The organism is Paenibacillus sp. JCM 10914 (genome assembly GCF_001315105.1).
In the GTDB taxonomy this organism is placed as follows: Bacteria; Bacillota; Bacilli; order Paenibacillales; family Paenibacillaceae; genus Paenibacillus_AQ.
This window is the reverse complement of record NZ_BAZR01000001.1, coordinates 115,343-173,013: the sequence shown is the minus strand read 5'-3', so window position 1 is coordinate 173,013 and position 57,671 is coordinate 115,343. Positions and strand designations below refer to the sequence as shown.

Sequence of the window (57,671 nt, the reverse complement as noted above, 5' to 3'; positions counted from 1 at the left end):
TAGCAGCATAGCAAGGACGGCAAAACTCAAAATATGCAATCCGTCCTTTAGCAAGCCACGTTTGGCTGCGTACAATCCGATCATGCCCATAATGCCTGCACGAACAATAGACGGACTTGCCCCGGTCAAGAGAACATATACCGGTATTAAGCACGTTACAACCGTTAGCGAAGTTTCTCTCGTCATTCGAAGTGCCGTGCACAAGAACAGCAGGCAGCCGACGACAACCGCCACATGAAGCCCTGAGATTGCCAGAATATGAGTGAGCCCTAACCGGGAAAAATCCATAAAGGTATCAGGGTCCAAATCATCCTGATTGCCGATGACCAGTCCTTTCATATAACCTGCACTAACCCCGCCATACAGCACATCCAGTTTATCTCCGAGCGTGCCCCGGATGGAATCGTTCCATCTTAATAGGTGCGCCGGCTTCCATCGTTCCGCCGTTGTGGCCTGAACTTGATCTGTCCCCTTGACCTTCAAGATCCAATGAATCTTCTGCGTGCGCAAATACCGTCCGTAATCGAATCCGTCAAAATTACGGGCGGCCAGCGGTTGCTGCAGTTCTCCTGTCATATGAAGCATATCGCCCCGTTGCCACGCTTTCGCTGTCTCTATTTCCGAAGGTTGGAGCATTCTCACTTGCACAAGTACGGTTTCATTTGTCTTTAACAATCCTGCCGGATCAAGTTCCACCTCGGTCAGGGCTAGCTTGAAATCTGCACGATCTCCGTCGATCTCTACCGGAGACGCGATGCTCCCCCAAGCCTCGGCTCGTACCGTATCTGCTTGACCTTCCTGCACAATGGCGGTAGACAGCTCACTAACATTCCTTGCATCATACCATTCAAAATAGATCGCTGAGGCGAGCAACGAGAATAACATACAGGCTGTAAAGTATCGACCGGCATGCAACCAGCCCCCTACCGCTGTAAGCAGCAAGGCAAGTCCTATCATCACCATCACCAGCCACCAACCAGCGTACATACTGGCCGCACTGCTGCCAATCACCCACATCGCCGCGAAGACGAGTAAAGGTCTCTGCTTCATCTTGATTTAATTCCTTTCGTGAAAAAGTTAGAACTAAAAAAAGAACCTTTGCTCTGCGTTGCAGTCAAAGGTTCTTCCCATCGAATTCATTATTCAGCTTATTCAGCTACAATCATCAACGTCTCGCGCGGCGGCTCATACCGCTCTAATCGACGGAACATAATCCCCTTCTGCTCCATCATGCGTGATACCTTACCCGTATCCTTAGGATAAGGTCTATAATATACGACCTCCACGATGCCGCTATTCGCGAGCATGTTCGCACACGTCCAGCACGGTTCATCCGTCACATACACCGTACTGCCTTCTCTGTCGATTCGATCCGTGAACAACAACAAATTCTGTTCTGCGTGTATGGTACGAACGCATCGCTGCTTCTTAACCATACTCTCTTTGCCATCCTGCATAACCAGTTCATAATCCTCTACGATCATGCAGCCAGCCTCCGAGCAATCGGAGACGCCCATCGGCGCGCCATTGTACGCTGTGCCAAGCAGTTTCTTGCCTTGCACGAGCACAGCCCCTACATGACGGCGAGGACACTGGGAACGCGTCGATACCATGAAGGCGATATCCATGAAATATGTATCCCAATCCTTGCGTTGATCAGTCATCATCTTCTGTCACCTGTTCCTTATCAATATCCTATATTCTTTATTGTAGCACATAGCTAAAGCCCCACGTAAGGCTTCATCTTCTCCAGCATCTTCGGCCCAATGCCTTTGACTTCCAACAAATCCGCCACGCTGCGGTATGGTCCGAATTGAGTCCGGTGATTGATAATGGCCTTCGCTTTGGCCTCGCCGATACCTGGCAATTCCATCAACGTCTGGGCATCTGCCGTATTGACATTGATCAGTCCGGACTGATCCTCCGTCTCTGCCACATCAGTAGCGGGGCTGGACTCTGGTTCAGTGGGGACAGGCCTGGACTCTGGTGCGGCTTGAACGGGTGATTCTTCATGCTTATCAGGGCCGTCGGCAGCTCGATCAGAAGCAGATTCCGCCGAAGCAGCCTCCGCCATCGGCAATGTTGCATTTACAGGAGAAACCGCCAAATCTGGCAGCTCGTTAACGACTTCAGCAGCCCTTTCATCGCCTTTCATGCCCATGACTATCCCCATCTGGTCGTTTAGCGGCTCCCACTCTTCTATGCCCTTATTACTTCCTCCGGCGAACAAGATCAAGGCAGAACCCATAACCGCCGCCGTTATACTCCATCCCATAGAACTGCGTTTCATCACTCATCCTTCTCCTCTCATCGTATATACATCCATAAATCACATGAAAAATCGTCATGAATCGGCATCTTCCTCGCATACATTAAACGTAAGAACGGTACATTTCTGCCGTAAAGCGCGAAAGGAGGGAACATACACATGAAGGTCGGTTTTATCGGTACGGGCAGCATGGGAAGTCTGTTAATCGAAGCCTTCATCCAATCGGGCGCACTCCTGCCTGAGCAGATCCTGGTTAGCAACCGCAGTCCTGAGAAGGCACAGCTGCTGGCCGAACGTCACCCTGGGCTGACTGTATGCAGCAGCAATACAGAAACTGCCTCCCAAAGCGACATCTTCTTCTTATGTGTCAAACCGCTGGAATTCAAATCGGTCATCAGTGAGATTCAGAGCCGGGTCAACAACCGCCAAATCGCTATCTCCATCACCAGCCCGGTTCAGCTGATTCATCTGGAATCCGCGCTGCCTTGCAAGGTAGCGAAAATCATACCCAGCATTACCAACCTTACGGGAGGCGGCGCATCGTTATGTATTTATGGTTCCCGTATAAAAGAAGAAGACAGGCAGCTTATTGAAAGCCACCTGTCTTATATCAGCAGGCCGCTAGAGATACTGGAATCGCACACGCGAATCACTTCCGATTTCTCCAGCTGCGGACCTGCTTTTTTAAGTTTGTTCATGGAAAAATGGATTGATGCCGCCGTTGAGATGACCGGTATCGACCGCAAAGTCTTAAATGCATTAGCCGGTGAGATGCTGCTTGGCACCGGCAAGCTGCTGACGGAGGAGGGGTTCTCCCCCGAGCAGTTGCAAGAACGGGTTGCGGTACCCGGAGGCATCACCGCTCAGGCGTTGGCATTACTCGATTCCAACCTGAACGGACTGTTCTACCAATTGATCAAAACCACTCATGACAAATATGAGGAGGATCTGGCAAAACTGGATGCTGCCTTCGGTTTTACGATTAACCGGCCACGATATTGACCAGTTTACCCGGTACGGCGATCACTTTGCGAATACTCTTTCCTTCCAGCGCCTGCTTGACATTCGGAAGGGAGAGGCTATGTTGTTGCATGGCTTCTTGATCCATGTCTTTTGCAATTTTAGCTCTTTCTACGATTTTGCCGTTTACTTGAATGACGATCTCTACTTCTGCCTCTACCGTCCAAGCCTCATTGTATTCAGGCCATGTCACATAAGTAATGCTCTCGCTGTAACCTAAACGACTCCACAGTTCTTCAGCCAGATGAGGGGCAAGCGGGGACAGCAGTTGGACGAAGCTCTCCATCGCTTGGCGAGGAAGTTCTTCTGCCTTGTACCCCTCATTGATGAAGATCATCAACTGGCTGATCGCTGTGTTGAAACGAAGGTGCTCAATATCATCGGTTACCTTCTTGATTGTCTTATGCAGCGTGCGCTTAAGTTCATCGGACCCTTCTCCGTCCACGATACGTGGGTTCAGCTGGCCATCATCGCCGATAAACAGTCGCCATACCCGGGAGAGGAAACGATGCGTTCCTTCCACACCGTTGGTATTCCATGGCTTGGTCGCTTCCAGCGGTCCCATGAACATCTCGTATACGCGCAGTGTGTCGGCCCCATACTCGTTCACGATATCATCCGGATTAATGACATTGCCGCGTGACTTACTCATCTTCTCGTTATTGTTACCCAGAATCATACCTTGATTGACAAGTTTCTGGAACGGCTCCTTCGTATCAACAACACCCAAATCGTACAATACTTTATGCCAGAAACGGGCATACAGCAAGTGAAGGACAGCATGCTCTGCACCACCGATATACAGGTCAACCGGAAGCCACTCTTTCTGCTTCTCCTTCGAACACAGTTCATCATTGTTATTCGGATCGATGTAGCGCAGGTAGTACCAGCAGCTTCCCGCCCACTGCGGCATCGTATTTGTCTCTCTTCGGGCTTTCATCCCTGTCTCAGGATCAACTGTCTCGAGCCACTCCGTTACGTTAGCCAGCGGAGATTCTCCGGTAGCGGAAGGTCTAATCTGATCGACATCCGGCAGGAGCAGTGGAAGCTGATCCTCCGGCACCGTCTTCATCGTTCCGTCTTCCAGATGCAGAATCGGAATCGGCTCCCCCCAATAGCGCTGACGGCTAAACAGCCAATCGCGCAGACGGTAAGTCACTTTCTTCTTACCTTTGCCGCTCTTCTCCAGCCACTCATTCATCGCCTGAATAGCCGCTTCATTGTCCAGACCGTTGAGGAATTCGGAATTCACATGCTCGCCGGCACCTGTGTAAGCTTCTTCCTCAACGTTTCCGCCCTGTACAACTTCAATAATCGGAAGATTGAACTGCTTTGCAAACTCCCAGTCACGACTATCATGCCTGGAACTGCCATAATCGCACCTGTTCCATAACCTGCCAGAACATAGTCGGCGATCCAGATTTGCACTTTAGCGCCATTGACCGGATTAATGGCATATGAACCTGTGAATACTCCGGTTTTATCTTTCGCCAGATCGGTACGCTCCAGATCACTCTTGCGTGCTGCTTGGTCCTGGTAGGCTTTGACCGCATCGCGCTGATCAGTCGAGGTGATGACGTCCACAAGCTCATGTTCAGGTGCCAGCACGCAGTAGCTTGCGCCAAACAACGTGTCTGGACGTGTGGTGAATACCTCCAGATGGCGATCATGTCCCTCGATCTCAAACCGCACTTCCGCGCCGGTTGATTTACCGATCCAATTGCGCTGCATATCCTTCAGGCTCTCGCTCCAGTCGAGATCATCCAGGTCCTCAAGCAGGCGATCTGCATATTCCGTAATACGCAGAATCCATTGACGCATCGGCTTACGCACGACCGGATGCCCGCCGCGCTCACTCTTGCCGTCAATGACTTCTTCGTTTGCCAGCACGGTGCCAAGCGCCTCACACCAGTTCACCGGTACCTCAGCCACATAGGCAAGTCCGCGATTATACAATTGAATGAATATCCACTGCGTCCATTTGTAATACTCAGGATCTGTCGTGCTGATCTCCCGGTCCCAATCGTAAGAGAAGCCGAGCGACTTGATCTGACGACGGAACGTATCGATATTCTGCACGGTAAACTCACGCGGGTGCTTCCCGGTGTCCATTGCGTACTGCTCCGCAGGCAGTCCAAAGGCATCCCATCCCATAGGGTGAAGGACATTATATCCGCGCATCCGCTTGTAACGGGACACGATATCAGTCGCCGTGAAGCCTTCCGGATGCCCTACATGCAGCCCAGATCCGGATGGATAAGGGAACATATCGAGCGCATAAAACTTCGGTTTGGATGATTGATCCTCGGTTTTAAAGGTTTTGTGTCCATCCCAATATTGCTGCCATTTCGGTTCGATGGCCTGCGGCTGATAGCCGTGGCCTTGTGATTGATTATCCGCCATACTTCATAGCTCCTCCTTCTAAGTAAAGACAACAGCTGATGCCAGTTGCCCCAAGAAAACAAAAAAACCTCATCATCACTAGCGTTAATCGCTAGGGACGAGAGGTTTGATTCCCGTGGTACCACCCTAGTTAGCCAAAGGCATGCTTTGCCCTTCGCTCACTCTTGCATCCTTATCGCGGATGAGACGTCGATGCTTCATCGGTCCCTGCTGTTCCCGGGTTGACATCGCAGCTCCAAGGCGAGTTCATTCCTATCGTCAACCGGCTTTCACCCTGCCACCGGCTCTCTGCATGATCGATTGGGGAACTAATAATCCTCTTCAACGCTTACATATTAGTAATTTAATGTGGATATTATACCCGAAAAGAATGATTAAGTCAACGAAAGTTCATCATTACTTCTCCGGTAACGCTCAGGCGTTACGCCTACCTGGGACTTAAACATTCGGCTGAAATGGGCCAGGTGCTTAAATCCAGCAGAACGGCTGACATCCGTTATGCTCATGTGCGGATATAACTTGAGCAGGATCTTCGCTTGATTGATTCGCCGATGATATACGTATTTGAATACGGTCGTTCCCGTAACTTCCTTGAATAAGGCCGACAAGTAATGCTTCGTAATATGCATATCCCGTGCAATACCTTCAAGTGTTATATCCTGCATAAAATGATCTTCTACGAAGGAGACCACATGCTGGACATGGCGCTCTTTGTCCGATACCGCCTCTTGCTCCTGCACTTCATTTAGGCACCAGCCCGCAATCATGTACATGAGTTCCTGAATACGGAGCGTGATACGCTCCTGCTTGTACTTGCCCCCTGCCATCGATATACGCTGCACGTCATCGAGCAGAGCTTCGAACTCCTGCTTGTCCGAACCCGTCAGAGCAATCCGGTGATTTCGCAGTGTTTCAAAAGGTTCTAGAAGGATGCCTTTCGCAACTTCCGGCAAGTCCTTGCATAACCAGGCCGGGTCAAAATGAATAATGCTTCTTACATATTTCGAACCAGGCTCGACACTCGGACAATGCAGCGTCAAACCGTTCATCAGAAGCAAATCGCCCGGCTTCAGAACAAAGACGGAGTCCCCGATCAGATAGGTGCATCGGCCTTCGTGAAAATAAAAAATCTCATAAAAGGCATGGGAGTGGAATTGTCCGGCAGATAGCGGCTGTTCATTATAATAGGTAAGATCAAACGGCTCTCTCAATTGCATTCGATCAAAACTCGGCAGTCCACTGGAAGCTGAAGTCACGAGAGGATCACTCCTTCAGGATGAAGTGTGTAATTAAGTCACCCCTTCAATTAAAAGGAGGATCCTCTCTATTATAATGGATTTGCTGGAATCCGTACCGCTTCATTTTGAGCCAATATGCACAATTCCCCGGCCTTGAAAGCATGTTCCTGCGTCATCGCCCGTTCCGTACGCTCCAAACAATCCATAATCAGCTCGCCAAAAAACGGGTATCCCACCTTGCCCTGAAGCTCCATATGAAATTCGCCTTCACCATTAACCAAGTAGAGATGGTCTCCATGCGGAGCTCTGGCAATGTCGATGTACTTGCGCAGCTCGATATACCCTTGCGTCCCAAGGATCACTGTTCTGCCGTCCCCCCACGTACCGAGGCCGCCCGGGGTTAACCAATCCACTCGAAAATAATTAGTCGCTCCGTTGTCGCCGAGCAGAGTTGCATCACCGAAATCCTCCAATTCAGGATAATCTGGATTGGCGTAATTGCCTACTTTGCTGCTGAGCACTTTCGCGTCACGGCAATCGGCAAAGTATAAGAACTGCTCGATCTGATGCGACCCGATATCGCATAAGATACCACCGTACTGCTCATGACGGAAAAACCAATCCGGACGCGAAGCCGCATTCAATCGATGCGGTCCTGTCCCCATTACTTGCACAACACGGCCGATCGCTCCGTCTTTGATTAAGCTTCCCGCATGGACGGCACTTTCCACATGGAGTCGTTCGCTGTAATAGACCATATATTTTTGCCCGGTCTCAGCCGCTTTGACACGCGCCGCCTGTACCTGCTCAAGTGTAGTGAAAGGCGTCTTATCGGTAAAATAATCCTTACCGTGGGACATCGCGCGCAGTCCCAATTCACATCGCTCTGATGGAATAGCAGCCGCCGCAATTAGCTGCACCTCCTTATCCTCTAGCACATCGGCCTCGGAATCTGCAACCGCTACATTCGGATAAGCCTTGCGGAACGCTGCCACCTTCTCGGGATCAACATCGTAGACCCATTTCAGCGTAGCTCCCGCTTCGATCAATCCGTTGCACATTCCATAGATATGACCATGCTCAAGTGACATGGCGGCAAATACAAATTCCCCTGGTTTACATACCGGCTTTGCCTTGCCAACCGGTGCATACAGCATCCCATTGCTACGATCCATACGCATTAGCCTCCTGACGATAGTATTAATACGATCCGAACGTCTTGCTCATATCCACAGGCGCAACCTCTTTGACCTGCTTCGCCGTTGTCGAGTGGGCGATCCGTTCCTGGAGCTTCTCATAATACAAATCCTCGTCCATCGGCAAATTCACCCAGTTGTCCGTCCAAGTAGACAAATGCATCGCATTGGATAACGTTAAGCCATGAATACCTTCTTCTCCAGGCGCGATCAGCGGCTCGCCATGAGCAATCGCATTCACGAAGTTCTGAATAATTCCCTGATGTTGTGGATTATCCCCGGAGATCGGAACTTCACACTTCCAGCATTCGGGTTCGCCAAAACCGCCTGTATACTGCTGATTAAATTCCGGCTCCGCTACACGAAGTCTCCAGAAATGAAGCTGCCCGTTCTCAATCACAATCTTCCCACGGTCGCCTGTTACCTCATACCGATTCGTCCCTGGCGCTTCCCCCGTGGTCGTAATAAAGACAGCTGTCGCACCGTTCTCATATTCTGCATAAGCGGTCACATCGTCTTCAACCTCAATATTGCGATACTTGCCAAATGAACAGAAAGCCCGGATTCGCTTAGGCATCATCCCGGTTGTCCATTGCCATAGGTCGAGCTGATGCGGGGATTGATTGATGAGCACGCCTCCGCCTTCGCCCCCCCAAGTCGCGCGCCAGCCGCCTGAATCGTAATAACTCTGAGAACGATACCAATTCGTAACAATCCAATTCATGCGCCGGACTTCACCAAGCTCACCATCTGCTATAAGTTCTCGAAGCTTCTTATACAGCGGATTGCAGCGCTGGTTGTACATGATGGAGAACACTTTGCCGCTATTCTTGGCTACATCGTTCATCTCGCGAACCTGCTTCGTATACACGCCCGCCGGCTTCTCAATGAGCACATGAAGGCCAGATTTCAAACAGTGAATGGCTTCTTGCGGATGTCCATAATGCGGTGTTGCTATGATCACTGCATCCAGTTCGCCCGATTGGATCATCGCGTCCACATTGTCCCATATCCTAACATCGGGTGGAAGCGTAGCTCTGGCTTCTTCTTGTTTGGCCGGTTTCAGATCACATACAGCAACAAGCTTGGCCCCAGCCACTCGTCCGGCTGCGAGCGTTCTTGCGTGTGAGAAACCCATGCCAAGCCCGATAACCCCTACTCTAACCTGATTCATAACCTTAGTACCTCCTTCATTCAATTTATGTCAGTTGTTTCTGCTCGCTCCACGCTCGCATCTGTTCAGCAAAGCGAGTTAGCATTTCGCCGGAAGAGTACGTACCGCTGAAATCTTCTACCCCGTAATATCCTTCATAGCCGACTGATTTCAAATCCTGAATAACCTGCGACCAGGGAACTGCGCCATGATTCAGTGCAACCCAGCCGCTTGACCATGTGGAAGAACTTCCATCCTCTGCCGTATGCCGCTGGTAACCGCCATTTTTCACGTGTACATGAGCAAGATAAGGCCCGAGCAGTTCCAAGCCCATACGATAGTTCTCGTAGCCTTCATGCACCATATTCCCGGGATCATACAATACGCCGATCTGATCGGGATTGAACGACGACACCAACCGATGAGCCAAGGACGCACTCGGTGTTATCGTCAGATGATGCGTTTCCACTATCGCCTTCACATTATACGTCCGCGCTAAATCTTCCACCTCATGCAAATATCGCACCGCTTGGTCAAACAGTTCGTTATAATTTTGTCTGCGATCATAGCCTGGCACACCTACGCGAATGAAGGATGCATTGACTACCTTCGCCGCTCTCATCACCTTCTCCGTCTCTTCGAGGTCACCGCATTGCAGATAAGGGACAACGGCGAGCGAACGGCGTCCGTGTTTCTCAGCGGCCTGTTGAAACTCCTGCCAATCTTGTTCAGAACCGCCGGGATCGATCGAGCAACGATTATGCCGCCAGAAAGAAGGTGCTTCTGCGGCCGCATCCGCTGGAATTTCTTTGAAACGCCATTCAATGCCCTCGATTCCTGCCTGTGCAGCGGCTTTGGCCAACTGTTCTGGCTGCATATCAGGCGTCGCCACGGTAAATACAGATAATTTCATCAGTACACCCATCCTCTCTTATTTCGCACACCACAAACTAGTGATTTGATTATGATTAGAGTCATGCTGTACAGCAACATTTCCAATTCATCCATATCTCATCGAAGTGAGATAGCGCTATCAATCCTTGTTCAGTCAGCACCCCATCATGTTAACACAGACTTACGTGCAAACCTATGCCCTGCTTAAGGAACCTTAACTACAGTCAAATATCTTCCTATATAAGCTGATTTGAATACAATTGAATCGCATTTGTAGGCGCGTAGAGGGGAGTTCAGCAGCTCGATTGTATCCGCATTGCAGCCGGGGCTGAGCTGGCTATTCATGAGGAATGATTCGTACGCAGAGCGTTTTCGAACAGCAAAAAGGGCATCTCGCAAGATCTTGGATCTTTTGAGACACCCCTTTAGTCTTGAAACATTTTATTTCACTGCGACATAGAACAAACGGGAAGCGTCTTGTCCTGCCTCCACCCATTCAAAATCCGCGTAACATGCAACATCTCGAAATCCGGCCTTGATCAGCTCGAGCTTCATCCATTCGGGATCATATCCACGTTGAAGATGGGTTTCTTCAAAGCGGCGGTATACCGCTGGATCCTGCTCATCCCTTGCAAATATGGATAAATGATGTTCGATTTCACAGCGTGGTTCATCCAAATCGCACGTCCATATATAAGATACTTCGCGTTCGTCTAATACGAACGGCTGCTCTTCGTCATAGCGAACGAGGGTATTCGGATGATGCACGTCAAACAGAAACGTTCCTCCATCCTTCAACCCGCGGTAGGTGCTGGCGAATGCGGAGCGAATGTCCTTTTCTTCCAGCAGATAATTGAAGCAGTCGCAGAAGGAAATAACGGAATCTACCTGTTCCGGCAATTCCCAGGAAGTCATGTCCTGTTGAACCCAGCGCACGCTGCCCTCCCGAAAGAGTCGATGTCCCTGCGGCGTCCCATCAAGCTTGCGTCTGGCGACAGACAGCATATCGGCCGAGAGGTCGATGCCAGTTACCTCAAATCCAGCATTCACAAGCGGAATGGTGATGCTGCCTGTCCCGCAGCCGAGCTCAGCGACGCTTCTGGGCATGCCGTGCTTGTCCCAAGCTGTTCTGGCAAAGCGAATCCAGTCCGGATACGGCATGTCTTCCATGAGTTGATCATATACGTATGCAAACTTGCGGTAAGACAACATGATGACACCACTTTCTTAAGATGCTTCTTTATTGTTCGGATGCGTTAACATCCGCTTCCTCGTCCTTCTTTACCATATACGTCCAGCTGTCCTTCTGCGTCACAAGGCCATCCTTCATCAGTTTCCCCAGCGCCCGCTTGAAAGCGGATTTGCTTATGCCGAATCGCTGTTTGATTATATCCGGGGGAGTCTGATCCGAATACGGCATCGCTTGGCCGGGACGTTCCTTCAGGAAGGCTAAGAGACGATCTGCATCGTCCGTACGTCCAACCTCTTTTTGCGGCACCATGGACAGATTTACCCGCCCATCTTCGCGAATATGACTAATACGAACCCGCACCTCTTCTCCGAGTCGCAGCATCCGCGTGCGCTCCGAAGAATGGATCATCCCGATCGCGCCAAATCCGACGACACCGCCATCCACAATGACGAACGTCCCCATCTGCAACGGTTTATACACTCTTGCATTCATCCATTCGCCCTTCCATGAAGCGGGGGCCGCAAACGCAAGCGGAGCCAGTTCCTGCTCGCCTGCCAGCTTGGCGCGAAGTCGCCCTTGTTTATCATGCTCCATCAGCACATACACATAGTCTCCGACTTGCGGATGCAATTCCTTCATCTCTGGCAGTTCCCGAATCGGGAGCAGAAGTTGTCTGCCAAGGCCCATCTCCAGAAAGCATCCAAGACGAGGATGAACATCCGCTACTTCGAGCCGAGCTGTCTCGCCGAGTGTCAAGTACGGCTTTTTCATGGTGGCTGCCAATCGGTCTTCCGTATCAAAAAAGATGAATACTTCCACCTTATCTCCCGGTTCTATCTTACTTGTCAGCTCCGAGTAATGAAGAAGGACGTCCCGATCGCCGCCATCGAGAAAGTAGCCGTATGGAGACACCTCTCTGGATACGGTCAGTTCAGTCACTGTACCGGCAATCAAACTCATACGTTCTCCACCACTTTAGCGTCCGACCACAGGCGTTCGATATTATAGTATTCACGCTCATCGCGATGAAAGACGTGTACAACCACATCGCCGAGATCCATCAAGACCCAGCGAGCAGCTCCATCCCTTCCAGACCACGTAATGCCACGCCCTCATCATGCGCTCGTTTGCGGACTTCAGTCGCTATTGATTGGACCTGTGTATCAGAATTACCGTGACAGATTACGAAGTAGTCCGCAATCATCGATATTCCTCTAAGATCCAGCACGACGACGTCCATCGCTTTTTTATCCTCAGCAGCCTTCACAGCTACTTGTAACAATTCATTGGGCTCTATTGTCATGAATTCGCCTCCATTTGCTTAATTAAGTCGTTGCGGGCAAGCACCGTCAACGGATAAATAATCTGTCTGCGAGAGAGCAGAAACGATATCGTGGTATCCAATCCGGCGATCAAAGCTTCTTCAAGGCTATGGTTGGCCAGATCCCGGATATTATTCACATCGGGGAAATCGCGGCCCGGTTCGATATAATCGGCGAGACAGACCACTTTGTCCAGCAGCGACATCTCCACGCGGCCGGAAGTGTGATAGCGGATGGCATTAAGCACCTCAAGATCCGTTATGCCGTAATCCTGCTCGGCCACCAGAGCCCCTACTTCCGCATGCCATAACTGCTTGTCGTGCCGAAGCAGTTCCTGGTTGGCCCCGCTGTCAATCAATGCTTGACGGAGCTTCTCAATCGGCCAGTATTTGGCGACATCATGTAGTATGGATGCCAGGTCGGCCTTCACTGGATCTGCTCCGAAACGCTCGGCCAGTATGACTGCTGTCTCCATAACGCCGAGCGTGTGCTCCCAACGCTTGCCTGGCATTTGAGCGGATACAGCGTTCATTAACTCTTCACGGCTGTAGTCCATATATACCGCTCCTTTTTATATATTCATACACTCGATCCGGCACCATATAGCGGATTGAAGCCCCCTTCGCTGCCCGCTTCCTGATCTCTGTAGATGAGATCCCGATCTGCGGCATGGCTGCCGTGACGACCACTCGCTGCAGAAACTCAGGCAGACGGTGTATCGCCAGCTCCGTACCCGGACGGCTCAATCCAATAAAGGTCACCCACTGCGCTAATTCCTCGATTCGGTTCCACCTGGGCAGGTACTCCACCATATCGGATCCGATAATGAAGGCAAAATCATGTTCCGGATGCTGCTGACGCAATTCTCGGATCGTATCGACCGTGTAAGATACTCCCCCACGCTTGACTTCGATGTCCAGCGTGCGAAAAGAAGGGTGATCTGCAATAGCAGCAGCTGTCATCTCCAATCTCACCTGACCCGTCATGCCGGCATCTTCTTTATGAGGCGGAATATGGCTAGGCATAAACCACACTTCTTCTAGATTATAAGCTTCTCTTGCCGTTTCCGCTGCAAGCATGTGCCCGATATGAATCGGGTCGAAGGTGCCGCCCATGATTCCTACTTTCAATATAGTTCAGCTCCAAACTGGAAGAGCCTGCTGGATCGGGACCTTTGGCAGACCGAATCCCTTATGGCAGCTCGATGGTTTTATGATCTTTCGATTCTTTGTACAAGACGATGGTCTTACCGATCACCTGAACTAGTTCAGCTTCTGCACCTTCTGCCAATTCCGCCGCAATCTCACGGGGATCCTCTAGGCAGTTGTTCAGCACGGAAACTTTCAGAAGTTCACGCTTCTCAATCGCTTCTGAAATATGGCGAATCAAATGATCGTTGCTTCCACCCTTGCCAACCTGGAACACGGGATCCAGATGGTGGGCTAGCGAACGCAAATGTCTTTTTTGTTTTCCTGTTAACATCCTTCGTCATTACTCCTTAAATATTCAATTATAATTCAGCATTCAAGTTGAATTATTGGTAAAACTGTCTAACACGGCTGCCCTCATGACTTGCAGGGGAGCCGCTACACCTGTCCAATATTCAAGGGCATACGCACCTTGATTGACGAACATACCGAGGCCGCCATGAACGATACATTGGCGCAGCTCGCTCTGACGCAGCAGCTCTGTTTGCAGCGGATTATAGATCAGATCACTGACGACGATCCCCTGCGGAATATGAGCAGCCGGGATCGGTATTGCGCCAATCTGGGGATGCATGCCAACCGACGTCGTGTTTATGATAATCTCCGCATGTTGTAACACCGCTTCCGCTTCTTCCTCACCATATCCCCGCAGATCTCCCCGGGATATCCATTCCTCGGCAAGTGCCCCGGCTTTATCCCGTGTTCGGTTCACAATCGATATTCGGTCAGGGCTTTCTTCAATAAGCGCGTCAATAATGCCTCTTGCGGCGCCCCCGGCACCCAGAACAACGATATGCTTGCCCTGAAGTTCCGGACATGCTTCATCCTTTAACGAACGAACATAGCCAATCCCATCTGTATTGTACCCCGTTAGTTTACCATTGTCATTGACGATCGTATTAACCGCACCGATTCGCAAAGCAGCCGCATCAATCTCGTCCAAATATTTCATGACTTCTACCTTGTGCGGTATCGTGACGTTCATACCGCGGAATCCCAGTGCCCTCATCGCTTGTATGGCATCATCTAGTCCGGCAGGCCGGATATGAAGCGGTACATATGTTCCTTGTATACCTAGTGCGGCGAGCGCCGCAAGATGCATCGCCGGTGATTTGGAGTGGGCAATCGGATCCCCTATAACCCCAAGCAGCATATAATCGCCTTGAGCAGCGTAATTAACCATGGCTCATGCCAACCTCCCCCATATGAAACTGCCTGTCTGCATCAATAGTGATAGCCAGTCTATATCAAGGAAGGGCGCGACAATACCTTGATCCCTTTAGGCACATGCACCGCTACCAGAGCACCGTGATCTCCATTAATCTTGATCCAGCCTAGGCCCGAGATAAAGACGTCCTGGCGTGTTCCTTTCGGAATTCGGATCTCATGCCTTGTCCATTCCGGCATGTCCGCAAGCCGATCTCTGGTCGGTGGCGAGAGCATCTCTCCGGCATGCTCGGCGTATAACGAATCCGCACGATCCAGCTTCGTACGATGGATGTTCAATCGACCGCTAATGAAGCAGGTAAAAGACTGATGATCTCCTTTGATAAAGTCGAACCGCCCGAATCCTCCAAAGAACAGCGTTTGTCCTTCATTCAATTGATACACCATCGGTTTAAGCGGATTCTCCGGCATCACGCTTCCGAGATCTTCGCGGTTAACCACTTCACTGTATCGCCAAGGATACACGATACCTGGCGTATCAATGATATAACGGCCATCATCCAGCGGGATATTAACCATATCGAGCGTCGTTCCCGGATATCGGGAGGTGGTGAGCTCTTGATTCAGATCACTGTAATCGCGGATCAAGCGGTTAATCAGGCTGGACTTACCTACGTTCGTAGATCCAACGACGTAGACGTTGCGGTCCCCGCGGTAATGGGCAATGGTTTCGAGCAGCCGCTCAAACCCTTGATTCTTCTTCGCGCTGCACAGTACGATATCTTCGGTTCTTAGTCCTTGCTCCTTACACTGCTTCTGTACCCAGTTGAGCACTTTGTTCCAATTGGTTACCTTCGGAAGAAGATCCGTCTTATTCACGGCCAAAATGACCGGGTTATTACCGACGAACCGCTGTAAGCCCGAGATGAGGCTTCCTTCAAAATCGAAGAGATCTACAATATGGATGACCAGCGCTTTCTTACCGCCGATCTGACCGAGTAAACGCAAGAATTCATCCTGGTCAACGGTAACCGAGGATGCTTCATTATAATTCTTAATTCGGAAACAGCGTTGACAGATGACCGGTTCGCGATCCATCGCCTTTTCCGGCAGATACCCCGGCTTATCCTGCGCCGCGCTCTGCAGTTGAATGCCGCAACCACTGCATCTCTTGATGTCCTCCATGCCTTCTGCCCGCAACGTCATGATTCAGGGTCCTCCTCCATCCATAGTCCTTTCTTTCGGAGACGAGTCAGCGCTATGCGCTCCACCCGTCGATTGAACAACCGGGTAAACCATCCTTCATCGTTAATGGCAATCGGCATAACCAGTACGGTGTACAAACCGAGTCGATTCCCGCCATAAACATCGGTCAGCATCTGATCCCCAACGACTATGGTATGCTCAGGCGATAGCTCCATCATGCTCATTGCTTTGCGGAATGGCAAATTGCTTGGTTTCCGTGCTTGATGCACATATTGGATATCCAAAGGGGTAGCGAATTTAGATACGCGCTCCAGATGGTTGTTCGATACGATAATCAATTGGAACCCGAGCTCCTTGACTTTCTTAAACCACAGCACCAGTTCCGGTGTCGCCAAGGGCGCCTTGGCCCCGACCAGTGTATTGTCCAGATCCGTAATAATTCCACGATACCCCTGCTCATATAGTTGTTCCAGGTCAATATCAAACACCGTGTTCACACGCAGTTTGGGAATTAACATTTCAAACACATTCGTCACCTCAATTTCATACGAAAAACTATACCATATTCCGGTTCCTGAGTAAAAAAAATCACGAACCTTTATTCGTACAACGATACCACTACTGCATTACGGCAAAAAACCACCCGGTTTCTCAGTTTCGAGAACCGGGCGTATGAAATTCTTCAACTTATACCATTCGTATCTTTTTCAGCGACTTCTTCAGGCTCTCTGCATCTGCATGCACCGCGCGCCACTGGTCTTCCTTAACTTCCGCAGGACTATAACGGGCATTCTCGAATTGACGCAGCAACGGCTCCAACTCCGATTGCAGCCCCGGATTCCTCTCTATCCAACGCGCAACCGATTCTCGCAAGGTCTCGTAATCATGTCTGACCAATCCCTTGCGATGCGCAGCACGCAGCCAGCGCTCAGTTTCAGCAATGACTTTATCCGCAGCCGTGAGCGGCTTACCCGCACGAATGCGCGCACTCGCAAAGCGCAAATTAATCCTCATCCGCCATAAGATATAGAGTACCCATAATACGATTATGACAGCGGCGATAGCTGCTACAACCTGTACCCAAGCCGATTGCTGATCGCCAGATTCAGCTACCGGAGCAGCCTCTTCTTCTTCCGTTACCTCTTCCTCAACCTCGTCCTCAAGCACGGGCTCAGCATCTGCTTCAGCAGTCAGAACCGGCATGCTGAACCCAGGAGTTGCCTCAATCGGCACCCATCCATACTCTCCGAAATATACCTCCACCCATGAATGAGCATCGGCATTCGTGACCGTATAATTCCCAGGCTCAACCACGGGTTGTTGGCCGTCCATCGGTATGAACTCCAGGGCAGAAACGCTCCCCGGTGCATAGCCCTTTACCCAGCGTGCAGGTATATCAAGCGACCTGGTCATCATCACCATTGCAGTTGAGAAATAGTCACAGTATCCTTCCTTAACTTCAAATAGGAATCCGTCTACGAAGTCATCGCTCCGTTTGCGGGTAAGATCAGGTGTATTCGTATAGGTAAAGTTGCTTGATAAGTATTGTTGCAGCAACATGACCTTTTCATAAGGTGTTTCTCCCTCGGCCGTTACCTGTTCTGCCAGATTGACGACTCGATCAGGAAAATTCCGAGGTTTCTGAAGGTAAGCCTCGTTGATTGAGCCCGTGTAGAGCTGTTCATGCGTTCGGGTACTCAACTCATCAAGCGGAATAACCGGTATCTCGGATGTTAAGGTATAACTCTTCGGGTAATCCGTAAATCGGGATTCATCCAAATGCATCTCGGAACCTTCCGTTATCCAGCGAAGGCGATCTGCATCGATATCATCATCCAGATCATCCACCTGACGTACGGAGTAGGCAGCGAACAATACGGGATAGACCGATTCGCTCAACATCGTAAACGTCTGTTCCACCGTTTTGCCAGATACCGACGATGCTTCCGCCTCACCGGGCAATAGCTCGCCGATATTGACATCGTTGCCAGAGCGATTGTTACTGGCACCATCTGCCAGCCTGTGCCGGAATATACAGCCCGCGTCTCACCTCGCCAATAACTCCGCTCATCCGAGCTGACCGACATGACCGGCGAATAATCGAAGTTGAAACCTCCGCCAAGATCGTTATCCTCACGCCCATAACCTGACATGCTCTCGGATGGATTGTCGATCAATCCCCCCGGTCCGGTTGTGCCGCTGCTTGATAACGGCACACCGCTCCATTCTCTCCATGCGGTATATGGATCCGTCAGCGTTGGGCTGATATGGGGCATGTTGATGCCCGCTACGATAATTAAAGAGAATATGACAAGAATATTGGCGATGATTTTGAACGGATATTTCGAGAGCTTGATCCATCCTTGTGGAAAACGGCGACGGAAACGATTAAAGTGGCTGCTGACCAGCCAGCCCATTCCGGCTCCGACCACCCAAGCGATCTCACCCCACAGTGCAATTTGGGTAAAGGAATCCAATATCGCAAAACTGATGATATTCAAACCAATGATGAACAGCATCCGGGTCCGGGTCTTTGCCCAACCTACGATGAACAAATAGATGGCCCAGGTTGCCAAGGCGAACCAAATGTATGGAAGCAAATAGGACAATTCCTCGGACAGTATACCTTCAAGTGAGAGTGTCGGTACCGGCTTGCCGTACGTCTGCAGCTGATTAAACACAAAAAACAGAATTAACGCGAATTGCAGGGCCAGTCGGTAGATTCGTCTTATAGGAAGCAGCGCTTCCGTGACTGCCGTGACAGTAAGTGCCGCAATGACGATCGCTGTCGTCTCCGACAGCCAAATCGACTCGGTAAAGGACACCCACTGCATCCCGATGATCCAAACCCACAGCATCGTCAGCGTCGTGAAAAAAGTGGCCGACAGCCTGTCCAGCCAAAGCTTCATCATGAGACTCCACCTCCTAGCGCAGCTGGAAGCTCCTCAAGCGATGAGACAGCGTAGCTTGATATTCCCCTGGATTGTAGAATCGCAATCGATTCGTCTTTCTTCGTACCGGGTTCCGTAATCTGAAGAAAACAAGGACTCATGCCTCGCGTCTCGGCCCAGCGCATCAAATCAGCCGTTTCTTTGCCACTCATCGGACTGATTAATAGAAACAACGATCCCTTCGGAAAATGGCGATAAGACCGTTCGAGCGATGTCATCAGACTCTCTTCCCGATTGTCGTCTACGTCGACCAGATGCTGGATCATCCGCATCCGCTCCCCAGCATGGTCCGTAGGCATGAACATACTCGCTTCACTCGTAGACGTGAACAAGCCCGTACCCGCATGCTCCTTAGCCCCGTACTCAATTAACGAGGCCGCTGCGGACACCGCAAGCTCAAATTGCTGTGCGCTCCGATATCCGTGTGCGGTGCAATCCAACACGATCATCGTCCTCGGAAAAGATTCATGCTCGAACTCTTTAGACTTCCACGAACCGGTCTTAGCCGTGGCATTCCAATGAATCCTCGATATCCGGTCACCGTATACATAATCACGAACACCGTTTATCTGCGTGGTTTCGCGTCTCAATGATGAGACCGTCGTGTGAGTCCCCCCCAGGCGAGAATTCCGAATATTGCGCTGCCACTTCGGAATATAGATCGTTCTGGGCAGCACGCGAAAGTCAGATTGGACTTCTACCCGCCCGCGGTGCTCCATAAGGCCGAATATGTCTTCGCTGATACATTCCGTTTTGGAGAACGCATATCGGCCGCGATCAAGTGGCGGTGTCTGGAAGACAAGCTTGCCCGAACCTCGCAGGCTCGGTATGACGCTGTCCTCGAACGACCACGAGTCACCGTTGTGACGCTGCAGCACTTCGCGCACAATCATATATGGCATCGGCAGCAGCCCCGGAATGTTTAAATCAAGCTGCACTCTTACTTGTTCGCCGGCGTGCATATGTTCACCACCTCGAACTGCCCCGCTCACACGCCGCTGCGCTTGCACGCGGTTAATGCCACCGAAGCCCGAGCCAATTAAATAGATGGCCAAGAGACTAACCATCGAGAATAACATAAGCGATGTCTTGCCCCCTTGGAACAAAACATACAATAGACATATGCACCATACCGCCAATACCGCTGCGAGTTTAGACGGCTGCATGCCACCGAAAAACGATGAAACCGCACGGCGCATACTTATCTCCCCATCTGAACAGGCACTTTGACCTGACGCAGGATGAACTCCAGCACCGATCCAGGACTCGCATTATCTAGCCGAGCTTCCGGACGCAGCAGAATCCGGTGCGAAAGAACGTACGGAGCAAGTGTCTTCACATCATCAGGCAATACATAATCCCTCTCCTGTAAAAAAGCATACGCTTTCGCTGCACTCATAAAAGACAAGGTAGCGCGCGGGCTGGCCCCCAGAATGACCGAGGGATGTTCCCTTGTCGAGCGTGTAATATTCAGTAGGTAATCGGCAACCGGCTCACCGATAAACACATCGCGGATTTCACGTTGAATCGCCGAGATCGTGTCCATATGAGTAACCGGCTGCAGCTTGTCTGCCAATTGTCCTTCTCGTGAGCGATAGATCAACTGCTTCTCTGTCGCAGCATCCGGATAGCCGAGACTCAGCTTTAACATAAACCGGTCGAGTTGTGCCTCAGGAAGCATATAGGTGCCCTCGAAATCAATCGGGTTCTGCGTGGCACACAGCATAAACGGGTGAGGGAGCTCGTGGGTTTCTCCATCCACTGTGACGCTCCGCTCCTCCATGACTTCAAGCAGGGCAGACTGAGTTTTCGTTGTTGCCCGATTTATTTCATCCGCGAGCAGGATATTCGTCATGACTGGACCTGGACGGAAATAGAACATTTCGTCGCGAGGATGGAAGACCGATACTCCCGTTATATCACTCGGTAATATATCCGGGTTGCATTGAATACGACGATAATCCCCTTGCATGGATCTAGCCAAGGCCTTGATCAGTTGGGTCTTTCCCGTGCCAGGCACGTCTTCAATCAGAATATGTCCGCCAGCGAGCAGCGCCGTAAGGAGCAATTGGATCTCAAATTCTTTGCCTAGCAGGCACGACTCCAAATTGGTTCGTACCGAGGTAATGATTTTCATGGATTCTTGACTTACGGGCATGTATGACTAACCTCCTGTAAGGGAATAAATACTTATTTTAGTTACTATTGTACATGATCGAAGTCCCAGAGTACATTCACAGAGATATTTTGCTTATTAACCAACTTGCAGTAGATGTTAAACATGAAAAAGACCCCAGAAACACCTGGGGCCTTCAAAATGCTATATAATCGAACTCATCCCTTTGGCCTTACAAACAGTGCCGCCAGGAAGGAGAAGATGATCGCCGAGGATATGCCTGCGCTCGTAACTTCGAATATCCCTGTGACCACTCCGATCCAGCCGTCCCTGCCCAGCTCCGTTAATGCACCGTGCACAAGGGAATTACCAAAACTCGTAATCGGTACCGACGCCCCGGCGCCGGCAAATTTCACAAGCGGCTCATACAAACCAAATCCATCTGCGATGCTCCCGCCACGACTAACGAACTCATCGTATGCGCCGGCGTCAGTTTAACGACATCCATCAGTATTTGTCCGATGACGCAGATCAGGCCGCCAATTACGAATGCCCATAAAAATTGCATCTGCTGTTAACCTCCCATCTCTAATGCTACCGCATGTGCGATACAAGGAATGCTCTCACCCTGCTGATATGAGATCGGGGAGAGCAAGGCTCCCGTGGCCACAACCAGCACTTTCTTCAGCTCGCCCTTGCGCATGCGCTTCAATATATGTCCGTACGTAACGACGGCCGAGCAGCCGCAACCGCTGCCGCCTGCATTCACGTATTTCTGCTTCTCCAGATCATAGACCATCAAACCGCAATCACTGAAAACAGTTCCATCCATGATGACGTCATTCTGCTTCAGGAGATCCTTGGCGATAGGCAAGCCTACGGAAGCAAGGTCCCCGGTGACGATTAAATCGTAGTCCTTCGCCTGTCTTCCGGTATCCCTGAAATGCTTCGTAATCGTATCGGCCGCCGCTGGAGCCATCGCAGCCCCCATATTGAAAGGATCCTTGATCCCTAAATCAATGACTTTGCCGATGGTAGCGTAAGTAACTGCCGGACCGTCCCCTTGATTGGACACAACGGAGCAACCGGCACCGGTGATGGTATACTGCGCATAGGGCGGCTTTTGCGACCCATACTCGGTCGGATAACGAAACTGCTTCTCCACCGTACAGTTATGACTTGCTGTGCCTGCCATTACGTAGTTGGCCCCGCCTGAATCCACCAGCATGGATGCTACGGCCAGACTCTCCATCGAGGTAGAACACGCACCGAACACGCCGATATAGGGGACACCCATCTGTCTGGCTGCAAAGGAACTGCTGATAATCTGATTCATCAGATCGCCGCCGATGAAAAATTGCAGTTGATCCTCGCGGATGCCCGCCTTCTCCACCGCTTTTCTCGAGCTTCCTCCAACAGCCGCCGTTCCGCCTTCTCCCAAGTCTTCTCATTGATTTCGATATTGTCGTATACGTAATCAAAATCCTCGGCGAGCGGCCCTTCCCCTTCTTCCGGTCCAACGATGGTGCCTGTGCTGATGATGACGGGCTTGTTCTCAAACTGCCAGGTTTGACCAATCACTTTCATCTCGTGTTACCTCCCACCCAAGCCGAGGACGGCATGTATGATACCTATGATAAATGCGGCAACCGTACCGAATACGATAACCGAACCCGCCAGCTTAAACATACTGGCACCAACTCCTAGCACCAGTCCCTCGGCCCTGTGCTCCAACGCGGCAGAACACATCGAGTTAGCGAATCCGGTAACCGGCACCGCGCTGCCTGCGCCGGCCCACTGCGCGATCTTGTCATACACCCCGAATGAAGTCAGGATGACGGAGATAATGATTAATACCGCAACCGTGGGATTGCTTGCCTCGGTTGCGCTCATATCAAATACGGACATGAAAAATCGCTGGATGCACTGGCCGATGAGACAGATCAAGCCCCCGATTAAAAAGGCCCGTATGCAATTTTTTAAGACGCCCCGTGGAGGCTCGTGCTTTTTGGCGATTTTTTGATATTCCGCTGAACTCATCGTGGTAATATCTGATTTAGGTTTTGAACCAGAACCGGACATATATTAGCACCTCCGCATGAAGTATGGATTTCCTTGACCTGCTGAAATAGCCATGATGGATATCGCTTGATATCATTATGCTTAGAATGAACTTCCTTTATGATTGGAAAATCATCCATTTCATCTGTTCATCTGCGTAATCAAAAAAAAGCCCCCAGAGAATTCTGGGAGCCTACGAACAAACAAGCGATCACGCCTCGCTCGCTGCGCTCATGATCATTAAATCCATACATATTTCAGTAAAATGACGATCAGGATAAAGAGAACCATAATGAGCAGAAGTTCTCGGACTCCAGGGTGAAGGACGTAAGGATGAATCCTGTTATAATTTACAAGGGACATGTTCTGCTCCTTCCTTGTCGCGTTGCACACAGAAATGGTTTGATATCATTTTATACCCGGACATGCTCCCGGGTGCTTGTTCCTTGCCGATTTCTAGACTTTTAGCTTATATAAGGGCATACTAGAAGCAGAACTTTATACATACCTTTTCCAAAGGAGCGATGATGTCATGAATGAATCAACATTAGAACTATTCCGCACACTTACCGAATTCCCTTCTGCACCGGGTTTTGAAAGAGAATTAAGAGCATGGGTCAAAGAAACCCTGTCACCATATACAGATGAGTTCGTACAAGATCGCCTCGGCAGTTTGTTTGCCGTTATGCGCGGCGACAATGAAGGCCCGAAAGTGATGGTTGCCGGACATATGGACGAAGTCGGGTTTATGGTTACCGGCATTACCGAAGCCGGCATGATTCGCTTTCAGCCGCTGGGCGGCTGGTGGAGCCAAGCGGTGCTCGCACAGCGATTACACATCATTACGGATAACGGACCGATTACGGGGGTTGTCGGTTCCATTCCGACTCATCTATTAGATGAGGCCCAGCGGAGCAAGCCGGTGGACATCAAGACGATGTATATTGATATCGGCGCCGACAACAAAGCGGAGGCGGAGTCCTTCGGAATCCGTCCAGGCCAACAGGTTGTTCCGATCTGTGAATTCACTCCACTCGCCAACCCAAAGAAGATTATGGCCAAGGCATGGGACAATCGTTACGGAGTAGGATTAGCGATCGAGCTCGTCAAAGCCCTTCATGGCGAGAAACTGCCTAACACGGTCTACGCGGGTGCAACGGTTCAAGAAGAGCTTGGGCTGCGCGGAGCTCGCACATCGGCGAACCTGATTCAACCGGACATCTTCTTCGGTCTGGATGCAAGTGCTGCCAACGACATGATGGGTGACAAGAGCCAGTTCGGCCAGTTGGGTCAAGGGGCATTGCTCCGCATCTTCGATCCAACCATGCTCACGCACCGCGGATGGTAGAGTACGTGCAGGACACCGCGGATACACATAAAATCAAATACCAGTATTTTGTATCGCCAGGCGGCACGGACGCTGGTCAAGTACATCTAAGTGGAATCGGCGTTCCATCCACGATTATCGGCATCTGCTCCCGCTACATCCATACGTCATCTTCCATTATTCACACCGATGACTATGATGCAGCAAAAGAACTGTTGATCAAACTTGTCAAAGGTCTGGATCGTTCTACACTGCAGACGATTCTTGATCGTGCATAACGTTAATTTAAATAAAGGTATCCTAAGCGATGTCGATTGCGACAGCTATGGATACCTTTTTGCTTAGCCAACATTTTATTTAACGATAAGATAAGCACCGAATACAATCACGGCCACACCTACGATTTTGGTAAAATTGATCGTCTCATGGAATAAGAAGTATGCCGGGATTAAGGCCAGTACATAAGCAAGACTTTGGAGTGGATAGGCGATGCTTAGCGGAAGCCGGGACAGCACAGCGAACCAGATCATCGTTGATACACCGTATAAACAGAGTCCCCCCAGATATGCACCGAACTGAGCAGCTTCATCCATTGCAACCCTCCGCTGTTCTGAAGGCCTAGCTTAAACAAAATTTGACCGCACACCAGCAAAACAATATTCATAAGCAGCAAAATATAACTAGTGATCACGTTCATGATGCTTCAACTCATCCCCTTTGAGTATCGTTATTTCCTGTGTGAGCCGCAGCACTTGCTGACTGAGCTTCGTAATGACGATCGTCAAATGCAATATGAACACGAAGCAAAATAATAAGCCGAACAAGAAGAGCAGTGCAGGCGCGTACTCGATTCGCAGCCAATCAGCTAACTGCTCTACTAACGATACATTCATGGAGATAATGAGCAGCAACACGCCCATGAGTATCCAAAGCAATGAATACTGCTCCTTTAACTTACGCCGTCTTACAAGCTCCAATATGATTAACAGAAAGGCGAGTGAGAATAGGATCGATAAAACATAAATATTCATCATTCCGCTCGTACCTCTCGGAATCGCACAGCACTAATGAGGACAGACAGCGTTACCTTAACCATATAATACGCTGATTTCAGCGGCGTAATCGATGATCTTCCCGTTTCACGCGGGCGCATCTCCGCTCTTACCTCAACCAAGCGACAATGGTTACGCGTTAAATAAACGATAGATTCTACTTCCGGATAATCGATAGGATAATAATCGGCGTACATCTCAATAACTTTACGGCCGGCAGCCCGAAAGCCGCTTGTCGTATCCGTGAATGGCTGCCGTGTCAGTGCGCTTACCAGTATGGAAAAGAAGCGAATGCCTACACTCCGCATGAAAGTGGATTGGTATGCTGTCGTCTCCAGAAATCTGGATCCGATAACCAGATCATGATCTGAAATCTTGGCTAGAAGCAACGGCAGGTCTGCCGCAGCATGTTGTCCATCCGCATCCATCTGAACAGCCACATCATAACCCTCGTCTCGGACGTACATATAGCCAGTCTGCATCGTCCCTCCGATACCAACATTAAACGGCATATTCAGAACGATAGCGCCCGCTTCCTTGGCGATGAATGCTGTCCGGTCCGAAGAACCGTCATTAACGACCAGAATATCGGCCGCTGGCATGGCCACCTGAATTTCGTTGATGACCTTGCGAATGCTGAGTTCTTCATTGTATGCCGGAATGATGATTACGACTTTCAACTCGCTTCGCCTCCAATTCCTCCGATTTCCCTCTTGTAAAGAACAGATACACTCGATAAATGGCATAGCCAGCAAAACATGCAAAGAAGACGAACGACGGATAGCCATAACGAGACATCGCTACAAAAGGCAAGTGAATGGCTGTAAAATATGCCATCATTAAGACAATCGGCAGCATTGGCTTCCATAATTTCTGCGCAAAAGCCCAGACCATTCCGATCAGCCCCAAATAGACGATGGTTTTCTGAAAGAATGTAACCAACGGCTTGCTAATATTAAAAATATCGTTCAGGTAGAAAGGAACCAAATATAACGACTCAAATCTTCCAATCGTATAATGGTAAATATACTTCAGCGGATCGTGTGACAATCCATACTTCAAAATATCGAGCCCTTTGGAGACGGCCGCACCATCAGCGCCCATGTAGATTGTCTCAGGGCTATACTGAGGATACGCCTCAAAAAAACCGGCGGGAGGCAACTGATAGTCAATACGCGTGCCGAGCAAAAACGGACTACCTGCCGAACTCGTAAATAGTATAAACTCCCCGAATGTCAGGTAGTTTCGTATCCACCACGGTATCAGCAGCACAATATAAGCGGCCAGTATCGTAAAAGTATATTTCGCAATCTCTTTAAAGCTGTAGCGATAAACAAGCCAAAATATGAGCATGACGCACGGAAACAGCGAGGCCTGTGGTTTAAAATAAGCGGCGGCGGCTGTCAGAACACCAACAAGTATGTACCACAACCATTTACGTGAATGTACCGCGATCATCATCGCACATACCAACAGTAGAATAATGATGCGGTATGTGCCTTCGGTAAGCACGGAACCGGAAGTGAAATAATCCGGAAGGTAAAGCGCCGTGATGCAAGTGGCAATGACCGCAGCTCGATGGTTAAACGTGTACCGGGCAATATAATAGATCGGAAAAATACTTAGGGCCTGTAAGAGCGACTGGAAGAGCCTGAAGGCGATCACGCCTCCATGATCTTGACCAAATACGGCCATAAACCCGCTGAGGATAAGCGGCAAACCGGGCATGATGAAAGCCGACGGCTCCGCACCCGAGTTATAGACGAGCGTTCCTTCATTTAGCAGTACTCGAGCAGTATGAATATATTTCACATCGTCATTATTAAGCTTTTGCGGGTCGCCCAGCAGAAGCTGATCACCATGCAGCAGAACAATTAGAGCTGAAAGTACAAACACTACAAATGATATGATGATCAAAAATCGCCGAGTCCCTGGTTCTTTCATGTAGTTCACTATCAATAGTCTACCCCCTGGAGAATACATGCTGCCTATTTCTTATATTAAACAATTAACCGCCTTAAAAGGTTTGATTATAGTATTTCCCCTTATCTTCCAGAGATACGGTTCCATATAACCATTTTTCCAATTTAAACCCATGGCAGAGATTCCGTCAATAGTGTGGTCAACAAAAGACATTGACGGCAAACACAAAGAACACGCAATGGACTCTTGAGATTCCCATCACGCGCTCTCTTTGTCTACTATGATCAAGAAGACAAACGTTCCTTTTGTTTAGCGAAGCGGAAGGTAATGAACATCGCCATGAAAGCCGTCAGTACCAGAATCGTGTTCAACATGAACATCATGCGAAACCCGGTGAAGCCGCTTGAACCGTTTGGCAACGCAAGCATGACCCCGCCTGCAGCGGTACCGAACATCATCCCCAGATTCCGGCATAGCGCCAAAATGCTGCTGATCAGTCCCATATCCTGCGCGGCTGTGCGGCTCATCACAAGCGAGTTGTTCGGCGGAGTGATCATCCCCATCGATCCGCCAAGCATAACAATCAACAGAATAAGCAATAGAATCGGGTAGACTGACGTAATGAATCCCAGTACGCCTAAAGCGGCGATCATGATAAGCATGCCGGCTGAGAGCAGCGGATAGGTCCCATGCTTGTCCGATAAGCTGCCGGATAACGGAGAAAATACAATGAGCGACAACGGATAACCCATCATAATCAGCCCTGCGGCCACAGGCTCCACGCCCAGTTCGCCAAGCAAGAATACCGGTAAAACCAACTGTGCTGAAAAAGCAGCCATATACGTTATAATGGTAATTAAGATGCCTATCCGGATACCGCTATCCCGAAACAGATCCAGCTTGATGAACGGTTGTCGTCCCTCCGGGCTTCGCTCCCAGCGCGATGAGAAGCACCAAGCGATGAATGCAATTGCTCCGCCCCCGAACAACAGGAACAGCAGCAGCACTTGCCACGAGCCCCAGCCCCATTGAGCTCCCAGATTGACCGCGGCGATCAGCCCGGTTAATGACAACCCGAACATAGCGGCGCCGGGCACATCCAGCCGACTTCCTCTTTCCGGTTGGTCCTTCGGTATGAACCGCTGAGCAAAAAGCCAGGCGATGAGTGATAGCCCTGCCAATAACCAAAAGTTGCTCCTCCAGTTCAGCCATTGGATCAACACACCCCCCAGGCTCGGACCAATCATAGAGCCAGCCGCTACAAATGTGCTGATTAATCCCAGCGCCTTCCCGCGTTGTTCCTTCGGGAACACGGAGATGATAAGCGCCATATTAGTTGCCTGATACATGGCGGCGCCGATGCCCTGAATGATTCGCGAGGAGACCAACGCGTTCAGGGAAGGAGACAGCGCGCAACACAGTGCCCCTCCCATAAAGATGAAGTAACCGATATTATGGATGTTTCGTCGACCTAGCATATCCCCAAGTTTACCCATCACCGGTAGCAATACGGATATGACGAGCAAATAAGCGGTCACGATCCATTGTGCGTGAGGAATCGAAGAATCGAATGTGCGGGCAATGTCAACCAGCGCAATATTGAACATGCCTGCCGATAAGTTAGACAAGAAAGCCCCTAAACAAATTGTATATTGCACCAATAATCTCGTCTTGTTGTTCATGTGGACCTCACCAGCTTTAAGAATCCGGAATTCCTGTTATCCAGGTTGTCGCATCAAGAAGCTCCCACCGGTAGAGCTTCTTCCATCGTGCAGCATCGTCGTTATCCCAGAGCAGGCTCTACTGATATTGGCGCTTTGATCTCCCTTGTTGCCAGATCAGCCCAAATACCAATGATTTGCTCTGTTGTACTAACCTTCCCGAAATAACCGGCTATATTCTCCAGTGTCATCTCATGCGCCGTTTGGGAATACGAAGCACATGCATCCTCGACTAATACGATATGATAATCCAGCATGAATCCGTCCCGGGCAGTCGATTCTACGCATACGTTCGTGCTCACACCGGTCATGATCAAGATTTCGATCTTAAGTGTTTTCAGTACGGACTCTAGCCTTGTATTAATGAATGCACTATATCTATGTTTACGCACGACGATGTCATCGGATAAAGGTACAACCTCATAGAACTCAGCTCCCCAAGTCCCCGTACGGCATACTTTGGCAGAGCGTCCAGATGAGCGAGTTGTCCAAACATCCGAATCCGTTGCCTTCTCATGCAGCGTCTGGATGAAAATAACCGGTACTTTACGCTCCCTGGCGGAATGCAACAGTCCCTGAAGACGTAATACCATCTCAGGAATACCCGAAATGTCGCAGCCAGCCTGCGGCAGCGAGCCCTGCGGATGGCAATAATCATTCTGAACATCAACCACGATGACCGCTGTCTTGCTCCCCAGTAATAATTGATTTAAGGAATTCACGTTAAAGTCTCCCCTCTTGTTCATTATTTCTTAGCGTTGTTGACAAACTGCATATCTACCAGCGACTCGTACGTATACTCGCCTTTGAAAATGCCGGTTTGGATCATGACATCCATGTCATGCTTGAGGGCATCCTCGGAAATCAGTCCGTCCAAGCTCCACAGAGCATCCGTGTAGGCCCGATCTATGGCTGCTTGCAGCGCCTCGTCGGCAAGCGTAGGAAACTCGGCTTTCAAATGATTCATCGCCAATTCCTTATCGCTCTGCACCACTTCAAGCGCCTCGACAATGGCATCGGTAAAGCTTTGCACCGTTGCCGGGTCCTTCTCGATGGTCGACTTCTTTACACTTATTACGGAATAGGAGAAATCACCGAGATCATGGAACTTGTAGAAAGGCTCTTCCCAGACCTCCTTCGCGATGCCATCGCTGATCTGAGGTTCGGCACCATTAGCGATATCGGCTGCTCCTTGCTGCACCATCGTTACAACCGTGGAGCCGTCGGCTGGCTCCAACAGCTGCACATCCTTCTCCGGGTCAAGTCCAAGCTGGATTAATAAATAACGGGTTAGTAAGTTCGGGGTGCCTCCATGCCGGCCAGCATTAATCTTTTTCCCTTGCAAAAATGCTTTTAAATCCTCTGGTGACTGGCTTGCAGGCGCTGTGCCCTTCTTCGCCATCAGATACACATTGGCACGATTGACCACGTTGACTACCGAGATAATCGGGTCCGAGTTATTGTTGTTCGCCAAGGCATTAGACTCGGTTCCCCCAATGACGCCCCAAGCATCCCCACTTACAACCGCTGCCACATGTGCTCCTCCAGCAGCTTGTATGACTTCGACATCTAGTCCTCTCTTCTCGAAAAATCCCTCTCGCTGAGCCACATACAACGGAAGATAACCGGTAGAGTGAAGCGGCTCGGCAATGACGATCTTCTTCAACTTCCCGCCTCCGGAGGCGGTAGCGGCACTCTCTGCCTTACCGTTTCCACACGCTCCAAGCAGGCTTGTAACCATAACCAGTGCAAGCAACATCGGCCATTTTCCCATCCTCATCCGCATATAAACGCCCCTTTTTTCAAATAAATTGCATATCCATTCACGCTGGCAGCTCTATTGTTAGCTATTGCTTAGCCAAACCTTTGGATAACCACTTCTCAAGCACCACCACGCCGAAGTACATCACCATAGATAAGAGCGACAATACCACAACGCCGACCCAGACCAAGTTAATATCGAGTATGGTGCCTGCGTACATGATCATACGCCCGACACCCTGACTGGAAGCGATGAATTCTCCTACAATCGCTCCTGCGAGTGCCAGGGCGATATTGATACGAAGGCTGCTGATAATCCACGGCATGGACCAAGGCACAACGACTTTCGTGAATACTTGATGGCGCTTCGCACCAAGCGAATACATCAGTTTTTCCATATCTGGGTCCACGCTCTTAACCCCGCTGTAAGCGGACAATGCCGAGACGACGACCGTCATCGAGAAAGCCAGCGCCACTTTGGAGAAGAACCCGATCCCTAACAGAATGACAAGCACCGGGGCTAAGGCGAGCTTCGGCATCGCATTCAAGATAATAAGATACGGTTCGCTGATGCCGGCATACGACCTGGACCACCAGAACGATAATCCGAGCAGCGCGCCGAGAAAAGTCCCAAATACAAAGCCCAGCAGCGTAGAACCGGAAGTGTAGGTAATGTCACGTAACAGAGTACCTTCGGTCAACTGAATCCAGGTCGTGGACAAAATCGCGCTCGGGCTGCTCCAGTAATAGGAATCCAGCAGACCAAGCCGGGTAAACACCTCCCATACCAAAAATATCAACAGCGCTACACCCGTGCGCCCCCATAGAATCCTGCGGTTTCGGCGACGCTCCATCGCCTCTTCATCCAAAATGAATGGCACAACCTCCGGCCTTACAGCCGTGCCCTTCGCCGGTTCGCCCGGTGATACAGCATGTACAATAAACGCTTCTTTACGTGCGGTTTCCATGGAATTCCCTCCTGTTCAACTCGCTTACGATATTTGCTCTTCCTCATGCCCTGCAGACAATAAATCCATCAAGTGGTGCTTCAATTCCATAAAGGCCGGGGAGGTCATATCCTCTGTCTTGCGCGGACGCTCCATCGTAACGGTAATCTTAGATTTAATTCGTCCGGGTCTGGACGAGAAGACGTAGATGTCATCCGACAGATAGATCGCTTCATCAATATCGTGCGTCACAAACAGCACGGTCTTGCCAAAATCCTCCCAGATCTGAAGCAGCCAATTCTGCATCGTCAGCCTGGTCTGCGCGTCCAGGGCACCGAATGGCTCGTCCAGCAAAATGATATCCCGATCGTACAGCAAGGTACGCAGCAAGGCGGCCCGCTGCTTCATCCCGCCGGATAGTTCTCTTGGATAGTGCTTGTCAAAGCCCTTAAGACCGTACTTCTCCATTAACGGCAGCGCTCTCTCCGTTGCTTCCTTATAAGGGATACCACGCACTTCCATGCCTAAAATGATATTATCGAGAATGGTGCGCCAAGGCAGCAGCATATCCTTTTGCAGCATATAACCCACGTATCCGGTCTTGCCCACGATATCCTGCCCATCAGCCAAGACCTTGCCGGTGGATGGCGGCATCAAACCCGCAATAATGTTGAACAAGGTCGATTTGCCGCATCCGCTTGGTCCAATAATGCTGACGAATCGCCCTTCTTCGATCGACAGGCTCGTTTCTCGCATGGCGGCAATCTCCTCGCCGTGTCTGCGAAACCATTTGCTGACGCCTGAAATTTCAATCTTGTGAGTCATATCCATTCCCCTTTCTTTTCATCATGCCAGCCCCCATTTTCTGAAATCATCCATATTTATTTTCAAAAGCGGATGTAACAAAAAATCGCCAGTCCAGCCCCAAGGATACGCGCATTAAACATGCACCTTGGTACTAAACTGACGATTAGCCCGCTCTCTACTCGAGTTCAAACATGTCGTTCAGATATGATTCCACATCCTGCTCCAAGAAAACAATGGTACCGGAGTATTCGGTCGCTGCATCATAATCTTTAAGAATAGTGATGATTTTAAATTGAAACTGCTCTTCAAGGCAGGCTTTGATCTCCTGCTTGAATACCTGGAATAAAAGGTGGTCCAACTGCCGGGTAGAGAGGGGGTAATTCTCATCCAGCAGTTTAAGGACGGGGACTCTACTATTCCTCGAAACGATGATGATTTTGTTCCCAACGAAATCTACCTTTTGCTGCTTTACACCCACGTTAAATATTTTCTTATTTATCGCGTTGTAAACCCTCAAAAGATCTTGTTTGAGTTCGCCAGTTGTCATCATGGTTCAACATCCCTTTGTGTAAGATAACATCACATTGACCGGGGTAGGTTATAGGGTGTTTATCGAGTTTTCTCTGTCCTTAGGGTTTATTATAGGCGATTATGAGGGTTTGTCAATAGATTTACATGAAAAACAATAACACATTACTAATTTATGTTATATAAAGTGACATATATGTGACTTGCGCTAGATATCATCCATTATTAAAAACTCGCCCAAGGAAGTGGACCGCTTCTCGCTTCTGGAACTCATTCACTTCGTGTCCGGAGAACGGGTAATCCTTGATCACCTTTTCCGTTTCGATCCGATTATATGCCGCATAGATCGTCTCCGGCATACAGATCGTGTCTTTCCAGCCTACGGATACCATGACGGGCGCTTTGATTCTGGGAGCGAGGTTCATCATATCAAAATGAGCAAGATGTGTCAGGATGAGATCAAGCTGATCTGGATAACGTTTAATATACTGGGCGATCTCATTCAAAGAGCTGACGGAATGCAATATACCGTAATCCATCCGGCACATATTCGGAATATCGGCAACCACAGCCGCTACCCTCGGGTTCAAAGCAGCGGTCAATAGAGCGAGCCCGCCCCCTTGGCTTCCTCCGACAACGGCGATTTTGTCTGGATCGATACCCGGTTGCTGTGCCGCTACCTCCACCGCTCTCACGCCGTCTAATGCAAGCGCCATATAATACGAGCGGTGTAAATCGGTTATGCCTTGACTTACCCACCCCTTCACAACGCCGGATTCCATCGGCATCAGATTTCCCGTCTCCCCGCTCTGTCCCCTGACATCAACGGCGAGCACGGCATACCCAAGCATAAGCCAATGCGCATAGCGTTCGGGGAACCCTCGGTCCCCCGAGTAACCCGGAAATGTAACGATGCAAGGCCTGGCCCCTTCGCTTGCCAGATCTGCCGCAGGCGTAATATACCAGGCATGTATCGGTGTGGCGTCAAAACCGTGATAGGTTATTTTGTCTACATTCATATACGGATAAGGTGTAGCTTCGGGCTCGCTTGTCATATGCAGCGACCTGTTGCTGTGCTGCTTCAATATTTCATCCCAGAATTGGTTTATTGCTGATTCATCCATCGTTGGCACCGGACGCAAGTGCCCGAGTTCGAACTTGCGTGCTTCAATCGTATTCATTGTACAGACTGTCCCCTCTTCAACTATGATATATAACCATCTCTAAAAGGATACTTCGGCATGCGTTCGGAAATCCCTCTACCATCTAGCAAGTTATGGGCTACCCTTATATATAGTTCTTTATCGTTTTTTAATAAAAAATATAAACTATCATAGATTTATAGGGAGGATCATATCATAATAGAAATGATAATATAAAAGCGATTGGAGACGATGCATCATGCTGCAAGGTTTAACAAGCGCAGGACTCGGCAAACTTGAAAGCGATATCCAATTGATCGAACTGGCATCCCGTTATGGATTTCAATGCGTAGATCTGGACGCCAAGGCTCTGATTGATCGACTAGGAGAGGGAGCTGCAGTGGATCTGCTGGCCTCCCATCAAATAAAGCTTGGAGCCATAGGACTCCCAGTGGAATGGAGAGGTACGGACGAACAATTTCTGGAAGGGCTCGTGAATTTGCCCGCAGCCGCGGCCGCAGCTAAGGTGCTCGGCGGTACACGCTGCTGCACCTATATTTTGCCGTCAACCGATATGCCGTCCGCTTCGTTCATGGCCATTGCGACCAAGCGGCTTCGTACATGCGCCGTCATACTTGGTGCCTACGGCATTTCTCTGGCTCTCGAATTTGTCGGACCTCATCATCTGAGAACAGCTTGGAAGAATCCCTTTATCTGGACGGTTGAGGAGACGCTGCAGTGGATCGATGCGATTGGAGAACCTAATGTGGGACTGCTCTATGATGCCTATCATTGGTATACCAACAACCTGAATGTCTCGGACATTCATAACTTAAGAGCAGATCAAATCGTTCACGTTCATATCAATGACGCTAAGGACGTACCTGTTGAAGAGGTACTGGACAACGACCGTGTCTACCCTGGAGAAGGCGTCATTGATCTGCCTTCTTTCCTGAAGGCGCTTCGCGATATCGGTTATACCGGACCGGTAACCCAAGAGATTCTAACCCAGACCGCACCGGTAGACTCCCCTGAACAATTGGTCGCCAAATCACGCACTGCGTTTGATCAAGTGTTCGGCCAAGCTGGCTTGTAGGTGCATGATTCCACAACAAAAGGGCACACTGAAACGGTAGTTATTACCTTGTTCAAGGGGGCTCTTCAATGAACGGATTCATGAAGGAAGACCGTAATGAGCATACCGATTTAGGCACGGTGGAGTCTCAACGCAACGATCTGGCACCGGAGGAATTTCCCGAAGGGCCATACGGCTCTGATCTTCGCAGTGAATCACTGGGCAAGAGCAGCCCGTGGCGCGCAGATCAGAGACCGCCAAACCGCTTTGATTATGAAGATCGCAAGCTGCATATGGGGATCAAACGTGATTTTCCCGGGGCGGATGAAAGCATCCAGGCCGATCCAGGACAAGAGAAACCCGAGTAAAGCCCTGTCACATCCAACCGTCGTTCTTTGGACAAGACGGTTGGTTGTTGGCGTTTCTGCACGTATGTTCTTGTGTAGAAGACATAAAGAGTTATAAAAAGACATAGGATGGCATTAGAAATCCCTCCACGCAACTGGAGCAGGGCGAGAGGAGGGAGGAGTGGAAGGGAGGGAGCAACGATTGCTGCATGCAAGCCCCCGTCATGATTTTGTCATTTATGTCATCGCTTTATCAAACATCAAACGTTATATGTCGATTGAATTCATTGGGGGAACCTGTGGGTTCATTATCGCTTCCCATGCCATGCATTCAGAGCTTCTAGGGACGATCGGAAGCATACTGGCTCCGGTTCTGATCCGGCTTGTATTGAAATGGCAGGAACGAATATCCGAGTTTGTTGAGCGTTCCTTACCCAGATTCTCGCTGTTATTCTAGACATAGCATTTGACCCTTGGTTTAACCACGAAGCGGCATTCCGAAGGTGTGCACCAGTCGCACCTTTGGAATGCCGCTTCGATTCATCATGCCGATTATCTTTTCTGTTTATAGAATTCATGATAGAGCTTCATTAAGGCTCGCTTCTCTATTCTTGAGACATAGCTGCGGGATATGCCGAGTTCCTTCGCGATCTCCCGCTGTGTGCGTTCTTCTCCGCCGGCCTCGAGTCCAAAACGGCCGATAACGACTTCCTTCTCGCGCTCATCCAATATATCGAGGTTGCGATAGATTTTGCTTTTCTCAATCTTCAACTGCACCGCATCCACAATATCATCGGCTTCGGTTCCAAGAATGTCAATTAATGTAATTTCATTCCCTTCCTTATCTGTTCCGATCGGATCGTGCAGCGAAACGTCTTTACGTGTCTTCTTAAGTGAACGAAGATGCATCAAAATCTCATTCTCGATACATCTTGCAGCAAACGTCGCCAACTTCGTCCCCTTATTGGGACGAAAGCTTTCAATCGCTTTGATTAAGCCGATCGTTCCGATCGAGATCAGATCCTCCAGATCCTCACCGGTATTATCGAATTTCTTGACGATGTGTGCAACCAGGCGCAGGTTATGCTCGATCAGCTTATTGCGTGATTGAGGATCACCTTCGGCCATTCGCTGCAGATGCTTAGCTTCCTCTTCCTCGGTAAGAGGCTGCGGGAACGCGTTGTTCTTCACATACGATACGAGCAGGGTCAACTCTTTAATGAACAAAGCAATTGCGGTAAACAATCCAGGCACTTTGGGACACCTCCTGCGGAGTTACAATGCAACCGGCCCTTTTCTCGCACGGTTTTCTCGTCTTCCCATTGTATGTGGGCATCGGCCCAGAAGTGCCTGTACGGCGGAAAATGATGCAGATTCACGTCATTTTATAGAGAACGGTATCACCCCTTTGTTACTGTACGAAATCCAATCCCGCTCAGCCAAATTTCACATAACTCCGTCCATTTTGCGACGACAGAATCTTCTTCGGCCAGCCCCAATCCATGCCGCCCCGTCGGAAATACATGAAGCTCGAACGGGATTTGCAGTTTGCGCAGCGCACTCGCATACAAGAAGCTGTTCTCGACCGGCACAGCGGCATCATCTGCAGTATGCCACAGGAAGGTGGGCGGTGTTAGCGGTTTCACGGCAAATTCCAGAGACAGCGCTTGCTTCAATTCTGCCTCTGGCGGCTCACCCAGCAAATTATGCAGCGAGCCGACATGACCGAACTGCCCGAACGATATGACCGGGTAACAAAGAATCGACGCATTCGGACGCGAGCTCTGGCGCTCAACCGGATCCTCCGCTTCAAGATCCCCATCATCAAAGTGGGTGCTTGCTGTTGCCGCAAGATGCCCGCCAGCAGAGAATCCCAGGATACCGACCCGCTCCTGATCGAGATTCCACTCCTCTGCGTGATGTCTGACCAGCCGGATTGCGCGCTGGGCATCCATCAACGGATAGGGGTGCTGATAAGGATTCACGCGATACTGAACAACAAATGCCGATACCCCCACCGAGTTCAACCATAATGCGATGGGCTCTCCTTCATGTTCGGCCCGCCCTACATACCCACCTCCGGGCAGAACCAATACCGCACTGCCAGGCTCGTCATGATTCAATATATAAGGCGTCATATACGGCTCGAACTTATCATCAACGGATTCATATCCGGGCGTATTCCCTTCCCACAGTTTCATGAATCGCTTGCCCCCCTCTATTGTCTTATCCCTCTTGATGTCCTAACAGATCCAATCTTAAGGGTGTGAACCCATCCAATAGCGCTGACGGCTCAAGTGCCCTGACTCCATGTTGCGCGCCTCCGGGAATTGCAATCGATTCCCCTTGACGAATAATAGTCAGCTCACCATCAATATAGAATTCGATCGCCCCCTTCAGACAATAACTCATCTGTTCGTGAGGGTGGCTATGCCTGTAGCCTTCGGCTCCCGCTTCAAAATGAACCTCCATCATCATTATGTGCTCTCCAGGTGGCAATATTCTGCGTCTCACACCCGGCTCGGCATCCTCCCATACACCAATTACGGTCATATCCTAGCCTCCTTATTCCAAACCTGCATTAGACTAATGCTCATATTCTGCTGCTTAATCTACTTCTTCGCCAATCGGCCCTCAATATCCTATCATTCGCATCACGGATATCAAAAGAACTTGTGCTGTGATTGTGAAAGATGGGTATCCGCCAGCCCTCCAAGCTGACGGAGAGAATAACGAATCAGAACAGCCTGCGTTCCCGCATTCATGTCCCCTTCCACTTCTCCTTTCCCCAGTGGAACCGCTGCGGGCATATCCGGGTAATACTCACCCGGTTTCACTTGCGCTACATTCGGAGCTGGAGGGGAGTGATCCAATTCTCTCGAGAAGCCGCCATCTTCACGCTTCAAGCGCTGCATATTCTGCAGCGTATGGTCGGCGATCTCGTACAGTTCCGCAGCAGGTAAACTCAGACCCATCGCGCTCAGCAGACTGATTGGATTGCGAATATAGCACATGTCTACCGCCTCCTCATACCGTAATGCCTGAAGCAAGGAATCATAAATCTCTCTCGGACGCGGCAACGGAATATGAAACCGATGGTAAAAAGTCAGCAGCTTAAAAGTCCCCGATATGCGAACATATGGAGTACCTTCTCCCCACAGCCCCGTCACCGCATCCTGCTTCTCAGCAAAATAGGACATGGCCTCGGTCAGATACGGTCCGCGTTCTGCCGGTGCATCTGTTGTAAGTGCGGAGCGGAGTTACAGAGCCTGTCGCAGCCGCGCCAGCTGTTCGCTAAACTGACGGAGCGCAGCCATGAGGCATAAGCTTCGGGCGAACGACAATAATCCGGCGCCGCATGGCGGTCGACCGGTAACGGGTAGAGCGGAGAGGTCCCTAATTTGCGAAGCGCTCCCAGACTATATCCAAGCGCACGTCCGACCATGACGTCATCATGTCTCATCAGGGATGATCATCATAAAAGAATCCCCAGCGCGGATCTTGCTTGGACTGGAAGAAGGAAATCACCTGCTGCTTATCGCTATCCGTCCAGCTATGCTGCAAGCCGCACCGCTCCATAATATTCATGGCTTGCGCGGTCGACTCAATATCCGGCGTGAATTCCTCGGCTGTTCTTGAACTGCGGGCATAATAAAACCCGCCGCTCCCTGGATCATACTGTCCGGCAAACCATTCGAAAAATCCGTTAAACAGTTCATCCCCGTCCACCAGAAGACGTTCCAAACTATGCATGCCACTCACTCCTACTTTCCGCGATTGATGTCGCTATAAGAAAAATTCCGGAAATTTACGGTTCCTTCATTCACGGCATCCAGACCGATTCGCAGACTCTGGAAACCGCCAAAGGTGTTATGATGCAGACCGGATGCGTCCACCACTTTGTCGTACTTCATCCATGGTCCACCATCGAAGCGATAATAGAAGGATACGATATGGCGTCGTTCACGATTCTAAGATAGGCATGACCCCCGTCATGATTCATCGTGCCATAGCCTTTGAAGGAGCGGAAATGACTTACGCCCTTGGCATGCAGCCCTATACCGAGGTAGGCTGATTCGTTATAGTACAGCAGCAGCCGCCCTTCCGCGTTTCCTTTTACCCGAACCTCTACTTCAACCTCATAACGCTCATGCATGGGCATAAAAAACAGCGGCGAATGTAATTCGTTCTCTGCGGTCCCTTCAACCGAAAGCTGACCAGAATCATAGCGGAAGCGTTCTGCTGGATTCATGCCTTCGCATTGCCATTCAAACCCCAACGCAGTTGATTCGAAATCATCGTGGAATGACGTCAGCAGCGGCGTATCAACACTATTCATAGCTAAACCGTCCGATATCCGGAACCAACCGTCGGCTGTCCACTCCACCCGTTCAAGCAACGTCTGCCTCCCCAGCGTGTGGTATCCGCCTGCATACGCATGGTAGACGATCCACCATTCGCCTGCAGGCGTATCGATTAACGAAGCATGTCCTTTCGACCACCACGGCTCTGCGCTGGAGCGTGTGTGAATGATCGGATTATAGGGTGAATGCTCCCACGGTCCCCATGGCGTCCTTGATCTCGAAGATACGGCCATATGACTTGTAGGCGGACCTGCGGTTCCCCCCACGGCAACCGTTAAATAGTAATAGCCTTCATGATAAGTGACCTTCGGCCCTTCCAGGCTGTAGGCTTCCACCACCCATTCCTGCGGGTACTTCCAACCCTCATACACCTGACTGACCTCGCCTGCCACGGCAAGTCCATCGTCGGTTAGCTCTACGAAACCACCGCCTGACATGTGCAGATAACGCTTACCGTCTGGACCCACGGTGTGACCCGGGTCGATTCCCTTAATGCCTAAATCGATCGGCTCACTCCACGGACCTGCCGGATTCTGCGCAGTCACCACCCAGTTCGAGCGTCCCGCCGGAAAATAGATATAGAACTTTCCCTCATGGTGAACGAAATCCGGCGCCCATACATCCCCGACGTAAGTCATCAAAGCCGCCGAAAAACGGTTCCAATGCAGAAGATCACGAGAATGCCAGATGATCAGTCCCGGCGTTAACTTATAGGAGGAATGTGTCATATAATAATCCTCGCCAACCCGAATAACCGACGGGTCGGCAAAATTGCCACCAATAATAAGCATCTCTGTACCTGTAGTCATCGTCAGCCCCCTTATCCTTTAATGGAACCTAACAGCGCACCCTTGGCAAAATGCTTCTGCAAAAACGGATATACGATCAGGATCGGTAAAGTCGCTACTACGATCACGGCCATCTTGACCGTCTGTTCCGGCGGCCGGACAAATTCATCCATGCCCGAAGTATCGGCAGCAAGCCCGCTTGCCAAGATGACGATCTGCCGGAGAATCACCTGGACCGGCCATTTGGCTGCATCGTTCAGGTACAGAATCGCCTGCATGTACGTGTTCCAGTACGTCACCGCATAGAACAGCGAGATCGTAGCGATCGCAGGCATGGACAGCGGAATGACGATCCGGAACAAAATTCCCCAGTCGCCGGCACCATCGATTTTGGCTGATTCCTCAAGACCTTCAGGCAAATTCTGAAAGAAATTTCGCATAATGATCAGATTGAAGGCGTTAATCGCCGTCGGTACAACAAGCGCTGCATAGGTATCAATCAACCCCATCTCTTTCACCACGAGAAACGTTGGGATCATACCGCCGCTGAACAACATCGTAAACAACACCATAAACATGATGAATTTCCGTCCATCCAAATCTTTGCGGGACAGTCCGTAAGCCATCAGACAAGTCAGCAGCATGCTGAACAACGTGCCGAGCGAGGTGACACTGATGGACACCCCCAGCGAACGGATGACCGTATTGGTTGAGAACACGTATTTGTAAGCATCCAGCGACCATACCGTCGGAAACAGAACGAACTGCTTCTGCGCAAGCTCCGTCACCGTCGTGAATGAACCGGCGATGACATGAAGAAAAGGCAGAATGGTAACCAGGCCAATGATCAAGAGCAGCGTATAGTTCACGACATCAAAAATGCGGCTTGATATCGTTTTATCTTGTACCATCATAGCTCCACCTTTCGCAGATTAGTAAATGCCTTCTTCTCCGGCTTTTTTGGCCAGTTGGTTCGCCAGCATCACGAGAATCAGACCGATTAACGATTTGAAGAAACCGACCGCGGTACTGAAACTGAATTGCCCCTGCTTCAGACCCGCCGTGTACACATACGTATCAAAAATCTCCGCTACTTCCCGGTTCATCGAGTTTAAGAGGAGATAGACATGTTCGAATCCAAGTTCCAGCACGTCCCCGATCTTCAAGATCAACAGCACCACGATGACACTCCGAATCGACGGGAGCGTGATATGCCACATTTGCCGAAAACGGCTGGCTCCGTCCATGCGGGAGGCCTCGTACAGACCGGGATCGATCGCCGCCATAGCCGCGAGATAAATAATCGTGCCCCAGCCCGCCTCACGCCATATGACCTGCATGATGTACATTGGCCTGAACCAGTCGCTGCTCATGAGGAAGTTGATTTTGTCCAAACCCATCATGACAAGCAGTTCATTAATAATCCCGCGGTCCATCGAAAGCATGACGAACGAGATGGACACGATAATGACCCAGGACATGAAGTGGGGGATATAGACCAAGGTCTGAATAAACCGCTTGAATACTTCACGCCGCACTTCATTTAGCATCAATGCCAAAATAATCGGTACAGGAAAATAAAACAGCAGGTTCATGAAAAACAACAACAGCGTATTGCGCAAAATCGTAAAAAACATCGGCTCGCTAAATAAACGCTCAAAATGCTTCAGCCCCACCCACGGGCTATTCGTAACCCCGAGATAGGCCTGGTAATCCTGAAACGCGATCAGCAATCCAGACATGGGAACGTATTTAAAAATAAGAAAGTATAAAAAACCCGGAAGTATCATCAGATAAATCGCCTTGTTCTTCATAATCCTTCTCAGACGACCGGATTCTTGCTTGGGCTTGGAAGCTTTGGGGTTCATGCCGACTTTAACCGTGGTTTCACTCATCTGCTTTAACTTCCTTTCTGTCCGCGAAGATGCCCAGGAGACTGCACTAGGGCAGCCTCCTTGATCCTTCATACAGGGGTAGAATCAGGATTTGGACAACTCATAAGATGCGTTCAATTCGTCTATGATTTGCTGACCACCGCTCTTCAGCCAATGATCCACGACGGATTGGAATCCGGCCTCGTCGATATCGCCAAGCATGAAACGGTACGTACCGTCCTTGATCATTTCTTGCAGTTGCACGCCTTTTTCGTTGAACGTCTTGGAATCTAGTGCCGCAGCAGGGTCTTCGATCAAATAATCGTTGTTCTCTACGATCATTTCTTCAGACTTCGCCTTAACGGGCAACGTATGTTCAGGCTCGTAGAACCCCTCAATCGTCAGAGGCCCGCCCACTTGCATCGCCTGATACGGTTTCACTTCGCGGTCAGTCAGCTTCGTATCATCCGAAGGAACGACTCGTCCGTCCTTTAGCGCATGGTGCTGTCCTTCAACTCCCCAATAGATCAGGTTACCCAGCTCCGGGCTCATCATCTGATCCATGAACGCCAGCACTCCCTTCAACTCGTCTTCTGATTTAATCGCTGTCTTCGGGAACAGTATAACCGAGCCATAACCAGGGACGGACCATACGCCAAACCCGTTCGGGCCGCCATCGATATTGTTCTGCACATCGAGTACTGCGTTCTCGTTCACTTCGATTACTTTGGGATGCAAGCTCGAGACATCCCCCATGGCCCCGATGTAAACGCCGGATTTACCGGTAATGAATAGATTTTGCTGATCGGTCTTACTGGTAACCGGGAAGTCCTGATTAATCAATCCCTCCTGATGAAGCTTCTTGAAAAATTTCATGGTCTCCATATACTCAGGGAACATAAACTCCGGCGCGAGCTTGCCATCCTTCTCTCCCCAATTGTTAGGAGTGCCGAACCAGGAGCTGATCGTCTTGAAAGCACCATAGATCAGGTCGTTCCGGTCGGTAAGCGGAATGGTGTCGTCCTTGCCGTTGTCATCCGGATCATTCTCTTTAAATTGTTTCAGCATGTCGTAGAACTCATCAATCGTGGTTGGTGCGCCCAGTCCCAGCTTATCGGCCCAATCCTTGCGATAAATGATCCCTTGGCGCGAGAGCGGCACTTCGCGATAGAGTGCATAAATTTTTCCGTCCACGGCTGTATTCTTCAATACCTCGGGCTTCAAATTGCTCAGGTTCGGATATTGATCCAGGAGCGGACCGATTTCCCAGAATTGGCCGTTGCGGATTGCATCGCGCATGTTCACGAGCGAAGCGGCATTCTTCAAATACGTAACTTTCGGCAATGTGCCGGTGGCAAACGAAGCATTCACTTTCTCATCATAAGTGCCGTCCGGAACCCATTGGATATCCAGCTTCGTATTCGTCTTCTCTTCCAGCAATTTCTCGATCATGTCGGAAGGCACTTCGGGGGTATGCAGATTAGCCATAATCGAGATGTTCATAGGCTCACTAGGCTTCTCGACTTGTTTGTCCGTGTTGGTACTGCCTGTACTGCCGGAGTTGCCGCGGCCCTGGTCGCAGGTGCTGCGGCATTCCCGCCGCAACCAGCCAATACAGCCAAAGCGGTTACCATTGCCAGCATGAAGCTGGCTTTTTTCTTCATCATCTTCTGACCTCCGTCGTTCATATGATTTGGTCTGACAGAAATCAGCTTAGATGATAGCTTCCGGTTGCGTATATAATCCCAGGATAAGGTAACCCGGAAGCACGCTTGTTCGATGACTTGGCAGGCAGAACCTAATCTAATGATTATGAAGACTATAAAGTTAGCGGCCAATAGAAAAAACCGTTAGGGAATCGTTGCTTCCCTAACGGTTATCATCAAGCAAGTATTCGTTGACCGTGCTTCGATACGAAGCGTTGTATTCATCGATGATTTCCTGCCCTCCATCCTCCTTCCAATGTTCAATTTCCTGCTCATAGCCTTCCTCATCCAGCATGCCGAGTATGAATTGATAGGTAGCATCCCGCATCCTTTCGTGAAGACGTACGCCAATTTCGTTATACAGCAGAGACTCGAGCGGTGATGTTGGATCGTTAATCAGAAAGCGTTCATTATCGATGATCAGCCGCTCGGCTTTATCCTTAACCGGATTGAGCGTAATTGGCTGAAGCATTCCCGGTATCGTGCTGATCCCCCCAACCATTAAGGCTTGATAAGGCTTTACATCTTTCTCCCTAAGTTCAAAATTACCCGCTGCCATCGCTTTGCCATCCTGAACCGTATAGTGCGTACCTTCGACGCCCCAGTAAAGCAGATTCGCAAGCTCGGGGCTCATCAAGGCATCGAAAAACGCCAGCACTTCATGCAGCTCTTCTTCTGTGGCGATGGCTGACTTCGGAAACAAGACAACGGTACATATCCCTGAGACGCCCAAATGCCATACTTCTCGGGACCGCGAACCCGATTGTGCACGTCCAGCGTGGCCGACTTGTCATTCGCGCGCAGCCTCGATTCCAGCGTCAATACGTCTCCCATGGCCCCGATATATACGCCGGCCTTGCCCGTGACGAACAGCTCCTGCTGATCCGTCTTGCTCGTAATGGCAAAGTCCGCATTAATCAAACCTTCGGTATGAAGCTTGCGAAACCACTTCATCGTCTCCCGGTATTGCGGGAATACGAATTCGGGCTGAAGCGAATCGTTGTACCATCCCCAGTTGTTAGGGGCCCCGAAATAGGAGCTAATCGTCTTGAAAGCGCCGTAGATCAGATCATTTCGATCGGCCAGTCCGAGCGTATCATCCAAGCCGTTGCCGTCGGGATCCCCATATGTAAACCCTTTCAACATCTCGTAGAGATCATCCAGCGTATCAGGTGCTGACAGTCCGAGCGCATCCGCCCAGTCCTTGCGGTAAATGATGCCTTGCCTTGCGAGCGGTCTCTCCTGATAAAGCGTGTACAACTTGCCGTCGATCGTTGTATTGTTCAACACTTCCGGTTTCAGCTGACGCAGATTCGGATATTGCTCCAGATATGGACCGATCTCCCAAAATATCCCGCTGCGAATATCGTCTCTGAAATGAGATAATGAGGCAGCATTCTTCAAGTACAACACTTTGGGCAACATTCCTGTCGCCAGCGAGGCGTACACTTTCTCATCATAGCTTCCGTCAGGTACCCAACTGATGGATAATTGCGTATTCGTCTTCTCTTCGATCAGTTTCTCGATTTGATCGGAGGGAATGATCTGGGTATGCAGATTAGCCATAATCGAGATGCTGACAGGGGCTCTTTCGGAGATATTCCCTTGCGAATCACTGACGGCTGAACCGGCCAAATAGATCCATACCAATGAAACGACTAGCAGCAATAATAGTAGAACCGCGAATGTAACTCGTCGACTCCTCAAGCATTGTACCTCCCCGCCCCCATAAACGCTCGATGATCAAATGAAGTGATTATTCCACAGGAAATGATTATTGATAGAATCCAGCGTTACTCATACAATGATTATACACTTTGTTAAACGGGAAGGTGTACCTATTGCATCCAAAAAGAAGCTTTTATTCCAAAATGGTCCTGTTCGGCTGCATGATTAGCATCATCCCTCTCGCTGTCCTCGGTTTCTTCTCATTCATGAAATCTTCCAACTCGGTCCAGAGCCACGTGAACAGCAGCAACATTCAGATTATGAATCAAACGAACAGCAACCTCGAACAGGTTCTGAGGACGGTTGATTATACGTTGAACTACGTCATCAACTCCAACATTCTGCAGAGCGCCCTGTATCGGCCCTTATCCTACTATGACTTTCAACTTTATAATAAGCTGCGCGAAGAACTTAGTCTGCTTCAATCGCCCGATACCCGCGTCACCGATGTCATTCTGGCCAATGCGACAACCAACTGGCTGATCAATAATCGCGGCATGTACGAGTTTAATGAATACGCTTCCAAAAATATGCTGCTGTCACTAATGGAACTTCCGGGCAATTCCAACTGGATGCTGATCGAGACGGAGATGCTTGGTTCCGCGGATACGCAGAGCTATGCTTGCCCGTATACGATTGCCTTGATCAAAAAAATGCCCCTATCGTCGTCCACGACCCGCGGGGTAGCGCTGGCTACAATTCCGAGTTGCTCTCTGGCTGCAATGATCGACAGCCCCGCGGATGCCCGCGAGGTCATGGTCCTCGACCATAACTACCGCATGATCGTCCATCCCGAGCAGAATCAGGTCGGGCGATATTTAACCGATCACGGTTATCAGACCGAGGACCTGGACCGGTTCGACGGCAACTCCGGGCAGTTTGAGACGAGAATCGATAACAAGCCGGTATCGGTCACCTACGTTCGTTCCGACTTTAACGGCTGGATTTACGCTTCGTTCACAGAAATGGCGGCGATCACCAAGGAATCCCGTTCGATCGGCTGGTTTACCCTGTACATCTGCTTGCTGATGATCGCTTGCAGCGTGCTTCTCGTATGGCTGGGAACTCGGAAAATGTACACGCCGATCCGCCATATTTTTGAACATATCGCTCAGCGTCTGCCCGAAATCAGAGCGAATAAAAAAAGCGAGTTGCAGATTATCGATGAACATATCCGCGATATGTTCAATTCCAATGCCAAGCTCCGTGGCGAACTCCGTCAGAATAGCCAGCAAGTACGAACGTTTTTCTTGCACAAGCTATTCTTGGGCAAGATCAGCGCCCCGGAAATGGAAGAACAGATCGAGTTATTCGGCTTGGAAGAGCAGGTTGCGAGTTGGGATCAGATGGCCGTGTTCACCTTGCAGATTGACCAGTTGGACGAGACAAGATACGAACGCAAAGACGGGGATCTGCTGCTGTTTGCCATTCACAATATCATTGAAGAGATGATCCCTTCTTCGCACCGCCTTCCCTCCGTCATCGTCGATCAGACCCAAGCGACGCTGATCGGTCGTGAGCGGATATCCAATGAAGCGTTCCATGATTACATCTATACGTTGTCCGAGGACATTCAAAAAACGACGCGCGCTTTCCTTGATCTCGAGGTAAGTATCGGAATTAGCCTGCCCTATAAGAATCTAGCCAAAACTTCCCGTGCCTATCAAGAGGGGCTGGAAGCACTGAAGCACCGGATCAAGCTTGGTACCGGTGTCATCATACCGTATTTCAGCTTGAATTCCGGCCAACATACCCGTATTTACTTCTACCCTGTACAGATCGAGAACGAATTGATCGATGCCATCAAACTGGCCGAGGAAGAGCGGGCTGAGGAACTGCTGCACGATTGGCTCGCGGAAGTGTTCCGCAAGGATCGCACCCCGCATGAATACCAGCTCTCGCTGATTCGGCTACTCAATGACTTAATGATTGTCATGCAGGAGAACGGCATCATGATGGAGCAATTGAATATTCATGACAGCTCGCTGGTGGAGGAATTGTTGCGACTCTATACAAGCTCCGACATTGAAGCTTGGTTCAAGGAGCGGATGATTCGCCCGATGGCGAGGGTATTCCGAGATCGGCAGGACTCCCAGTACCAGAATCTGTCCGAGCAGATCATCGAGATGATTCGCAATGAATTCGACCGCAACATTACGCTGGAGGAATGCGCAGTCCGACTGCATTATAACAATTTTTACTTAAGCAGTGTATTCAAGAAAGAAACAAATATGTCCTTTAGCGAATATCTCACCCAATACCGGTTCAAGATGTCGAAAAAATGGCTTGTCGAAACGGAGATGCCGATCAAGGACATCGCGGAGAAACTCAGCTATAACAATTCACAGAACTTTATCCGCTCATTTCGCAAGCTGGAGGGCATGACGCCGGGGCAATACAGGAGCAAGTACAAAACCGCACTCTAAATGATATGGAACCGAACCGATAATAAACTGATTAAAAACGCATCAGATTACCAAAAATGGTCACCTCTGTCCCGTACTCTTCCCGTACATACCTCTCTACAATGAAGGTAATCACTTTTATACGTTCCTCTGCCATGTGCAGCGCGAATACTCTACAAGCCAAAGGAGATTACTCAATGATACGAGAGATGCAGGCCGATATCGTCATTCTAGGCGGGGGCACCGGCGGCACCGCTGCCGCACTCGCCGCAGCGAAATCAGGAAGAACGGTCATCATGACAGAAGAAACGACCTGGATCGGCGGTCAATTGACGAGCCAGGCAGTACCTCCCGACGAACACCCGTGGATCGAACAGTTCGGCTGCACGCGCAGCTATCGCCAGTTCCGCGAAGGGGTGCGCCAGTATTATCGAGATCATTTTCCTATGACCGCTATGGCAAGAAATCATGCTCAACTGAATCCGGGCAGCGGCATTGTCAGTCGTCTATGCCATGAGCCGCGCACCGCCTTGGCGGTACTGCAGCAGATGCTGGCCCCTTATATCCATAGCGGACAGATTCAAATTCTCTACCAATATGCCGTCGAGGCTACCGATACCTCGGGTGACCAAGTGCGCAGCGTAACCGTGAGCCATCTACAGACCCAGGCCAAGCTACGCTTAACGGCACCGTTTTTTGTAGATGCCACGGAGCTTGGCGATTTGCTCCCGTTGGCTGATATCGAATATGTGACCGGGGCAGAATCCAAGGCCCAGACAGGAGAGCCTCATGCCGTGGATGGCGACCCGCTGCCGCAGGATATGCAGGGTTTTACATATTGTTTTGCAGTCGATTATGTCGAGGGTGAGGACCATACGATAGCTAAGCCCGAGATGTATGATTCCTGGCGGGAATACAAGCCAGAGTTCTGGCCGGATAAGCTGTTAAGCCTAACGGCGATTAAACCGTCTACCAATGAGCCGGTTGAGTATGAGATTTTTCCCGGTCATGACAAATTCCCGCTGTTTCAATACCGACAGATCCTTGATCCTAAGCATTTCGCAGATAGTACCATAGAACGCCCAATCTCACTGGTCAATTGGCCACAGAACGACTACTGGCTCGGTTCGATCATCGACGTGCCCGCAGATGAGGTACAGCGCAATCTGAACCAAGCGAAGCAGCTCAGCTTATCCCTGCTATATTGGCTGCAGACTGAAGTGCCGCGCCCGGATGGCGGTCAGGGCTATCCCGGCTTGCGACTTCGGCCCGATGTCGTCGGTACGGAGGATGGCATAGCGATGTATCCTTACATTCGGGAATCGAGAAGAATTCAAGCGGAGTTCACCGTGCTGGAACAGCACGTCGCCACCGACTCGCGCCCAGACGGCGTTGCGGAGACCTTCCATGACTCCGTCGGCATCGGCTGTTATCGAATTGATCTGCATCCTAGCACCGGCGAGAGGCCTTACATCGATATCTCTTCGCTGCCATTCCAGATCCTCTCGGGAGCTTAATACCCAAACGGGTTAAGAATGTGCTGGCCGCCAGTAAAAACATCGGCGTTACCCATATCACGAACGGCTGCTACCGATTGCATCCGGTCGAATGGAATATCGGCGAAGCCGCCGGATATTGCATCAGTTATTGCCTGGAACAAAACATCCTGCCTACCGACATTCGCAACCATCAGGATACGCTCGCAAACTTCCAGCAACGACTTGTCCAGGAGGGAATTGAACTTGCGTGGCCGGAACTGCGGCCGGTCTGATAAATAGATAACTCGGCGATAGAACGGCAAACAGGCCGGCCTTGGTTCTAAGAACCAAGGCCGGCCTGTTCAATCTGAAGCTATTTGACTAGATCGGCTGATGGTCTTCTATAGTCAGGTATTCTGCGGATATATACTGAATACGATCAGGAAACGCGGAGCATGGACTGCACACCGACATCTTATACCCCTCCTCAATCTCGTATTGTCTAAAGAAGAAGGTACGTCCTTCTTCTCCCATGATTGGGGCCCATCCTTCGTCCCTCATCTCTAGCGCGAAGGAATCGAGCGGCAGATGGAGGCCCTTGCCCACCGCTTTGATGTAACTTTCCTTTAAAGTCCAAAAATCAAAGAAAAGCGACTGCCTTTTATTTTTATGGAGATGTAATAATTGCTCCCGTTCGGCTGGGTGAAAAAACCGGTCAGCTATGGCTAAATCAACCACATTTACTTGTTCAACATCGATTCCGATCCAATCGTCACTGACCGCGCATACGATCCAGTGTCCTGAATGGGAAATATTGAAATGGATATCCGGGTATTCCTTCAAGTACGGCTTGCCATACTGGTTCCTTGCATACTCCAAGTATCGGCGCTCTATACCCAGCCTTTCTTGGATGATTCGATGGAGCATGGCATCACCCAGCAAGGATCTTTGATAGTCGTTTGCTTGCTTAAATCTCATTACGTATTGAGCACGTTCAGGAGACAATCTTTGAAATAACGAAGCATAGGTTTGTTCTGAGATACGGTCCGAATTCTGAATCGCATATACCTCGATAGGGGCGGAATGTATTTTGGAAGTCGTCATCATGTATTCCTTTCATTTCTATTTACTCAGACATCATTTCGCTAGAAAGGTCCGCATTTCCTTTTCTCCATTGACAATTTATTAATGACTTGGGATTATTTATATATCCAATATAAACGAAGGTGGCATCTATGCAAACACAAGCTATTCTTGATCCATTCATCAAATTATCAACCGAAGAGTTCGGTAGTAATCTGGTCGGGATCTATCTGCACGGCTCCATGGCAATGGGATGCTTCAATCCGGCTACAAGTGATATCGATCTGCTGCTTGTTATACAAGACCACCTGTCCAAAGAGACAGCCAAGCGTTTCGGGCAGAGACTGCTGACCTTCCATGATCGCCTAAGTAATCAAGGCGGGATTGAGCTGAGCATCGTGCTGGAAGACAGCATTGAGAATATGCAATACCCACCGCTGTTCGAGTTCCACTATTCTAATGTCCATCGCGAGAAATACCGAGACGACCCGGATTATATCTGCGGCGGCTTCGGAGATCACGATCTGGCCGCACATTATACCGTAATTTATCATCGGGGCGTAACCTTATACGGCAAACCAATCCATCAAGTGTTCAAGCGAGCGGTTGATCCGTCCTATTATAGGCAAGCCATTATTCAGGACGTAGCAAGCGCCGCTTCGGATATCGCTGAGCTGCCGCTGTACTTCACGCTTAATCTATGCCGGGTTCTTTATTACTTACGGGAGAACATCGTCTCCTCCAAGCAAGAAGGCGGCGAATGGGGATTGCGCGTGCTGCCTGCTCCATATCACGGCATTATCAGACAAGCACTGCTGGAATACGGCGGCATATCCGACAGCATGGATATCCCTGAACCGGATCTTATCGAATACGCTCAGTATATGCTGGGCCAGATACACCAGGCTTCGGGGCAGACGCCGGTCTACTGAAACAACCGGTGGGATAGATTTGGGCTCGCTGGTATCGAAGTTGGAAGGCACAAGTCCTTCTTGGAGGACTTGTACCTTCCCTTTCGCCGCATTTGGTGGCTATAAGTCCCTGTGGGGGACTTGCTGCTTCTTTTTCACCGCATTTGGCGGCTATAAGTCCCTATGTGGGACTTGCTGCTTCCCTGGCGCCGCATTTCACGGCTATAAGTCCCTGTGAGGGACTTGCTGCTTTCCTTTCGCCGCAGTTGGCGGCCATAAGTCCCTACGAGGGACTTGCTGCTTCCCTTGCGCCGCATTTCGCGGCCACAGGTCCCTACGCGGGACTTGCTGCTCCAACTTCAACTCTCGTGCACAGACATAACAAGACCCGTTCGCTTGGGGCGAACGGGTCTTGTTATTAGCGATTCAAGAAGCCTGCCAATTGCAGCATTCTTGCGAGTACAACTGCACTTTCAGCCCGGGTGGAATGTGCACCCGGTACGAACGCCGATGCGGAACGTCCCTCCATCAACCCGGCATGAACCACTGCCGCGACTGCCTCCTGGGACCAAGTGCCAATGCGATCATGATCCTCATATACGTCCAGCATCGAATGAGGATCGACTGACTCCAGTTCCATCCCCGCTAGGCGGAGCGCTCGCTGTAATAGAACGCTCATCTGCTCCCGCGTAATCGGATGATTCGGCCTGAAATCCCCGTCGCTGAACCCTTCTATTAGCCCATGCTCCACAGCCGTAGCGACCGCTGCGGCATACCATTCCGTACCTTGCACATCTTCGAAGTTAGCTTCCTTCGAATGATCCGGCAGGCCGAGTGAACGAACGAGCATGGCTGTGAACTGTGCTCTCGTAATCGGTTTATTCGGACCGAAGCGAGTCGCGCTTACTCCCTCGATTACACGCTTCGATGCAAGCAGCGACACATCGTCACTAGCCCAGTGACCGTTCAGATCGTCAAACGACTTCGTAAAGGCAACGACTACATACGTTCCCCCTTGGCGAACGATAAAGGATACGTCCACGTTCCCGTCAGAGGGAGTCATCACAGCCGGTACATAGTCTTGTTGTCCGCTAACCGGATGGCTTCGGAGAACCGTCGTAGTGGAAGCTTTCGCCACACCCTTCACGGCTGTGATAAATTTGGCATGCCCTCCGGTTAATATGATCGGCTCCTCCCTGTCGCCCTGTACCCATCCGAGCTCGATGTGAATAGGGCCTCCTATTACGGAAGCTCCGTCCATAAGTTTCCCGCTCCCCATGTCCACGATGCTGCTAATACGGATTTGCAACCTTTCGGAGGTGCCCCGCTGATTCATTGCTGTTGACAGTACCGCCAGCGGCAGTTTCAGTCTCCCTTGCGAAGTCTCGACGCTCACCATGCCACCCGGGAGATCTTTGATTGCTGAGCTTAGTCCTTGGAAGGGCAGATTGAGTATCACTTCATCCGCACCTTCGAGTGTATACGTAAGTACACGCGATGCAGCAGGCTGATTACGAAGTGACGCCACTTCCTCAAGCATCCGCTGCTCATGAACTTGCGCGGTAACGATCTCAGCCCCGCTCGCTGTCTGTTCCTTCTTTACGCTGAGACGTTCAGGTTCTTGCACTTTTGGCGGCGTTGTGGTTGGCGGAATTGTTCCCGTTGATCCGCCGTCTCCCGGCGTTCCCGGATTTTCTGGCCCCGTGCCGCCATCACCTGTCGACGTTCGGATGACATTGAACGTACGACTGTTCGTTTTATATTCATCCACGCGTACTTCCACCGTAATCTCGTTGACTCCCGTTGCCAATGGAACATGGATCGTAAACGTTCCATCCGCTTTCAGAGTCGCGTCTGCTCCATTCACCTTAACGGCGGCCTGACCTGGCCCAAGAACCTCGACATTCCCTTCCAGTTCAAGCCTGCTATTTCGGGTCTCCAGTCCTTCATCATCCATCAAACCGCTAAGCACGGCCGAACGAACCTGATCACCCGAATTGTAGGCGTTGGCTACGAGCTGACGATAGGTTCTGGTACCAGAAGGGTCCAGTGCCGTAATGACAAATCCGCCTTGCGGTATGACACTATTATTCTCCTCAGGCGCTCCCCAGCTCCAATTAATCGCTTGATTTCGGTTCACGACCCGTGTAACTTGACCTGTCTGATCCACAACGACTTCGACTCCGAAACGATTCGTGCCGGTCGAATACCCGAAAGCTTCCGTCATGACGTTGATGTTGCCTTCAATGCGATTCACGTTATAATAGTTGCCTTCGAGGAAGGACTCCGTATTTCCAGGCAAACTCATGCCAAGCTGATAATCCTTCACCCATTCCCGATCTTGCAGCGCCGCTTCGGCAATCGCCCAGTTGATCTGCGAGGCATCGAATAACATAAGCCCGTTCGTAGACTTCAGGCCGGCCTGGAACACCTCTCGTTGCACTGCGGGTGCTTGCACATTGTTAAGCGCAATCCCTGCGTAGAGCGGAATCTCTCCGTTCGTAACGATATTGCCCAGCGTAATATACTTCTGGATTTCCTGGCTAGTGGTTTGATAGGCTCCGATCATCAGAAAATCCAAAAACTCGATGTATCCTGTATTATAATATTCCGGCGTATAAACCGATTCATCCGGCATGCCGAGGGCTGGATCGTAACGGAAATTCTTGCTTCCCCAGTTCACGCCATTTAAATAGTAGGTTTCGTACCAAGACCCCACATAAGAAGATACTTCAATGGTCCGACCGGATGTCGCCTCATGCTCATCTACCATCGTCTTCACATCGCTAAAAAAGCTCTGGATTGTGCCGGAACGGAATTCCCACCATTCCTGGATCAGCGGTCCGTCTACCCGTCTCTTATCAGCGTCATAATAGAAGATATCTTCTGGCCAGTTGACTAGTTGCTTACCCGTACCTCGATCCAGTAGAAACTGCTCAAATTTCTCTTTCGTCTCGTCACTGAAATCAGCAGCCTCATTATCATAACGTCCTCGGTCATGTACAACGCCGTCTACGTTGTAATTCTCGATAATCTCCCTAAACGTATCGAGCTGATATGCTCGAACCTCATCATTCGACGGATTGACAAAAGCGACCAGTCCCTGCTTGGCGCTTTCTCTAAGCCGTTTGATCTCCCCCCCGTTCTCAGGAAAATATACGCGTTCCTCCCAATCCAGATGATCGTTCAATACGGCAAACTCTTGATGAGCGATCGATCCTTCGGCAAAAACGTTAATCGCCGCATGAATCTTTAGTCCGAGTGCATGACCGTGCTGGAGAAACTCTTCAAGCAGATCCAGATCGGGGCTGGCACCTGCTTTCTCCGGAGCTTTGATCTCACTGACATACGGTCTACCCGTCAGGGTGTTTTTCTTATAGGACGCATAGCCCTCCACCCCTTTCACGTCGAATACTACAGAGGTAACTCCGGTATCCTTCGCTTTTTGTAGAAAAGTCTGAACCTGCTCGCTGCTTTGAAACTTTCGGGCATTGGCTGCCTGGTCGACCCACAGGATCACTTCTTTGTCCGATGAGAAATCCGGTCTTGCAAAAACGGCAAGGTAACGCGTATCCTGCTCCACGTCGTTCTTCAATACCTTGACTTCAATATAATTCGTTCCATTTGACAGCGCGTAGCTGTGCATAAAGGTCCCATCCTCCTGGAAGGGGATTTCCGCATCGTTCACAAGCAGCGAGATCACGCTGATGTCATCGATATTTTCGATCAGGCCCGTAATGACCGTACTACCTTCGGTGACCGTGTACATCGCCTGATTATCCAGCTTCAGTCTTGCGATCAAGCCGTTGCCGCTCATAATATCGCGGACTTGCACAACTTCACCGTTCTTGCGAAGCTTGATCGGATCATGTGCTTTGAAATTTTCAGCTAAATAACGTTTGATATTATTGCCTGCATAACTGCTGTCTTGGGCCATCAACACATAACCGCCCTCCGGAATTTCAAGGTCCGTCGGTCCCGTCCACACCGGAGGCTTGCCATCGATAGACGGATTAACCACCCGCAATACCCGATTATTGGCATCGACTTGCACGGCCACATTGGTCTGCGGGATCGTAATCATTGATCCATAATCGCGTGTAAATATCGCAACGATATTCGGTATTCCCGTTACATCTCGATCCACGTAATCGATCTGCCGTCGCGGACCTTCAATACCGATGGTGACGTCCTTTGGCGCTGCCTCGACTTCAAGATAATCTTGATTATCTAACGGTTCGTAAATAATGTTCAGCGTCTCAATCGCAAGCTCACTTCCTCCCTGTAACAGTCTGACGGTGATGCCGTTGGGTCCTGGTTCCAAATATACGTTCATTCGAAAAATTCCATCTGCCGTCAGTTCGGTCTCTTCGTCGTTAATGGTTACTTTGACATCCATTTCCTGAACGCCCAGAGCTTGAATATCCGTCGTAACCATCCCCGCTACTTCGACCACGGGAATCTCTACGACCGTGTCCGTCTGCGTCAACAGTTGAAGTTGCGGGGTTAGTGGACCTGGGTCTTGCCCAGGGTCCTCGCCTCCAGGATCTGGTGGCTCCGGTTGCGGTGCTGGTTCACCACCTGGGTTAGGTTCCTGCGGCACGGCTACAAAATCGCCCGCTGTCCATTCGCGGCCATCTCCCGTGAGTTTCGCTTGTTCGCCCGCTTTGAAATGTAGACTTAGCGATTGTTTATAGACGGAAGTATCCCTTGAACTATCGCCACCAGCCATGACTACATAACCACGTTCCGGAATCGGCAGTGTGGTATCTGTACTCTGTGCACCCTGTGCGTCAGGAGTGATTCCCCCGATAACGTCCTGTACCGTACCGTTGTCGTCCACCGATACGGCCACATGAAATTCAGACACCGAAATATCCTGAAGATATCCATCGTTTGTAACGATGCCGCCACTAGTAAACAAAGCCAAATAATCTGACTTGCCATCCAATTCATCCAGTGCCGCATTGATATCGGTCAAGCGCAACGTCTCATCATTCAAGGCAACAAAATCAAGCACTGGTAAATGAGAATCGCTCTGAGTTGGAGCAGATGCCGTTTCCGCAAATGTCGAAGCTAATGGGAGCACCATAGATAAAATCAGCGAGATGCTAAGCAAGAATGATATCCGCTTGGATAAACGGGCATTCATCATGTCATTCCACCTTCCAATTTATAAAAATAGTTAAGAGGATTGCGCACAAACTTTAAGTTCAATACTCCCCCCGATCCGTGCTGGATTTTGAAGAAAGCAGCTGCAACCGCAACTGCTTTCTTACATGCCATCATTTACTTTGTGGTTTGAAAC

At 50.1% G+C, this 57,671-nt stretch carries 50 protein-coding genes, 8 pseudogenes and 1 other annotated feature (2 of these 59 running past the window's edge); of the genes and pseudogenes, 8 read left to right on the top strand and 50 right to left on the bottom strand.

The window, feature by feature from the left end; all coding sequences use genetic code 11:
- The 3 genes from JCM10914_RS00830 to JCM10914_RS00820 form a co-directional block, all read right to left on the bottom strand.
- Positions 1–1,050, bottom strand: partial view of a ComEC/Rec2 family competence protein gene (locus tag JCM10914_RS00830; protein ID WP_023956260.1) — the start only. It extends 1,620 nt beyond the left edge of the window; only the first 1,050 of its 2,670 coding nucleotides appear in the window; its start codon is at positions 1,048–1,050; the stop codon falls past the left edge of the window.
- 98 nt (positions 1,051–1,148) lie between these two features.
- Positions 1,149–1,667 (bottom strand): dCMP deaminase family protein, encoded by a 519-nt coding sequence (locus tag JCM10914_RS00825; RefSeq protein WP_023956259.1) that lies wholly within the window; start codon positions 1,665–1,667, stop codon positions 1,149–1,151.
- A 53-nt stretch (positions 1,668–1,720) separates the two neighbouring features.
- Entirely contained in the window at positions 1,721–2,290 is a 570-nt protein-coding gene (locus JCM10914_RS00820) for a ComEA family DNA-binding protein (protein ID WP_036716718.1), read from the bottom strand.
- 138 nt (positions 2,291–2,428) lie between these two features.
- Between JCM10914_RS00820 and comER the strand changes: the two genes are divergently transcribed.
- Positions 2,429–3,271 (top strand): late competence protein ComER, encoded by an 843-nt coding sequence (gene comER, locus JCM10914_RS00815; protein ID WP_023956257.1) that lies wholly within the window; start codon positions 2,429–2,431, stop codon positions 3,269–3,271.
- Here the strand turns inward: comER and leuS are convergent.
- The 21 genes and pseudogenes from leuS to spoVAC all read right to left on the bottom strand — a co-directional run bounded on the left by leuS (position 3,252) and on the right by spoVAC (position 23,417).
- Positions 3,252–5,692, bottom strand: a pseudogene (leuS, locus tag JCM10914_RS00810) (leucine--tRNA ligase). The gene comER and the pseudogene leuS sit on opposite strands and share 20 nt — an antisense overlap.
- Before the next feature lie 90 nt (positions 5,693–5,782).
- Positions 5,783–6,026 (bottom strand) — a binding site (T-box leader).
- Between the two features lie 40 nt (positions 6,027–6,066).
- Complete coding sequence (locus JCM10914_RS00805; RefSeq protein WP_023956254.1) at positions 6,067–6,948, bottom strand: AraC family transcriptional regulator; 882 nt, start codon at positions 6,946–6,948, stop codon at positions 6,067–6,069.
- Positions 6,949–7,019: 71 nt separating this feature from the next.
- Complete coding sequence (locus tag JCM10914_RS00800) at positions 7,020–8,105, bottom strand: Gfo/Idh/MocA family protein (protein ID WP_023956253.1); 1,086 nt, start codon at positions 8,103–8,105, stop codon at positions 7,020–7,022.
- Positions 8,106–8,130: 25 nt separating this feature from the next.
- Positions 8,131–9,300 carry a Gfo/Idh/MocA family protein gene (locus JCM10914_RS00795; RefSeq protein WP_023956252.1) on the bottom strand — a complete coding sequence of 390 codons (1,170 nt, stop codon included), beginning with the start codon at positions 9,298–9,300 and terminating at the stop codon, positions 8,131–8,133.
- A 25-nt stretch (positions 9,301–9,325) separates the two neighbouring features.
- Positions 9,326–10,192 carry a sugar phosphate isomerase/epimerase gene (locus JCM10914_RS00790; RefSeq protein WP_023956251.1) on the bottom strand — a complete coding sequence of 289 codons (867 nt, stop codon included), beginning with the start codon at positions 10,190–10,192 and terminating at the stop codon, positions 9,326–9,328.
- 422 nt (positions 10,193–10,614) lie between these two features.
- Entirely contained in the window at positions 10,615–11,385 is a 771-nt protein-coding gene (locus JCM10914_RS00785; RefSeq protein ID WP_023956250.1) for a class I SAM-dependent methyltransferase, read from the bottom strand.
- Between the two features lie 28 nt (positions 11,386–11,413).
- A complete protein-coding gene (locus tag JCM10914_RS00780) occupies positions 11,414–12,325 on the bottom strand; it encodes a S1 RNA-binding domain-containing protein (protein ID WP_023956249.1) in 912 nt (303 codons plus the stop codon).
- Positions 12,322–12,668, bottom strand: a pseudogene (gene rsfS / locus JCM10914_RS00775) (ribosome silencing factor). The gene JCM10914_RS00780 and the pseudogene rsfS overlap by 4 nt, the downstream one beginning before the upstream one ends.
- Positions 12,665–13,243, bottom strand: coding sequence for a bis(5'-nucleosyl)-tetraphosphatase (symmetrical) YqeK (yqeK, locus tag JCM10914_RS00770; protein WP_023956247.1), 579 nt, complete (start codon positions 13,241–13,243; stop codon positions 12,665–12,667). Before yqeK ends, rsfS begins: the two are co-directional and overlap by 4 nt.
- The gene (locus tag JCM10914_RS00765) at positions 13,227–13,817 is read right to left on the bottom strand and encodes a nicotinate-nucleotide adenylyltransferase (RefSeq protein ID WP_023956245.1); all 591 of its coding nucleotides are present in this window, start codon (positions 13,815–13,817) and stop codon (positions 13,227–13,229) included. The genes yqeK and JCM10914_RS00765 overlap by 17 nt, the downstream gene beginning before the upstream one ends.
- Before the next feature lie 61 nt (positions 13,818–13,878).
- The gene (gene yhbY / locus JCM10914_RS00760; RefSeq protein WP_023956243.1) at positions 13,879–14,169 is read right to left on the bottom strand and encodes a ribosome assembly RNA-binding protein YhbY; all 291 of its coding nucleotides are present in this window, start codon (positions 14,167–14,169) and stop codon (positions 13,879–13,881) included.
- A gap of 42 nt (positions 14,170–14,211) precedes the next feature.
- The gene (gene aroE, locus JCM10914_RS00755; RefSeq protein ID WP_023956241.1) at positions 14,212–15,078 is read right to left on the bottom strand and encodes a shikimate dehydrogenase; all 867 of its coding nucleotides are present in this window, start codon (positions 15,076–15,078) and stop codon (positions 14,212–14,214) included.
- 59 nt (positions 15,079–15,137) lie between these two features.
- Complete coding sequence (gene yqeH, locus JCM10914_RS00750; RefSeq protein ID WP_023956239.1) at positions 15,138–16,268, bottom strand: ribosome biogenesis GTPase YqeH; 1,131 nt, start codon at positions 16,266–16,268, stop codon at positions 15,138–15,140.
- Positions 16,265–16,795, bottom strand: a complete 531-nt coding sequence (locus JCM10914_RS00745) for a YqeG family HAD IIIA-type phosphatase (RefSeq protein WP_023956237.1) — start codon at positions 16,793–16,795, stop codon at positions 16,265–16,267. The genes yqeH and JCM10914_RS00745 overlap by 4 nt, the downstream gene beginning before the upstream one ends.
- Before the next feature lie 160 nt (positions 16,796–16,955).
- Positions 16,956–18,230 (bottom strand): transglutaminase domain-containing protein, encoded by a 1,275-nt coding sequence (locus JCM10914_RS29545; RefSeq protein ID WP_231638441.1) that lies wholly within the window; start codon positions 18,228–18,230, stop codon positions 16,956–16,958.
- Positions 18,164–19,180 (bottom strand): hypothetical protein, encoded by a 1,017-nt coding sequence (locus tag JCM10914_RS29540; protein ID WP_023956233.1) that lies wholly within the window; start codon positions 19,178–19,180, stop codon positions 18,164–18,166. Before JCM10914_RS29540 ends, JCM10914_RS29545 begins: the two co-directional genes overlap by 67 nt.
- Positions 19,177–20,418 (bottom strand): DUF58 domain-containing protein, encoded by a 1,242-nt coding sequence (locus JCM10914_RS00735; protein ID WP_023956231.1) that lies wholly within the window; start codon positions 20,416–20,418, stop codon positions 19,177–19,179. The genes JCM10914_RS29540 and JCM10914_RS00735 overlap by 4 nt, the downstream gene beginning before the upstream one ends.
- A gap of 2 nt (positions 20,419–20,420) precedes the next feature.
- On the bottom strand, positions 20,421–21,377 hold the full coding sequence (locus tag JCM10914_RS00730) for a MoxR family ATPase (RefSeq protein WP_023956229.1): 957 nt from the start codon (positions 21,375–21,377) through the stop codon (positions 20,421–20,423).
- 176 nt (positions 21,378–21,553) lie between these two features.
- Positions 21,554–21,903, bottom strand: a pseudogene (gene spoVAE, locus JCM10914_RS00725) (stage V sporulation protein AE).
- A 6-nt stretch (positions 21,904–21,909) separates the two neighbouring features.
- Positions 21,910–22,922 (bottom strand): annotated as a pseudogene (gene spoVAD, locus JCM10914_RS00720) (stage V sporulation protein AD).
- 6 nt (positions 22,923–22,928) lie between these two features.
- Positions 22,929–23,417 (bottom strand): stage V sporulation protein AC, encoded by a 489-nt coding sequence (gene spoVAC, locus JCM10914_RS00715; protein WP_036716714.1) that lies wholly within the window; start codon positions 23,415–23,417, stop codon positions 22,929–22,931.
- Between the two features lie 511 nt (positions 23,418–23,928).
- Between spoVAC and JCM10914_RS00710 the strand changes: the two are divergent.
- Positions 23,929–25,001, top strand: a pseudogene (locus JCM10914_RS00710) (M42 family metallopeptidase).
- A 75-nt stretch (positions 25,002–25,076) separates the two neighbouring features.
- On the opposite strand, the gene JCM10914_RS00705 reads toward JCM10914_RS00710, so the two are convergent.
- From JCM10914_RS00705 to JCM10914_RS00655, 11 genes are all read right to left on the bottom strand, one after another.
- The gene (locus JCM10914_RS00705; protein ID WP_023956212.1) at positions 25,077–25,316 is read right to left on the bottom strand and encodes an EamA family transporter; all 240 of its coding nucleotides are present in this window, start codon (positions 25,314–25,316) and stop codon (positions 25,077–25,079) included.
- 87 nt (positions 25,317–25,403) lie between these two features.
- On the bottom strand, positions 25,404–25,757 hold the full coding sequence (locus tag JCM10914_RS00700) for a DUF2304 domain-containing protein (protein ID WP_023956210.1): 354 nt from the start codon (positions 25,755–25,757) through the stop codon (positions 25,404–25,406).
- Positions 25,754–26,455, bottom strand: a complete 702-nt coding sequence (locus JCM10914_RS00695) for a glycosyltransferase family 2 protein (protein ID WP_023956208.1) — start codon at positions 26,453–26,455, stop codon at positions 25,754–25,756. Before JCM10914_RS00695 ends, JCM10914_RS00700 begins: the two co-directional genes overlap by 4 nt.
- Complete coding sequence (locus JCM10914_RS00690) at positions 26,421–27,728, bottom strand: glycosyltransferase family 39 protein (protein WP_231638463.1); 1,308 nt, start codon at positions 27,726–27,728, stop codon at positions 26,421–26,423. The genes JCM10914_RS00695 and JCM10914_RS00690 overlap by 35 nt, the downstream gene beginning before the upstream one ends.
- A gap of 254 nt (positions 27,729–27,982) precedes the next feature.
- Positions 27,983–29,380 carry an MFS transporter gene (locus JCM10914_RS00685; RefSeq protein WP_023956204.1) on the bottom strand — a complete coding sequence of 466 codons (1,398 nt, stop codon included), beginning with the start codon at positions 29,378–29,380 and terminating at the stop codon, positions 27,983–27,985.
- A 101-nt stretch (positions 29,381–29,481) separates the two neighbouring features.
- The gene (locus tag JCM10914_RS00680) at positions 29,482–30,141 is read right to left on the bottom strand and encodes a cysteine hydrolase family protein (protein WP_023956202.1); all 660 of its coding nucleotides are present in this window, start codon (positions 30,139–30,141) and stop codon (positions 29,482–29,484) included.
- Between the two features lie 23 nt (positions 30,142–30,164).
- Positions 30,165–31,199 (bottom strand): ABC transporter substrate-binding protein, encoded by a 1,035-nt coding sequence (locus JCM10914_RS00675; RefSeq protein ID WP_370570213.1) that lies wholly within the window; start codon positions 31,197–31,199, stop codon positions 30,165–30,167.
- Between the two features lie 67 nt (positions 31,200–31,266).
- Positions 31,267–32,148, bottom strand: a complete 882-nt coding sequence (locus JCM10914_RS00670) for an ABC transporter permease (protein ID WP_023956198.1) — start codon at positions 32,146–32,148, stop codon at positions 31,267–31,269.
- 24 nt (positions 32,149–32,172) lie between these two features.
- Complete coding sequence (locus JCM10914_RS00665; RefSeq protein WP_023956196.1) at positions 32,173–32,952, bottom strand: ABC transporter ATP-binding protein; 780 nt, start codon at positions 32,950–32,952, stop codon at positions 32,173–32,175.
- Positions 32,953–33,109: 157 nt separating this feature from the next.
- Entirely contained in the window at positions 33,110–33,484 is a 375-nt protein-coding gene (locus JCM10914_RS00660) for a Na-translocating system protein MpsC family protein (RefSeq protein ID WP_036716709.1), read from the bottom strand.
- A 193-nt stretch (positions 33,485–33,677) separates the two neighbouring features.
- Positions 33,678–34,643 (bottom strand): acetylxylan esterase, encoded by a 966-nt coding sequence (locus JCM10914_RS00655; RefSeq protein ID WP_023956192.1) that lies wholly within the window; start codon positions 34,641–34,643, stop codon positions 33,678–33,680.
- Positions 34,644–34,863: 220 nt separating this feature from the next.
- On the opposite strand from JCM10914_RS00655, the gene JCM10914_RS00650 reads away from it, so the two are divergent.
- The 3 genes from JCM10914_RS00650 to JCM10914_RS00640 all read left to right on the top strand — a co-directional run bounded on the left by JCM10914_RS00650 (position 34,864) and on the right by JCM10914_RS00640 (position 36,483).
- Entirely contained in the window at positions 34,864–35,700 is an 837-nt protein-coding gene (locus JCM10914_RS00650; RefSeq protein ID WP_023956190.1) for a sugar phosphate isomerase/epimerase, read from the top strand.
- A gap of 68 nt (positions 35,701–35,768) precedes the next feature.
- The gene (locus JCM10914_RS00645; RefSeq protein ID WP_023956188.1) at positions 35,769–36,047 is read left to right on the top strand and encodes a hypothetical protein; all 279 of its coding nucleotides are present in this window, start codon (positions 35,769–35,771) and stop codon (positions 36,045–36,047) included.
- A gap of 160 nt (positions 36,048–36,207) precedes the next feature.
- A complete protein-coding gene (locus tag JCM10914_RS00640; RefSeq protein WP_023956186.1) occupies positions 36,208–36,483 on the top strand; it encodes a hypothetical protein in 276 nt (91 codons plus the stop codon).
- A gap of 95 nt (positions 36,484–36,578) precedes the next feature.
- On the opposite strand, the gene sigK is transcribed toward JCM10914_RS00640, so the two are convergent.
- The 12 genes and pseudogenes from sigK to JCM10914_RS00595 form a co-directional block, all read right to left on the bottom strand.
- The gene (gene sigK / locus JCM10914_RS00635) at positions 36,579–37,280 is read right to left on the bottom strand and encodes an RNA polymerase sporulation sigma factor SigK (protein WP_023956184.1); all 702 of its coding nucleotides are present in this window, start codon (positions 37,278–37,280) and stop codon (positions 36,579–36,581) included.
- A gap of 146 nt (positions 37,281–37,426) precedes the next feature.
- Positions 37,427–38,227 carry an alpha/beta hydrolase gene (locus JCM10914_RS00630; RefSeq protein WP_023956182.1) on the bottom strand — a complete coding sequence of 267 codons (801 nt, stop codon included), beginning with the start codon at positions 38,225–38,227 and terminating at the stop codon, positions 37,427–37,429.
- A 25-nt stretch (positions 38,228–38,252) separates the two neighbouring features.
- Complete coding sequence (locus JCM10914_RS00625) at positions 38,253–38,579, bottom strand: cupin domain-containing protein (RefSeq protein WP_023956180.1); 327 nt, start codon at positions 38,577–38,579, stop codon at positions 38,253–38,255.
- Between the two features lie 110 nt (positions 38,580–38,689).
- A complete protein-coding gene (locus JCM10914_RS29535; RefSeq protein WP_023956178.1) occupies positions 38,690–39,226 on the bottom strand; it encodes a hypothetical protein in 537 nt (178 codons plus the stop codon).
- Between the two features lie 8 nt (positions 39,227–39,234).
- Positions 39,235–39,489, bottom strand: a complete 255-nt coding sequence (locus JCM10914_RS29530) for a hypothetical protein (protein ID WP_231638438.1) — start codon at positions 39,487–39,489, stop codon at positions 39,235–39,237.
- Positions 39,489–39,779: a hypothetical protein gene (locus tag JCM10914_RS29525; protein ID WP_023956176.1), complete on the bottom strand. Its 291-nt coding sequence runs from the start codon at positions 39,777–39,779 to the stop codon at positions 39,489–39,491. Before JCM10914_RS29525 ends, JCM10914_RS29530 begins: the two co-directional genes overlap by 1 nt.
- Before the next feature lie 11 nt (positions 39,780–39,790).
- Positions 39,791–39,940, bottom strand: a complete 150-nt coding sequence (locus JCM10914_RS29520; protein ID WP_023956173.1) for a hypothetical protein — start codon at positions 39,938–39,940, stop codon at positions 39,791–39,793.
- Complete coding sequence (locus tag JCM10914_RS00615) at positions 39,937–41,199, bottom strand: family 43 glycosylhydrolase (protein WP_023956171.1); 1,263 nt, start codon at positions 41,197–41,199, stop codon at positions 39,937–39,939. Before JCM10914_RS00615 ends, JCM10914_RS29520 begins: the two co-directional genes overlap by 4 nt.
- Before the next feature lie 11 nt (positions 41,200–41,210).
- Complete coding sequence (locus JCM10914_RS00610) at positions 41,211–42,089, bottom strand: carbohydrate ABC transporter permease (RefSeq protein WP_036716705.1); 879 nt, start codon at positions 42,087–42,089, stop codon at positions 41,211–41,213.
- Between the two features lie 21 nt (positions 42,090–42,110).
- A complete protein-coding gene (locus JCM10914_RS00605; RefSeq protein ID WP_023956167.1) occupies positions 42,111–43,073 on the bottom strand; it encodes a sugar ABC transporter permease in 963 nt (320 codons plus the stop codon).
- An 84-nt stretch (positions 43,074–43,157) separates the two neighbouring features.
- A pseudogene (locus tag JCM10914_RS00600) lies at positions 43,158–44,719 on the bottom strand (extracellular solute-binding protein).
- Between the two features lie 202 nt (positions 44,720–44,921).
- Positions 44,922–46,399: pseudogene (locus JCM10914_RS00595) on the bottom strand (extracellular solute-binding protein).
- A 200-nt stretch (positions 46,400–46,599) separates the two neighbouring features.
- On the opposite strand from JCM10914_RS00595, the gene JCM10914_RS00590 reads away from it, so the two are divergent.
- Positions 46,600–48,912, top strand: coding sequence for a helix-turn-helix domain-containing protein (locus JCM10914_RS00590; protein WP_231638437.1), 2,313 nt, complete (start codon positions 46,600–46,602; stop codon positions 48,910–48,912).
- Positions 48,913–49,088: 176 nt separating this feature from the next.
- Positions 49,089–50,662: pseudogene (locus JCM10914_RS00585) on the top strand (FAD-dependent oxidoreductase).
- A gap of 88 nt (positions 50,663–50,750) precedes the next feature.
- On the opposite strand, the gene JCM10914_RS00580 reads toward JCM10914_RS00585, so the two are convergent.
- Complete coding sequence (locus JCM10914_RS00580) at positions 50,751–51,476, bottom strand: 4'-phosphopantetheinyl transferase superfamily protein (protein ID WP_052019600.1); 726 nt, start codon at positions 51,474–51,476, stop codon at positions 50,751–50,753.
- A 128-nt stretch (positions 51,477–51,604) separates the two neighbouring features.
- Between JCM10914_RS00580 and JCM10914_RS00575 the strand changes: the two genes are divergently transcribed.
- On the top strand, positions 51,605–52,384 hold the full coding sequence (locus JCM10914_RS00575; protein WP_023956147.1) for an aminoglycoside adenylyltransferase domain-containing protein: 780 nt from the start codon (positions 51,605–51,607) through the stop codon (positions 52,382–52,384).
- A 397-nt stretch (positions 52,385–52,781) separates the two neighbouring features.
- Here the strand turns inward: JCM10914_RS00575 and JCM10914_RS00570 are convergent, their stop codons facing one another.
- Positions 52,782–57,518: an S-layer homology domain-containing protein gene (locus tag JCM10914_RS00570; protein ID WP_023956145.1), complete on the bottom strand. Its 4,737-nt coding sequence runs from the start codon at positions 57,516–57,518 to the stop codon at positions 52,782–52,784.
- Between the two features lie 134 nt (positions 57,519–57,652).
- A protein-coding gene (locus JCM10914_RS00565; protein ID WP_023956143.1) for an extracellular solute-binding protein crosses the window boundary here: on the bottom strand, positions 57,653–57,671 show its final stretch. The gene runs 1,499 nt beyond the window's last position; only the last 19 of its 1,518 coding nucleotides appear in the window; the start codon falls outside the window, past its right edge; it ends in the stop codon at positions 57,653–57,655.

Bases quoted from the DNA above. Each gene is read 5' to 3' on its own strand.
- JCM10914_RS29535 (WP_023956178.1), bottom strand. From the start codon at position 39,226: ATGTCCTATTTTGCTGAGAAGCAGGATGCGGTGACGGGGCTGTGGGGA.
- JCM10914_RS00615 (WP_023956171.1), bottom strand. From the start codon at position 41,199: ATGACTACAGGTACAGAGATGCTTATTATTGGTGGCAATTTTGCCGAC.
- spoVAC (WP_036716714.1), bottom strand. From the start codon at position 23,417: ATGTCCGGTTCTGGTTCAAAACCTAAATCAGATATTACCACGATGAGT.
- JCM10914_RS00700 (WP_023956210.1), bottom strand. From the start codon at position 25,757: ATGATGAATATTTATGTTTTATCGATCCTATTCTCACTCGCCTTTCTG.
- JCM10914_RS00785 (WP_023956250.1), bottom strand. From the start codon at position 11,385: ATGTTGTCTTACCGCAAGTTTGCATACGTATATGATCAACTCATGGAA.
- JCM10914_RS00570 (WP_023956145.1), bottom strand. From the start codon at position 57,518: ATGATGAATGCCCGTTTATCCAAGCGGATATCATTCTTGCTTAGCATC.
- JCM10914_RS00645 (WP_023956188.1), top strand. From the start codon at position 35,769: ATGAACGGATTCATGAAGGAAGACCGTAATGAGCATACCGATTTAGGC.
- JCM10914_RS00675 (WP_370570213.1), bottom strand. From the start codon at position 31,199: ATGAGGATGGGAAAATGGCCGATGTTGCTTGCACTGGTTATGGTTACA.
- JCM10914_RS29525 (WP_023956176.1), bottom strand. From the start codon at position 39,779: ATGCATAGTTTGGAACGTCTTCTGGTGGACGGGGATGAACTGTTTAAC.
- yhbY (WP_023956243.1), bottom strand. From the start codon at position 14,169: ATGTTAACAGGAAAACAAAAAAGACATTTGCGTTCGCTAGCCCACCAT.
- yqeH (WP_023956239.1), bottom strand. From the start codon at position 16,268: ATGACGTTGCGGGCAGAAGGCATGGAGGACATCAAGAGATGCAGTGGT.
- JCM10914_RS00670 (WP_023956198.1), bottom strand. From the start codon at position 32,148: ATGGAAACCGCACGTAAAGAAGCGTTTATTGTACATGCTGTATCACCG.
- JCM10914_RS00685 (WP_023956204.1), bottom strand. From the start codon at position 29,380: ATGAACAACAAGACGAGATTATTGGTGCAATATACAATTTGTTTAGGG.
- JCM10914_RS00580 (WP_052019600.1), bottom strand. From the start codon at position 51,476: ATGATGACGACTTCCAAAATACATTCCGCCCCTATCGAGGTATATGCG.
- JCM10914_RS00825 (WP_023956259.1), bottom strand. From the start codon at position 1,667: ATGATGACTGATCAACGCAAGGATTGGGATACATATTTCATGGATATC.
- JCM10914_RS00730 (WP_023956229.1), bottom strand. From the start codon at position 21,377: ATGCCCGTAAGTCAAGAATCCATGAAAATCATTACCTCGGTACGAACC.
- JCM10914_RS29520 (WP_023956173.1), bottom strand. From the start codon at position 39,940: ATGAAGTACGACAAAGTGGTGGACGCATCCGGTCTGCATCATAACACC.
- JCM10914_RS00795 (WP_023956252.1), bottom strand. From the start codon at position 9,300: ATGAATCAGGTTAGAGTAGGGGTTATCGGGCTTGGCATGGGTTTCTCA.
- JCM10914_RS00665 (WP_023956196.1), bottom strand. From the start codon at position 32,952: ATGACTCACAAGATTGAAATTTCAGGCGTCAGCAAATGGTTTCGCAGA.
- JCM10914_RS00820 (WP_036716718.1), bottom strand. From the start codon at position 2,290: ATGAAACGCAGTTCTATGGGATGGAGTATAACGGCGGCGGTTATGGGT.
- JCM10914_RS00610 (WP_036716705.1), bottom strand. From the start codon at position 42,089: ATGGTACAAGATAAAACGATATCAAGCCGCATTTTTGATGTCGTGAAC.
- JCM10914_RS00780 (WP_023956249.1), bottom strand. From the start codon at position 12,325: ATGAGTTTGATTGCCGGTACAGTGACTGAACTGACCGTATCCAGAGAG.
- JCM10914_RS00735 (WP_023956231.1), bottom strand. From the start codon at position 20,418: ATGCGCCGTGCGGTTTCATCGTTTTTCGGTGGCATGCAGCCGTCTAAA.
- JCM10914_RS00705 (WP_023956212.1), bottom strand. From the start codon at position 25,316: ATGGATGAAGCTGCTCAGTTCGGTGCATATCTGGGGGGACTCTGTTTA.
- JCM10914_RS29530 (WP_231638438.1), bottom strand. From the start codon at position 39,489: ATGAGACATGATGACGTCATGGTCGGACGTGCGCTTGGATATAGTCTG.
- JCM10914_RS00630 (WP_023956182.1), bottom strand. From the start codon at position 38,227: ATGAAACTGTGGGAAGGGAATACGCCCGGATATGAATCCGTTGATGAT.
- JCM10914_RS00575 (WP_023956147.1), top strand. From the start codon at position 51,605: ATGCAAACACAAGCTATTCTTGATCCATTCATCAAATTATCAACCGAA.
- JCM10914_RS29540 (WP_023956233.1), bottom strand. From the start codon at position 19,180: ATGATGAAGCTTTGGCTGGACAGGCTGTCGGCCACTTTTTTCACGACG.
- JCM10914_RS00660 (WP_036716709.1), bottom strand. From the start codon at position 33,484: ATGATGACAACTGGCGAACTCAAACAAGATCTTTTGAGGGTTTACAAC.
- JCM10914_RS00625 (WP_023956180.1), bottom strand. From the start codon at position 38,579: ATGACCGTAATTGGTGTATGGGAGGATGCCGAGCCGGGTGTGAGACGC.
- comER (WP_023956257.1), top strand. From the start codon at position 2,429: ATGAAGGTCGGTTTTATCGGTACGGGCAGCATGGGAAGTCTGTTAATC.
- JCM10914_RS00800 (WP_023956253.1), bottom strand. From the start codon at position 8,105: ATGGATCGTAGCAATGGGATGCTGTATGCACCGGTTGGCAAGGCAAAG.
- JCM10914_RS00650 (WP_023956190.1), top strand. From the start codon at position 34,864: ATGCTGCAAGGTTTAACAAGCGCAGGACTCGGCAAACTTGAAAGCGAT.
- yqeK (WP_023956247.1), bottom strand. From the start codon at position 13,243: ATGGACTACAGCCGTGAAGAGTTAATGAACGCTGTATCCGCTCAAATG.
- JCM10914_RS00655 (WP_023956192.1), bottom strand. From the start codon at position 34,643: ATGAATACGATTGAAGCACGCAAGTTCGAACTCGGGCACTTGCGTCCG.
- aroE (WP_023956241.1), bottom strand. From the start codon at position 15,078: ATGGTTAATTACGCTGCTCAAGGCGATTATATGCTGCTTGGGGTTATA.
- JCM10914_RS00605 (WP_023956167.1), bottom strand. From the start codon at position 43,073: ATGAGTGAAACCACGGTTAAAGTCGGCATGAACCCCAAAGCTTCCAAG.
- JCM10914_RS00790 (WP_023956251.1), bottom strand. From the start codon at position 10,192: ATGAAATTATCTGTATTTACCGTGGCGACGCCTGATATGCAGCCAGAA.